General features: G+C 31.2%; 59 protein-coding genes (1 of these 59 only partly in view). 26 read left to right on the forward strand and 33 right to left on the reverse strand.

Annotation, left to right across the window (positions count from 1 at the left end; all coding sequences use genetic code 11):
* The 4 genes from BLW23_RS17255 to BLW23_RS17270 all read right to left on the reverse strand — a co-directional run.
* Positions 1-613: the 5' portion of a helix-turn-helix transcriptional regulator gene (locus BLW23_RS17255; protein WP_093672200.1), read on the reverse strand. 107 nt of this gene lie to the left of the window's left edge; 613 of the gene's 720 nt are visible here — the first part of the coding sequence; the start codon lies at positions 611-613; its stop codon lies beyond the left edge, outside the window.
* A 257-nt stretch (positions 614-870) separates the two neighbouring features.
* Positions 871-1,374 carry a hypothetical protein gene (locus tag BLW23_RS17260; protein WP_093672202.1) on the reverse strand — a complete coding sequence of 168 codons (504 nt, stop codon included), beginning with the start codon at positions 1,372-1,374 and terminating at the stop codon, positions 871-873.
* A 124-nt stretch (positions 1,375-1,498) separates the two neighbouring features.
* Entirely contained in the window at positions 1,499-2,527 is a 1,029-nt protein-coding gene (locus BLW23_RS17265; protein ID WP_093672204.1) for a serine hydrolase domain-containing protein, read from the reverse strand.
* A gap of 355 nt (positions 2,528-2,882) precedes the next feature.
* Positions 2,883-3,167 carry a hypothetical protein gene (locus tag BLW23_RS17270; RefSeq protein WP_093672206.1) on the reverse strand — a complete coding sequence of 95 codons (285 nt, stop codon included), beginning with the start codon at positions 3,165-3,167 and terminating at the stop codon, positions 2,883-2,885.
* Between the two features lie 78 nt (positions 3,168-3,245).
* Between BLW23_RS17270 and BLW23_RS17275 the strand changes: the two genes are divergently transcribed.
* Both BLW23_RS17275 and BLW23_RS17280 read left to right on the forward strand, forming a co-directional pair.
* Positions 3,246-3,512 carry a transposase gene (locus BLW23_RS17275; protein WP_093667736.1) on the forward strand — a complete coding sequence of 89 codons (267 nt, stop codon included), beginning with the start codon at positions 3,246-3,248 and terminating at the stop codon, positions 3,510-3,512.
* Between the two features lie 35 nt (positions 3,513-3,547).
* The gene (locus BLW23_RS17280; RefSeq protein ID WP_255362750.1) at positions 3,548-4,390 is read left to right on the forward strand and encodes an IS3 family transposase; all 843 of its coding nucleotides are present in this window, start codon (positions 3,548-3,550) and stop codon (positions 4,388-4,390) included.
* Here BLW23_RS17280 and BLW23_RS17285 read toward each other — a convergent pair.
* The 4 genes from BLW23_RS17285 to BLW23_RS17300 form a co-directional block, all read right to left on the reverse strand.
* On the reverse strand, positions 4,376-4,915 hold the full coding sequence (locus tag BLW23_RS17285; protein WP_093672208.1) for a hypothetical protein: 540 nt from the start codon (positions 4,913-4,915) through the stop codon (positions 4,376-4,378). The genes BLW23_RS17280 and BLW23_RS17285 overlap by 15 nt on opposite strands.
* 209 nt (positions 4,916-5,124) lie before the next feature.
* The gene (locus BLW23_RS17290; RefSeq protein ID WP_143032218.1) at positions 5,125-5,595 is read right to left on the reverse strand and encodes a hypothetical protein; all 471 of its coding nucleotides are present in this window, start codon (positions 5,593-5,595) and stop codon (positions 5,125-5,127) included.
* 98 nt (positions 5,596-5,693) lie between these two features.
* Entirely contained in the window at positions 5,694-6,893 is a 1,200-nt protein-coding gene (locus tag BLW23_RS17295; RefSeq protein ID WP_093672213.1) for a hypothetical protein, read from the reverse strand.
* Positions 6,894-7,065: 172 nt separating this feature from the next.
* Positions 7,066-7,740 (reverse strand): hypothetical protein, encoded by a 675-nt coding sequence (locus tag BLW23_RS17300; RefSeq protein WP_093672215.1) that lies wholly within the window; start codon positions 7,738-7,740, stop codon positions 7,066-7,068.
* A gap of 529 nt (positions 7,741-8,269) precedes the next feature.
* Between BLW23_RS17300 and BLW23_RS23745 the strand changes: the two genes are divergently transcribed.
* The 3 genes from BLW23_RS23745 to BLW23_RS17310 are packed head-to-tail and all read left to right on the forward strand — an operon-like array spanning position 8,270 to position 10,022.
* Positions 8,270-8,524 carry a tyrosine-type recombinase/integrase gene (locus BLW23_RS23745; protein ID WP_255362708.1) on the forward strand — a complete coding sequence of 85 codons (255 nt, stop codon included), beginning with the start codon at positions 8,270-8,272 and terminating at the stop codon, positions 8,522-8,524.
* A gap of 11 nt (positions 8,525-8,535) precedes the next feature.
* Positions 8,536-8,874 carry a tyrosine-type recombinase/integrase gene (locus BLW23_RS23750; protein WP_255362749.1) on the forward strand — a complete coding sequence of 113 codons (339 nt, stop codon included), beginning with the start codon at positions 8,536-8,538 and terminating at the stop codon, positions 8,872-8,874.
* Positions 8,874-10,022: an IS91 family transposase gene (locus BLW23_RS17310; RefSeq protein WP_093672217.1), complete on the forward strand. Its 1,149-nt coding sequence runs from the start codon at positions 8,874-8,876 to the stop codon at positions 10,020-10,022. The genes BLW23_RS23750 and BLW23_RS17310 overlap by 1 nt, the downstream gene beginning before the upstream one ends.
* Before the next feature lie 270 nt (positions 10,023-10,292).
* Here BLW23_RS17310 and BLW23_RS17315 read toward each other — a convergent pair whose 3' ends face one another.
* Entirely contained in the window at positions 10,293-11,243 is a 951-nt protein-coding gene (locus tag BLW23_RS17315; RefSeq protein WP_093672219.1) for an FRG domain-containing protein, read from the reverse strand.
* Positions 11,244-12,239: 996 nt separating this feature from the next.
* On the opposite strand from BLW23_RS17315, the gene BLW23_RS23755 reads away from it, so the two are divergent.
* The 3 genes from BLW23_RS23755 to BLW23_RS17325 are packed head-to-tail and all read left to right on the forward strand — an operon-like array spanning position 12,240 to position 13,992.
* Complete coding sequence (locus tag BLW23_RS23755) at positions 12,240-12,494, forward strand: tyrosine-type recombinase/integrase (protein ID WP_255362708.1); 255 nt, start codon at positions 12,240-12,242, stop codon at positions 12,492-12,494.
* Between the two features lie 11 nt (positions 12,495-12,505).
* On the forward strand, positions 12,506-12,844 hold the full coding sequence (locus BLW23_RS23760) for a tyrosine-type recombinase/integrase (protein WP_255362749.1): 339 nt from the start codon (positions 12,506-12,508) through the stop codon (positions 12,842-12,844).
* Positions 12,844-13,992, forward strand: coding sequence for an IS91 family transposase (locus tag BLW23_RS17325; protein WP_093667562.1), 1,149 nt, complete (start codon positions 12,844-12,846; stop codon positions 13,990-13,992). Before BLW23_RS23760 ends, BLW23_RS17325 begins: the two co-directional genes overlap by 1 nt.
* Before the next feature lie 282 nt (positions 13,993-14,274).
* Here BLW23_RS17325 and BLW23_RS17330 read toward each other — a convergent pair whose 3' ends face one another.
* From BLW23_RS17330 to BLW23_RS17355, 6 genes are all read right to left on the reverse strand, one after another.
* On the reverse strand, positions 14,275-14,565 hold the full coding sequence (locus BLW23_RS17330; protein ID WP_093672221.1) for a hypothetical protein: 291 nt from the start codon (positions 14,563-14,565) through the stop codon (positions 14,275-14,277).
* Complete coding sequence (locus BLW23_RS17335) at positions 14,558-14,887, reverse strand: DUF5063 domain-containing protein (protein WP_255362825.1); 330 nt, start codon at positions 14,885-14,887, stop codon at positions 14,558-14,560. Before BLW23_RS17335 ends, BLW23_RS17330 begins: the two co-directional genes overlap by 8 nt.
* A gap of 289 nt (positions 14,888-15,176) precedes the next feature.
* Complete coding sequence (locus tag BLW23_RS17340; protein ID WP_093672223.1) at positions 15,177-15,635, reverse strand: hypothetical protein; 459 nt, start codon at positions 15,633-15,635, stop codon at positions 15,177-15,179.
* A gap of 157 nt (positions 15,636-15,792) precedes the next feature.
* The gene (locus BLW23_RS17345; RefSeq protein ID WP_093672225.1) at positions 15,793-16,761 is read right to left on the reverse strand and encodes a hypothetical protein; all 969 of its coding nucleotides are present in this window, start codon (positions 16,759-16,761) and stop codon (positions 15,793-15,795) included.
* Between the two features lie 593 nt (positions 16,762-17,354).
* The gene (lgt, locus tag BLW23_RS17350) at positions 17,355-18,185 is read right to left on the reverse strand and encodes a prolipoprotein diacylglyceryl transferase (RefSeq protein ID WP_093672227.1); all 831 of its coding nucleotides are present in this window, start codon (positions 18,183-18,185) and stop codon (positions 17,355-17,357) included.
* Positions 18,186-18,749: 564 nt separating this feature from the next.
* Entirely contained in the window at positions 18,750-19,859 is a 1,110-nt protein-coding gene (locus BLW23_RS17355; protein ID WP_093672229.1) for a tyrosine-type recombinase/integrase, read from the reverse strand.
* Between the two features lie 271 nt (positions 19,860-20,130).
* Here BLW23_RS17355 and BLW23_RS17360 point away from each other — a divergent pair, with 271 nt between their 5' ends.
* Positions 20,131-21,387 carry a transposase gene (locus tag BLW23_RS17360; protein ID WP_093667514.1) on the forward strand — a complete coding sequence of 419 codons (1,257 nt, stop codon included), beginning with the start codon at positions 20,131-20,133 and terminating at the stop codon, positions 21,385-21,387.
* 292 nt (positions 21,388-21,679) lie between these two features.
* On the opposite strand, the gene thrC is transcribed toward BLW23_RS17360, so the two are convergent.
* The 4 genes from thrC to BLW23_RS17380 all read right to left on the reverse strand — a co-directional run bounded on the left by thrC (position 21,680) and on the right by BLW23_RS17380 (position 28,198).
* Positions 21,680-22,981 carry a threonine synthase gene (gene thrC, locus BLW23_RS17365; RefSeq protein WP_093672231.1) on the reverse strand — a complete coding sequence of 434 codons (1,302 nt, stop codon included), beginning with the start codon at positions 22,979-22,981 and terminating at the stop codon, positions 21,680-21,682.
* A 28-nt stretch (positions 22,982-23,009) separates the two neighbouring features.
* Positions 23,010-23,942 carry a homoserine kinase gene (locus tag BLW23_RS17370; protein WP_093672233.1) on the reverse strand — a complete coding sequence of 311 codons (933 nt, stop codon included), beginning with the start codon at positions 23,940-23,942 and terminating at the stop codon, positions 23,010-23,012.
* 14 nt (positions 23,943-23,956) lie between these two features.
* Positions 23,957-26,398, reverse strand: a complete 2,442-nt coding sequence (gene thrA / locus BLW23_RS17375; protein ID WP_093672235.1) for a bifunctional aspartate kinase/homoserine dehydrogenase I — start codon at positions 26,396-26,398, stop codon at positions 23,957-23,959.
* Positions 26,399-26,635: 237 nt separating this feature from the next.
* Entirely contained in the window at positions 26,636-28,198 is a 1,563-nt protein-coding gene (locus BLW23_RS17380; protein WP_093672237.1) for a hypothetical protein, read from the reverse strand.
* Positions 28,199-28,329: 131 nt separating this feature from the next.
* On the opposite strand from BLW23_RS17380, the gene BLW23_RS17385 reads away from it, so the two are divergent.
* From BLW23_RS17385 to BLW23_RS17445, 13 genes are all read left to right on the forward strand, one after another.
* Positions 28,330-29,505, forward strand: coding sequence for a 2-isopropylmalate synthase (locus BLW23_RS17385; protein ID WP_093672239.1), 1,176 nt, complete (start codon positions 28,330-28,332; stop codon positions 29,503-29,505).
* Positions 29,505-30,887, forward strand: coding sequence for a 3-isopropylmalate dehydratase large subunit (gene leuC, locus BLW23_RS17390; RefSeq protein ID WP_093672241.1), 1,383 nt, complete (start codon positions 29,505-29,507; stop codon positions 30,885-30,887). The genes BLW23_RS17385 and leuC overlap by 1 nt, the downstream gene beginning before the upstream one ends.
* Positions 30,888-31,487, forward strand: a complete 600-nt coding sequence (leuD, locus tag BLW23_RS17395; protein ID WP_093672243.1) for a 3-isopropylmalate dehydratase small subunit — start codon at positions 30,888-30,890, stop codon at positions 31,485-31,487.
* Positions 31,488-31,512: 25 nt separating this feature from the next.
* Complete coding sequence (gene leuB, locus BLW23_RS17400) at positions 31,513-32,628, forward strand: 3-isopropylmalate dehydrogenase (protein WP_093672245.1); 1,116 nt, start codon at positions 31,513-31,515, stop codon at positions 32,626-32,628.
* A gap of 214 nt (positions 32,629-32,842) precedes the next feature.
* Positions 32,843-33,700 (forward strand): M57 family metalloprotease, encoded by an 858-nt coding sequence (locus BLW23_RS17405; protein WP_093672247.1) that lies wholly within the window; start codon positions 32,843-32,845, stop codon positions 33,698-33,700.
* Positions 33,701-34,076: 376 nt separating this feature from the next.
* Complete coding sequence (locus tag BLW23_RS17410; protein ID WP_093672249.1) at positions 34,077-34,934, forward strand: M57 family metalloprotease; 858 nt, start codon at positions 34,077-34,079, stop codon at positions 34,932-34,934.
* Between the two features lie 216 nt (positions 34,935-35,150).
* Complete coding sequence (locus BLW23_RS17415; RefSeq protein ID WP_093672251.1) at positions 35,151-35,894, forward strand: hypothetical protein; 744 nt, start codon at positions 35,151-35,153, stop codon at positions 35,892-35,894.
* 91 nt (positions 35,895-35,985) lie between these two features.
* A complete protein-coding gene (locus BLW23_RS17420) occupies positions 35,986-37,041 on the forward strand; it encodes a sensor histidine kinase (protein WP_093672253.1) in 1,056 nt (351 codons plus the stop codon).
* Between the two features lie 37 nt (positions 37,042-37,078).
* The gene (locus tag BLW23_RS17425; protein WP_176829867.1) at positions 37,079-37,843 is read left to right on the forward strand and encodes a LytR/AlgR family response regulator transcription factor; all 765 of its coding nucleotides are present in this window, start codon (positions 37,079-37,081) and stop codon (positions 37,841-37,843) included.
* Positions 37,844-38,046: 203 nt separating this feature from the next.
* Positions 38,047-38,373, forward strand: a complete 327-nt coding sequence (locus BLW23_RS17430) for a hypothetical protein (RefSeq protein WP_093672257.1) — start codon at positions 38,047-38,049, stop codon at positions 38,371-38,373.
* A 20-nt stretch (positions 38,374-38,393) separates the two neighbouring features.
* Entirely contained in the window at positions 38,394-38,759 is a 366-nt protein-coding gene (locus BLW23_RS17435) for a sialate O-acetylesterase (protein ID WP_093672260.1), read from the forward strand.
* A gap of 392 nt (positions 38,760-39,151) precedes the next feature.
* On the forward strand, positions 39,152-40,561 hold the full coding sequence (locus tag BLW23_RS17440; protein WP_143032219.1) for a beta-galactosidase: 1,410 nt from the start codon (positions 39,152-39,154) through the stop codon (positions 40,559-40,561).
* A gap of 304 nt (positions 40,562-40,865) precedes the next feature.
* Positions 40,866-42,275, forward strand: coding sequence for a beta-galactosidase (locus BLW23_RS17445; RefSeq protein ID WP_093672264.1), 1,410 nt, complete (start codon positions 40,866-40,868; stop codon positions 42,273-42,275).
* A gap of 183 nt (positions 42,276-42,458) precedes the next feature.
* Here the strand turns inward: BLW23_RS17445 and BLW23_RS17450 are convergent, their stop codons facing one another.
* The 11 genes from BLW23_RS17450 to BLW23_RS17500 all read right to left on the reverse strand — a co-directional run bounded on the left by BLW23_RS17450 (position 42,459) and on the right by BLW23_RS17500 (position 52,164).
* Entirely contained in the window at positions 42,459-43,970 is a 1,512-nt protein-coding gene (locus BLW23_RS17450; RefSeq protein ID WP_093672266.1) for a glutamate synthase-related protein, read from the reverse strand.
* Between the two features lie 119 nt (positions 43,971-44,089).
* On the reverse strand, positions 44,090-44,632 hold the full coding sequence (locus tag BLW23_RS17455) for a Crp/Fnr family transcriptional regulator (RefSeq protein ID WP_093672268.1): 543 nt from the start codon (positions 44,630-44,632) through the stop codon (positions 44,090-44,092).
* An 881-nt stretch (positions 44,633-45,513) separates the two neighbouring features.
* Positions 45,514-46,005 carry a GyrI-like domain-containing protein gene (locus tag BLW23_RS17460; protein ID WP_093672270.1) on the reverse strand — a complete coding sequence of 164 codons (492 nt, stop codon included), beginning with the start codon at positions 46,003-46,005 and terminating at the stop codon, positions 45,514-45,516.
* Positions 46,002-46,457, reverse strand: coding sequence for a hypothetical protein (locus tag BLW23_RS17465; protein ID WP_093672272.1), 456 nt, complete (start codon positions 46,455-46,457; stop codon positions 46,002-46,004). Before BLW23_RS17465 ends, BLW23_RS17460 begins: the two co-directional genes overlap by 4 nt.
* A gap of 3 nt (positions 46,458-46,460) precedes the next feature.
* Entirely contained in the window at positions 46,461-47,186 is a 726-nt protein-coding gene (locus tag BLW23_RS17470) for a hypothetical protein (protein WP_093672274.1), read from the reverse strand.
* Positions 47,187-47,279: 93 nt separating this feature from the next.
* Positions 47,280-48,401, reverse strand: coding sequence for a serine hydrolase domain-containing protein (locus tag BLW23_RS17475; RefSeq protein WP_093672276.1), 1,122 nt, complete (start codon positions 48,399-48,401; stop codon positions 47,280-47,282).
* 52 nt (positions 48,402-48,453) lie between these two features.
* Entirely contained in the window at positions 48,454-48,918 is a 465-nt protein-coding gene (locus BLW23_RS17480; protein ID WP_176829868.1) for a DUF3995 domain-containing protein, read from the reverse strand.
* Positions 48,881-49,462 carry an HAD family hydrolase gene (locus tag BLW23_RS17485; RefSeq protein ID WP_093672280.1) on the reverse strand — a complete coding sequence of 194 codons (582 nt, stop codon included), beginning with the start codon at positions 49,460-49,462 and terminating at the stop codon, positions 48,881-48,883. The genes BLW23_RS17480 and BLW23_RS17485 overlap by 38 nt, the downstream gene beginning before the upstream one ends.
* A gap of 18 nt (positions 49,463-49,480) precedes the next feature.
* On the reverse strand, positions 49,481-50,359 hold the full coding sequence (locus BLW23_RS17490; RefSeq protein ID WP_093672282.1) for a pirin family protein: 879 nt from the start codon (positions 50,357-50,359) through the stop codon (positions 49,481-49,483).
* A gap of 170 nt (positions 50,360-50,529) precedes the next feature.
* On the reverse strand, positions 50,530-51,759 hold the full coding sequence (locus BLW23_RS17495; RefSeq protein ID WP_093672284.1) for a S41 family peptidase: 1,230 nt from the start codon (positions 51,757-51,759) through the stop codon (positions 50,530-50,532).
* A gap of 27 nt (positions 51,760-51,786) precedes the next feature.
* Positions 51,787-52,164 carry a hypothetical protein gene (locus BLW23_RS17500; protein ID WP_093672286.1) on the reverse strand — a complete coding sequence of 126 codons (378 nt, stop codon included), beginning with the start codon at positions 52,162-52,164 and terminating at the stop codon, positions 51,787-51,789.
* A gap of 214 nt (positions 52,165-52,378) precedes the next feature.
* Here BLW23_RS17500 and BLW23_RS17505 point away from each other — a divergent pair, with 214 nt between their 5' ends.
* Together BLW23_RS17505 and BLW23_RS17510 are read left to right on the forward strand one after the other, a co-directional pair.
* Positions 52,379-53,821, forward strand: a complete 1,443-nt coding sequence (locus tag BLW23_RS17505; protein ID WP_093672288.1) for a sensor histidine kinase — start codon at positions 52,379-52,381, stop codon at positions 53,819-53,821.
* A gap of 1 nt (position 53,822) precedes the next feature.
* Positions 53,823-54,530, forward strand: coding sequence for a response regulator transcription factor (locus tag BLW23_RS17510; RefSeq protein WP_093672290.1), 708 nt, complete (start codon positions 53,823-53,825; stop codon positions 54,528-54,530).
* A 38-nt stretch (positions 54,531-54,568) separates the two neighbouring features.
* Here BLW23_RS17510 and BLW23_RS23070 read toward each other — a convergent pair whose 3' ends face one another.
* From BLW23_RS23070 to BLW23_RS17520, 3 genes are all read right to left on the reverse strand, one after another.
* Positions 54,569-54,754, reverse strand: a complete 186-nt coding sequence (locus BLW23_RS23070; RefSeq protein WP_143032220.1) for a hypothetical protein — start codon at positions 54,752-54,754, stop codon at positions 54,569-54,571.
* Between the two features lie 314 nt (positions 54,755-55,068).
* A complete protein-coding gene (locus BLW23_RS17515) occupies positions 55,069-55,620 on the reverse strand; it encodes a hypothetical protein (protein WP_093672292.1) in 552 nt (183 codons plus the stop codon).
* Positions 55,621-55,699: 79 nt separating this feature from the next.
* The gene (locus tag BLW23_RS17520; protein ID WP_093672294.1) at positions 55,700-55,927 is read right to left on the reverse strand and encodes a DUF7660 family protein; all 228 of its coding nucleotides are present in this window, start codon (positions 55,925-55,927) and stop codon (positions 55,700-55,702) included.
* Positions 55,928-56,356: 429 nt separating this feature from the next.
* Here BLW23_RS17520 and BLW23_RS17525 point away from each other — a divergent pair, with 429 nt between their 5' ends.
* Entirely contained in the window at positions 56,357-57,043 is a 687-nt protein-coding gene (locus BLW23_RS17525; RefSeq protein WP_093672296.1) for a hypothetical protein, read from the forward strand.
* The gene (locus tag BLW23_RS17530) at positions 57,043-57,585 is read left to right on the forward strand and encodes a hypothetical protein (protein ID WP_093672298.1); all 543 of its coding nucleotides are present in this window, start codon (positions 57,043-57,045) and stop codon (positions 57,583-57,585) included. The genes BLW23_RS17525 and BLW23_RS17530 overlap by 1 nt, the downstream gene beginning before the upstream one ends.
* The last annotated feature ends 86 nt before the right edge of the window (positions 57,586-57,671 follow it).

Consider the following 57,671-nt stretch of genomic DNA (forward strand, 5'->3'; position numbering starts at 1 on the left):
GATAAATAGCTTTTATGGATTTAACTAATTTAGTATGTAAAACGAATTTTTTTAAGGTGATTCCTGTTTCTTGTTTGAATAGATGAGAAAGTCTAAAAGTTGAAAGGTTAACGGTTTTAGAAATTGATTTTAAAGATGTGTTTTCTGTTTTTTGAATTATATCAATTACTTTTTTAATTCTTTTATCTATAGTAAGATTGTTTGTAGTTGGTTTAATCTCTTTTATAGTTGAGTTAATCAGTTCTTCTGTGAGTTTTTCTTGATTTCCTTTATGTAAAGCCCATTTTTTGATAAACATAATTATGTTTTCTGTTTGACTTTTAGATAGTTCTGTAAAAGGGATATCTCTATCTATTAGTTTTAAGCCTTGTTCTGAAAATGGTTCAATATGAATAAAGGCAATACTATTATTTTCGGGGCTGTTAAATTGTCGAATTGTATTGGGTTGAATAACAATACCTGAAGAGGATATTTGTTTTTGTTCAATAAAGCAATCAAAATTGTCTTTAAATGAAATTATGACGGTTATAGCTTGATGTATGTGTGTTTTAGTTTGTATGTTTTCTTCAATATAAACCCCTCCAATGTTAGAAAATCCAATTTTTTTATTCATGCTTTTTCTTTAGAATTATAGACGGTGATTTTTTCATATTGTAAATAACGAAAGCCTGAGAGTAAACTCCATTTTATTTTCAAAACTAGTTAATATTGGTTAATCTTCTATTTTTAAATGTGTTGGTTTTATGAAAATAGTTGCTAAATAAAGGTAAAAAGCTTCCTGTTTTATAAAAAAAATGAGATAAAGTTCTGAAATAAGGTATAAGAGGCAAGTCCCTTATTCATTATGGGCATTGCTATCTATTGAACATTCTAACAAGGCGACCAATATTCTAGTTGGGTTAATTTGCCGTCTTTTATACTAATGCGTATTCCGTCATCAGTTTTTTTGCAAAAGAGAACTATTGTTCCTTTTAACTTTTTTCCAAAATGCTTAGCCAATTTATTTCCAAAAATTTCAATTAGTTCCTTTAAATCGGTCCCACATGTCAAATTTCGATTACCGTATTTTATTATGATAGAATTATCATTTTCTAAATGAATTTGTTCTATGACGTAAAGTTCTTTTTTGTTTCCAGTGAATTTTAGTTTACCATAATCTAAAGTTAGATACTTACTATCTGGAAAATCCGTTAATAAAAAACCACATTCATGATTTGAGTCATATACTTTTGTTGGCTTACCTAATTTTTTTTCAATTTCTGATTTGGTAGAATAAAAATTAAGTCCGTTGTATTTTATTAAATCGAAGTCAATAGATTGCGCAAAACACAATTCTACTGTTAATAAGAATATGATTAAACTCAGTGTTCCCATTTTTTGTGAAAGGTGATAGCTTTTAGGTGTATGGTTTGTATGGTATTTCAAGACTTAATCTTTCAGGTTGTTAAACTGCTTTGTTAAAAACTATATTTCGAATTCGCTGTGTTTTTTGTTGTGGCTAGTTTTTATTTTTAATAATTTCTACAATTCGGTTAATTGTAATTTCCGATAAGTTCCATTCATAACCGTTAAAATCTGTGGTATTGATAAATTGAACCACTACAGCATCTATATCTTTGTGGTACTCTGCGAGACTTTGATAGCCAACGACCAAACCTCCATGATTATATTCGTAAGGATAAATTTCTTGCTCACCTTCGTCAAATACAGAACCATCGTTTAAGGCTCGCAAGAACTTACCCACATCTTCTATTGTAGCCAACATTCCATATTCACGAGCTTTAAAATCTTTCTCATATCCTACATAATATCCACTCATAACATCATCTAAATCGACCTCAGTAATTGAAAAAAAGGTGTTTTTCAACTTTAATGGAATCAATATTTTCTTTTTGATATACTGATTGTGGCTATATCCTAAAACATTATCCATAATTCGACGAAGTAATAAAAAATTCGTATTTGAATATTCATATCCTCCATTAGGTTTAAAACTGGCGGGTAGATCGAGAGCAAAATCTAAGGCGTTTTGGCCATTTTCCTGTTCGTTTTCCCAATAATCTGGATTATCTGTGAAATTTGGAATACCAGATCGATGCTGAATCATCATCCTCAAGGTAATTTCTTCGGCATTTTCAATCCTATCTCCAAGTTCTGGAAGATAATTGGCGAGCGTTTTGTCAAAAGATAAACGATTTTCTTTTACCAATTTAGTAGCTGCTACGGCTGTATACAGCTTGCTAATACTGGCAATTTTGAACAAAGATTTCGGATTGGCTGGTATTTTATTTTCTCTATTTTTCCAACCTCCTGTGTAATATTTTGGTGGTTTTCCTGCTTGATCCACATAAACAATCATACCGTCAAAACCATGTCCAATTGCTTCATTTACTTGTTCTTGAACGGTATTAGGTGTCGGTAATATCCAAGCTTTTACCAAAATCCATGGTACAAAAAACATAGATATTACTGTTCCAACAAGTAAAAGCAGTCTTAAGATCAATTTGGTTTTTTTATTTTTTTTCATCTTTTCTTTTCGGTCTACGGTTATCTTTTTGAATTTAATAATGATAAACTCTTGTATATTTAGAACTCTTTGTCATTCTTCAAATTAGCCATAACGATTTTGTTTATAGTTTGGTGCGTTGTTTTTAATATCTAATGTAATGAATACAAATCGAATATGGAAATTGTGAGGGGGTTGGTTGGTAGTAGAATACTCGTACTGAGTTATGGAAGTTTTAAGTTAGCATTTTATTAAATTAGATACTTAATTATACAGAATCAAAAGAGTGGAATAAGGTTATGATATACGCAGAGACTTTGGTTAATAATTAAGGGAGTTTTATTTGGTTTTTACCTCAGTTCTTTGTTGCCCATAGTTATTTTTCTAATTTCATTTCGTTCAAGCTTATTTTCTCTTTCTTTCTTGGATATTTTCCATGCTCAAATGTTAATTCAAAATCGTATTCAAAATTTTCTTTATCAGTTCGCTCCAATGAAATTAAATCAACATTGTAGAAGTAACCAATTCTATATAATTCGTAATCCTCTCCAAGTTCTTCTGGTTCAATAACGATATATATTGAATCTGTACAATTACACATTTCAAGAGGCAAAGATTCTCCGTCACAAATGCTAAAAGCTGAATATCCGAAAGAATTCAATTTCTCCCTATGTAGCCTTCCCCAAAACCAGGACAGTTTAAAATTCGAATTTACTAACTTTAAACTCAAACTGTCACAATGAAAATCAGCAAGTTTAGCGAGAGTCAGATAATCAAGGCTCTCAAGGAAAATGAACAAGGTAGGTCTGTAGGTGATTTATCAAGAGAATTAGGAATCGATAAAAGTACTTTTTATTACTGGCGAAAAAAGTATGGAGGTATGGAACAACAGCAACTAAAACGTTTAAAAGAGTTAGAGGAAGAGAATAATAGGCTCAAGCAAATGTATGCAGATGTAAGTTTGGATGTCAAAATGCTAAAAGACGTACTATCAAAAAAGTTCTAAAGCCTTCCGACAAAAGAGTTCGTGTAAAGTATCTCATCAAAGCGTATGTGATTTCTATAGTCCATGCCTGCAAAGTTGTAGGCCTTAGTAGATCGATTTGGTATTACCAGAGTAAAAAAGATGATAGCGAGGTTATTGATAAGTTAACCGAACTTTCTGAATCGTACCCTACAAGAGGTTTTGATGAGTATTATCATAAGATCCGTCGTGAAGGCTTAATATGGAATAGGAAACGAGTGTTACGAGTGTATCGTGAGATGAAACTCAGTTTAAGACGTAAGCACAAAAAGCGTTTGGTTAAACGTGTAAAACAACCTTTGGAAAGACCTTCAAAACTCAATGAATGTTGGAGCATGGATTTCATGAGTGATGCACTTATTGACGGTAGAAAGGTGCGTGTGTTCAATGTTATTGACGATTGCAATCGTGAAGCACTGGCTATAAATGCTGGTCTTTCATATCCAGCAAGAGCCGTTATCGAAACACTGGAATGCCTAAAAGAAGAAATAGGAGTACCTAAGTATGTGAGATGTGATAATGGTCCAGAGTTTATTTCCAAGATTTTTGTCAACTGGTGCAAAAAGAATTTTATAGAAATTAAATATACACAACCCGGTAAACCTATGCAGAATGGCTATATAGAACGATTCAATCGCTTCTTTAGAGAGGATATATTAAGTGCTTATTATTTTAATGACACTTATCAACTTCAAAAGATAAGTGATAACTGGAGAGAAGACTATAATTTTAATCATCCGCATAAATCTTTGGGATACAAGTCACCTAAAGAGTTTATGCCCAGATTTGATGAAGAATTTAAATTCTTCATCAAATCTGACCTTAATAATAATTATTTGTCGAATTTAGAGGTGTCCTAAAAAAGGAAAGGCTACAAAGTCAATAAACCAAGTTTTTAATATTTTATCAAAAAATTCAACATCCTCATTCTCTACTAAACTAAAAACCATTCTTTCATTTGGATTTTCAATTAATTCACATTGAGTTAAAGCAACGTATTGGTCAGAATTTTTAAATATCAAATTCACTTCGTCAAGAATTGAATAATTAGGTTTAGGTGATGAAGTTTTGATTATTTTCTCTAAAATCAACACTTTTAGACTGTCTTTTTGAATGTAAACCAAAGCCTTATCTGAATTACCTAAAACTTGTGCACTTACTTTTTCAAATCCGTTATACTTTTCTAAATCCGTTATATTTCGGAAAGTAACATTTTCAGAATCATTTTTAGAGATAGGCTTGGTATCAGAATTAAATTTCTTTTCTGAATTTTCTTTTTCAAGTTCAATTTTTGAATCAGTTTTCGATTCCGATTTTTTCTTTCCTTTTTGACAACTGAATGTCAAAATCAGGACTAAAATTATTATGATATTCTCGGTTTTCATAAATTGTTTACAACGGTTCGGCTAAGGTTAGTACGGGATTAAATTAGCATTTAATTTCGGATTAAGCGATTAGCCAAAACTTTTTATTTTGTTTTATCTTTTTCTGTTCTAAAGCCAAATCAAAAGATTTGGCGGACTTTATTAAAGTACACAAAACTTTCGATTAAGCACCAAAACCCGTATTAATTATAACCAATGTTGTAAAACGTTTATATTAATTCTTTCATCTTTCTATTAAACTTATCAAAGAATCGTAAAATAACTTTACCATCATTAGTCATACCTCCATAACACCATATCAATAAATCAATTTTTTTTCCATTTACTATTTCCGATGAAAAAGGAACACATCCGTGAGACATATATCCTTTTAAAAGAAAATATATTCCATCATTATATAATTCAGTAGCTAATTCCTCTGCGTGCTTATCTAACATTAAAAATTCACTTTCGATAAGTTGTATTTTTTTTGCACTTAGACTAATTGTAGTAATAATATTTACGTTATTAAGTCTTGTTTTATATTTTTTTTCAAGTTCCGAGAAGAACTCTTTATTACCAAGATTTGAAGGAATATAATTAATTAAATAATTAAATTTTTCAGATAAATTGTCTGACTGTTGTGAATAAATATTACAACAGAAAAGCAAAATAGATAATATGATGGTTATTCTTCTCAAAATGTTTTACAACGGTTTGGCTAAGCTGCGTTTTAATGCAGTTTAGGTGGTGTTACTTGTTGTTATACTCTATTAATCGTCATATTTTTAGCATAATATTATTTTTTGTTATTTATGGGTTTAAAATGGTATTTTATTTTATTTGTCTCAATTTTTTCTTCAAATTCTTGTATTCTTAGTGGGTTTTCAGTAATCCAATTAGCACCACTAATCATATTATAAGTTTCCCCATGCTTATTTAGCTTTGTGTAAGTTGGAATACTCCAAATGTCTCTAGATAATGATAGTTTCGTTGAAAATAAATTCAAGTTTTCTCTTTTATCGTCACTTATCAATATTTTAATGAAAGCAAACTTTTTGCTTAATTTATTTTTAATTTTTGGTTTTTCTTTCATCATATTCTTAACCTTTAGACAAGGAGCGCACCAATTTGCCGCATAATATAAAATTGGTATTTTGTTTTGCTCATATATGTGTTTCGAAAGGCGCTTTAAATCATAAAATCTTGAAGAATCATTTAGAATATAATCATTTAATTCAAAAGGATTTTTTGACACAAAACTATCTATGCTCCAAGAATATTCATTAATCTCATCATGTTCTTCTACTCTGAATACTTTACCATTTTCATCTAAATAAATCCAATCACCAACAGGTTTCCCATTTTTATGGTAAGCTACTAAATTCAAACTCTCATTTTCATGATAATATGTCCAATCTCCAATTGGTTTACTTTCATTGTGATATTTAATAACTCTCAATTTTCCATTATCATGGTATTCTTCAGATCTACCATTTAATTTGCCGTTTTTATAGTTTTCAATCCACATTAACACATTGTTTCTATAATAATGTTTCCACTCTCCACTTCTTTTTCCCTTTACATAAGATTCAATTTTTTCAATATTTCCATTTTCAAAATAAAAAACCCATTTTCCTATTCTAGATCCGTTAGCATATTTTCTGTTAACACGTAATTTTTTATTCTTATGAAAATGTTTCCATTCTCCTATCTCTTCTCCATTTTTATATTTTCCTATCTTTTTTAAATTCCCATTTTCATGATAAGATTTATATTCTCCTTCAAATCTTTCCTTGTCATTAAAATTTACAATTTTTCTTAATTGACCATTGTCGTAGTAATATTTCCATTCTCCTATATGTCTATTAGTTCCTATTAATTTTCCTTTCGATGAGATTTTACCATTATCGTGATAATCTTTATAAACTCTACCTTGTGAATAAGTCTTTGTTAATAGACATAAAAAGAAAGTAAATAGCAAAATGTTTTTATTCATAATTCAGGTCTTTTGAGGTATTGTTAAATGACAAGTAACGTTGTTGTATATGGTTTGTTGCGTGGTATAGCACGTAATTTAGCAAATAAATCACAAATAGAAAGTCCGCGAGGACTTTCGTAAGTAGGCTAGAAGTAGCAATAAATTATACACGGTGTTGTGCGTTCGTACTTTATTCAGTTTCAATTTGGCTGTAAATTTTTCCTTTCCAAGATAATTTTTTCTTTTTTTCTAAAGTGTTTTTAAAGTTAAAGTCAAATTCAGCTTTTACTATTCCATTTTTAAACAATGATTTATCAATTAGAATTTTCCCGCTTTTCAAATTAAAAATATGATTTCCTTTGTCAAAAATACTTTTATAATCGTTCCAAGCGTAACAATAGTCGTTTTTCAACTTAATATGCAAATGGCTATAACCAGAAACATTATTTATTGTTTCTCCTTTAATTTCTCCATTTTTCATCTTTTTAAATTCAAAATGGTCATATACAGTGTTTTCATATACATTCGCTACAGATTTAATCGAGTGAAATATATGTGTTGTATCAACAATTTTATAGTATTCAGTTAATGAATCTTTATATATTCTATTTTTCTCGTTATACTTTCTTGTAATAGTCTCCGCAATTTCTTCAGGAACCATTCCAGAATCTAACCTCAATTCTCCATTTTGATTTCTATAAATACCATCTCCATAACTCCATTTTTCGCTAAAAGAGAAATCTCCATTTAGATTTTCAACCCACTCAATTTTTATTCTGTTTTCAGAATTATCTTTTTTCTCATTCGTTTTACAAGAAATTCCGATTAATAATAAAACTGAAATAATTACAAACTTTTTTTTCATTTGAGTATAGTTTGGGTATGACGCACAACGGTCTCGGCTATGAGTAGTTGCGTGGGTTAGCACGAAACTTTGCAAGTACACACCAAGTTGAAAATCCGAGAGGATTTTCAGAAGTAGGCGAGAACTAGCAATTACTTATAGCCATTGTTGAACTAATCCTCGTTACCTCGGAAGCTTTTTTTGAAATGTTTTAAAAATAGTTAAATTTATGATTCAAAATTAAATAAGATGTATAAAAAAAAGTAAAACAATTTTAGAAACCTCTTTAGAGCAGGTTCCTGATTTTTCTATTGTCGTTAAAAAATTAACCAAAAGCTTTTCAATTAACGGTAAATCATCAAGTACATTAAATAATTATCTACGCTGTTTAGCCCACATAACCTTACATTTTAAGGTTAGCCCAGAAACTTTAGATAATGAACAAATCAATGATTATCTTTTTCATTGTCAAAATCTTCACAAAACCCCCTCTGAAAGTTTTTTTAAGCATACCGTTTTTGGACTCCGTGCTATTTATAAGGTACTGGGAATGGAGCAAAAGCGCATAGCGCTTCCTCAAATAAAAAAGCAAAAAGATTTACCTATTGTACTTAACAAACAAGAAGTTCGAGAATTATTAAAAGCACCTAAGTATCTTAAACATCGCCTTATTTTAGGTATGTTGTACGGTTGTGGTTTACGGAGTTATGAGCTATGTGGGTTGCTTCAATCTGATGTTGATTTTAATCGAAAAACTGTATTTATTAGAAAAAAAAAGGTAAGACAGATCGTTATGTTCCTTTAAGTACTCTTTTAATAAGAGGTTTAAGATGTTATTTGAAAACAGAAAACCCTGTAAAATATCTATTTAACAGTCAGGTTACTAAAGACGGAGCTGCTCAGCCAATAACAGTCAGAGCGATTCAATGGATACTCAAAGAGAATCGGGCTAAAGTGAATACAAAAAAGAAATTTACAGCGCATACACTACGTCATTCTTATGCAACACACTTACTAGAAGATGGTGTTAATATTATTAGCTTAAAAGAACTTCTAGGGCATGCTCATATAGAAACCACCATGATCTATTTACATGTCGCCAACTCAGGGAGTTCAAAAAAGTACAGTCCACTAGATACCTTATACACAGAGTAATGCTAGCAAAACATACGTTAGCAGGAGTGTTGAATTTAGAAGAAAATCATTTAAAAGAACTATCTAGAAGTAGTTGGCATGAAAGAACGCTGCATGCGATAAGAAAATGCCGTACCAAAGCGCTAGGAGGACATTTAGATTGGTGTAAATCATGTGATAAACTGCATCTACAATTCAATTCTTGTCGCAATAGACATTGCCCTACTTGTCAAGGTCATAAACAACAGCAATGGATTGAAGGTAGATCTAGAGAGTTATTGCCAGTTCCTTATTTTCATGTCGTTTTTACCTTGCCCGATAATTTAAACTCAGTGGCACTTCAATATCCGAAAGAGCTATATAAAATACTGTTTGATAGTGCTTGGAAAACCTTGGTTGCTTTTGGAAATAATCCCAAGGATCTAGGCGCTAAAATTGGAATGATTGCTGTGTTACATACTTGGGGACAAAATTTAAGCTTACATCCTCATTTACACTGTATTGTTCCTAAAGGAGGAATAACAAAGGCAGGGTATTGGAAAGAAGGGAAAAACAAGGATGATTTCTTATTCAGTATAAAGGCCTTAAGTGTAAAGTTTAGAGGTGTTTTTGTTGCTGAATTAAGAAAAACAATTCCAAACTTACCACAATCACTCTATGACAAATTATTTAAACACAAATGGGTTATCTATGCAAAACCTCCTTTTGGTAACCCAAAAAACGTACTAGAATATCTAGGAAGATACACACATAAGATAGCTATTAGTAATCATCGAATACAGGCTATTGATAAACAAAAAGGCACCGTTACTTTTCGTGTTAAGAACTACAAGAAAGGTGGTCAAGTAAGTAATTTAACTTTAAAAACCAAAGAGTTTATACGTCGTTTTCAACAACATATTTTACCTAAAGGATTTACTAGAATTAGGCATTATGGTATTTTAAGTAGCAGTTGGAAAAAAGAAAAATTACCTCGTTTACAAATGCTATTAGCAGATAAAGAGAAAGACTGTATTGATGTTATTATTACGAAAGAGAAAAGTGTACATCGCTGTTGCCCGATTTGTAAAAAGCCAGGTCTAGTCACATTAATAATTTTTGATAGTAGAAGCCCTCCTAAAAACTATAAAGAACTGGTTATTAGTAAAGTTAAAAAACACATATTATAAAATTATCTTCAAAAAAGAGGACTGGACCACTAATGCTTAGATCTGAGATTTTTACCTAAAAAAGCGATTACAAAAAGAATAATAAGTGCTGAAAATAAAAATCAAGGCTATGAAATCCGAAAACCAAGAGAATAATCGCTGAAAAACCACTAAACAAATTACTAAAATTAAACTGAATTGATCGTTTTCCCCCTTATGGAATACGGATCAGTCAACAGGGCATATAGCGTTAGCCTATCGGCACGCCATATGCTTAGTTATTAGGCAACGTTATTTTTTTAAGGTTAAACTATTCAATATTCCTTTATTTGTCACTTTCTGTCTGAAGTCATTCATATCTGGATAGATATAATTTTTATTAATTCCCATTTCATTTAGCTTTTCCTTAATCGCTGGGATAAGCGACTTATGAATGTTATAACATCCAGAAATTGTATCGTGCATTAATAATTCATCAAATCTTTCTCTCCCTTTTTCTTTTATAAAAAAATCAACAAATTCTTTATATGTTCTTTCGAGAGGATACCAAGGATGATTATTATAGAAAAATAATCCTTGCTGATTAATAATGTTTACGCTATTGACTATTTGGTAAAATTCATCATCTGGAAGAATAATAGACATATCATTTTCGTCTATTTTCTCGTATGAAATTTCATCCGTTTTTAAATTTTTGTCAAATACAAATTTCCAACTCTCAAACATAGTTGCTTTTGTATAAGTGTAATAAAAAGAGAAGTAATTGTCAATTTCATTATCGCTCGCTTGGTAGTTCAAATTGTCAATAGCAAAAAACAAAGCAACATAAGGATTATAGGAATAGTCTAAAAATGGTGTCGGAACTCCATAATGTTGCATATAACTTAAATATGCAAGTGAATTATTTTCATTAATCCCAGCATTTTCGAGAAGTCTTTTTACAACTCCATTGTTCCAATTTTTACAATTTTTAATCAATTCCGTTATAAAGTCTTTGTAGTGCTCACTTATTGAATCGGATGGAACTTGTTTGTGTAGTTCTTGATTTATATATAGTCTTTGAGCAGAATTGTAAAGTCTATATTTAGCTTCACTACAACCTCTGAAAATAAAAGAATCTCCCTCTTCCGTGTATTTTTTTATTTCTTCAAAAATCTTTTCAATGTTGTGGTTTATTTTTACACCACCATTTTGGAAAAACTCTTCTTTCTCTTCTATTTTACTGTATTCTTCTAATTTCAATTCGGTTGGTTTTAATGTTGCCTAACGTATCCTATATGCGCCGTTTTAATGGCGTATATGGGGTGTTGTTTTTAGTATTTTATACAATAGTAAATATACAATTTATAAAATACGTAGTCTGTCAGTCGCTACTTTAAAACCTTTCCAATTTTCATTTTATTTTTTTATTATAAACTTTATCAACCACTGACTGATAAGGTTCTGTTATAAAAAAAGGTCCCTTAAAATTTAACTAATATTGTAGCAATTATTTATAATACAGTAAGTTATCGGAAAAACTTGACATTGTCAAATTTTTCCGATAACTTCGTCAAACTGTTTTACGTTACCAACGTTTTGATAGTGAAACTCTCAACGATGTCAATCGTACAGTTTGAGACGAAACTTCATTAAAGTCTCTTTCCTTAGTATTTTAAAAATTGCCCTTAGAAAGAAATTTTAACAAACCCAAAATGAATATTCGGTATCCAAAAGGCTGAGCATATTAAATACAACGTGTTTGTGTATGATTTCGTTGCGTGTTTCAGTAACTAATTTAGCAAATACAAACCGAATAGAAAATCCGCGAGGATTTTCGTAAGTAAGCCTACACTAGCAATGAATTATACACGGTGTTGAACTAATCCTCGTTACCTCGGAAGCTTTTTTTGAAATGTTTTAAAAATAGTTAAATTTATGATTCAAAATTAAATAAGATGTATAAAAAAAAGTAAAACAATTTTAGAAACCTCTTTAGAGCAGGTTCCTGATTTTTCTATTGTCGTTAAAAAATTAACCAAAAGCTTTTCAATTAACGGTAAATCATCAAGTACATTAAATAATTATCTACGCTGTTTAGCCCACATAACCTTACATTTTAAGGTTAGCCCAGAAACTTTAGATAATGAACAAATCAATGATTATCTTTTTCATTGTCAAAATCTTCACAAAACCCCCTCTGAAAGTTTTTTTAAGCATACCGTTTTTGGACTCCGTGCTATTTATAAGGTACTGGGAATGGAGCAAAAGCGCATAGCGCTTCCTCAAATAAAAAAGCAAAAAGATTTACCTATTGTACTTAACAAACAAGAAGTTCGAGAATTATTAAAAGCACCTAAGTATCTTAAACATCGCCTTATTTTAGGTATGTTGTACGGTTGTGGTTTACGGAGTTATGAGCTATGTGGGTTGCTTCAATCTGATGTTGATTTTAATCGAAAAACTGTATTTATTAGAAAAAAAAAGGTAAGACAGATCGTTATGTTCCTTTAAGTACTCTTTTAATAAGAGGTTTAAGATGTTATTTGAAAACAGAAAACCCTGTAAAATATCTATTTAACAGTCAGGTTACTAAAGACGGAGCTGCTCAGCCAATAACAGTCAGAGCGATTCAATGGATACTCAAAGAGAATCGGGCTAAAGTGAATACAAAAAAGAAATTTACAGCGCATACACTACGTCATTCTTATGCAACACACTTACTAGAAGATGGTGTTAATATTATTAGCTTAAAAGAACTTCTAGGGCATGCTCATATAGAAACCACCATGATCTATTTACATGTCGCCAACTCAGGGAGTTCAAAAAAGTACAGTCCACTAGATACCTTATACACAGAGTAATGCTAGCAAAACATACGTTAGCAGGAGTGTTGAATTTAGAAGAAAATCATTTAAAAGAACTATCTAGAAGTAGTTGGCATGAAAGAACGCTGCATGCGATAAGAAAATGCCGTACCAAAGCGCTAGGAGGACATTTAGATTGGTGTAAATCATGTGATAAACTGCATCTACAATTCAATTCTTGTCGCAATAGACATTGCCCTACTTGTCAAGGTCATAAACAACAGCAATGGATTGAAGGTAGATCTAGAGAGTTATTGCCAGTTCCTTATTTTCATGTCGTTTTTACCTTGCCCGATAATTTAAACTCAGTGGCACTTCAATATCCGAAAGAGCTATATAAAATACTGTTTGATAGTGCTTGGAAAACCTTGGTTGCTTTTGGAAATAATCCCAAGGATCTAGGCGCTAAAATTGGAATGATTGCTGTGTTACATACTTGGGGACAAAATTTAAGCTTACATCCTCATTTACACTGTATTGTTCCTAAAGGAGGAATAACAAAGGCAGGGTATTGGAAAGAAGGGAAAAACAAGGATGATTTCTTATTCAGTATAAAGGCCTTAAGTGTAAAGTTTAGAGGTGTTTTTGTTGCTGAATTAAGAAAAACAATTCCAAACTTACCACAATCACTCTATGACAAATTATTTAAACACAAATGGGTTATCTATGCAAAACCTCCTTTTGGTAACCCAAAAAACGTACTAGAATATCTAGGAAGATACACACATAAGATAGCTATTAGTAATCATCGAATACAGGCTATTGATAAACAAAAAGGCACCGTTACTTTTCGTGTTAAGAACTACAAGAAAGGTGGTCAAGTAAGTAATTTAACTTTAAAAACCAAAGAGTTTATACGTCGTTTTCAACAACATATTTTACCTAAAGGATTTACTAGAATTAGGCATTATGGTATTTTAAGTAGCAGTTGGAAAAAAGAAAAATTACCTCGTTTACAAATGCTATTAGCAGATAAAGAGAAAGACTGTATTGATGTTATTATTACGAAAGAGAAAAGTGTACATCGCTGTTGCCCGATTTGTAAAAAGCCAGGTCTAGTCACATTAATAATTTTTGATAGTAGAGGCCCTCCTAAAAACTATAAAGAACTGGTTATTAGTAAAGTTAAAAAACACATATTATAAAATTATCTTCAAAAAAGAGGACTGGACCACTAATGCTTAGATCTGAGATTTTTACCTAAAAAAGCGATTACAAAAAGAATAATAAGTGCTGAAAATAAAAATCAAGGCTATGAAATCCGAAAACCAAGAGAATAATCGCTGAAAAACCACTAAACAAATTACTAAAATTAAACTGAATTGATCGTTTTCCCCCTTATGGAATACGGATCAGTCAACAGGGCATATAGCGTTAGCCTATCGGCACGCCATATGCTTAGTTATTGTAACACGTTTTTTATTCTTTTATGATACTACAATTAAGTCAATTATAAGTCCAAAAACAAATAATCCAATTAATAGAAAATATCCATTTTTGATTTTCCTTTTCTTTAAAAATACTGACAAGCCAATTAAAGCTCCTATTAAACCCATTAAAATAAAAAGAACGAGTGTCCAATTCGGATACATAAAGTAAAATAGAATATCTGTGTAATGATATTGATATAATAATTCCCCAAAATGCAATACCCAAAATAAAGAGACTATTACTTGAATTATTCCGTTTATAGATGTGCTGTTAAGTAATTTATTCATCCCGTTCTTTCAGTCGCTTTAATAAATCTACCAAATGTTGTTCAGAATGAGTTCTCATTAAAAGTTCAAAATGCCAAAGAGCATCATTTTTGCTTGTATTTTCCATTCTCCACTTCACAGTCAACAAATCCTTTATTATATCACTTAAATCATCTAATTCGTCTCCACAACCAGTTTCAATATTCGGTTCCATTTTGTTTGAATCCAAAACCATACTATACCAATCGAAGTCAGGGAAATTAGATTTAACATTTTCCTTTATTTTATTGTAATCTAAATCTGATTCTTCATCATAATCTTTTTCGTCAAATTCAAATTCCACATTTAGAAATTCAGAGTAGATTTCGACTAACAGTTTTTTTTAGAACATCAATTTTGTCATTCAGTTCCACTTTTGGATTGATTCCAAATTCCGTGATTTTGTCTATTAATTCTCTTAATTTATTCAATGTTTCTTGATTTGGTCAAAATGTGTTATAACGGTTTTGTATATGAAAAGTAGCGGATTTTAATCACTAACTTTTTCGGATTCTAACAGACCTTTAATTTATTCATATTATTTAAATTAAGCGATTAAACCGCTATTTTTTATATACCGTGTTATATAGCGTTTAATCTTCTCCAACGAAAACTGTTACAATTATTTTTTTGAAATCTGTTATTAATACCCCTAAATCAAAAGTATGATTTGTAATAGAATTCCATCCAGCTGATCCTTTCCAAAGATCTGAAGATGTGTTTGATAAACAAACAGTGTCAAGTGCAGAGAACATATCTAAAATTCTTGAAGTATATCTCCTAGCGTTTTCTTTAGTGTCATTTTCACATGAAGTATAAGCTAAATCATATCTAAACCCATTCTCAAGAAGGAATTCCGCTTTTTTATAAGAAATCGCTCCCCAATTTTCTTTATTTTTTATTAGTTCATTTTTATTTGAAATATCAGTCAAAACTTCAAGTATATAATTGAGTCCTTTTTCTTTATTGTCATGTGAAAAAACATCAATTTCAAAGTATAACCAAGCTGTCCCTGGAGCATCTAAATCAACTATTTTGTATTTGTAATTCATTTTTGGGTAATGCTATATAAAACGTATTTGTATATGAAAAGTAGTAGAATAAAATGTTGTACTTTTCAATTTAAATACAAAAATAACAGAAAAGAACGAACTTTAATTTTAGCTCTAAACTGCTATTTTTTATATACGCTGTTATAAGCCGTTACGCTTAGTTCTTATCTTTTATTAATTTTTGAACTAAAGACTTTAATTCATCAATCTCCTTTTGTTGATTCTCTATTTTATAATTCTGTTCATCAAACTTCTTTTCTTGAGTTTTCAATTTTTTCTCTTGTACAATCGTATACAAAGTTAACTCCTCTATTTTTTGTAACAGTTTAGAGTTCATTTCACCTAAAAAGAAACCATTCTTTTCTATTTCCTCAGCACTTGGAATGTCTTTCAAGTGTCCTTTTTCTTTGATATGGCTTTCTACCTCTTTTAAAGTCGGTAAATTATAATTATCATAAAAGACAAAATCCGGCCAATTAGGGTAAATTGCAACCTTTACTTCGTTTGCTGCTATTTTTCCATTTACTCCTAGCTCAAAACCTTTTGTGTCATTTGTTTTTATTCCCACATTCCCTGTTCCTCTAGAAATACTTATTGAATTATTATCATTGCTAACATCATTACTACTTACGTTATTAACTCCAATATTCAATACATTTTTCGAGCCATCATAATTTATAAATGCACCTTGTAATCTACTTTCTGTAAATCTTAAATATCTAGAGGTATTAAGACCATAGATACGCAAATTACCTTCTTGAATTTGGAGCTTATCAATTGGTCCTGTAGTTCCGATTCCTACATTACCTGTTCCTCTAGAAATACTTATTGAATTGTTATCATTGCTAGCATCATTACTACTCACGTTATTAACTCCAATATTTAATACATTTTTCGAGCCATCATAATTTATAAATGCACCTTGTAATCTACTTTCTGTAAATCTTAAATATCTAGAGGTATTTAAACCATAGATACGTAAATTACCTTCCTGAATTTGGAGCTTATCAATTGGTGTTAATGTTCCAATACCAACATTTCCATCATTTGGGAGAGTATTTTGTGCCTTAACTTTCAAACTCAATCCCATCATAGCAATGACAGCAATTTTAATTGTTTTTTTCATAATAATTTAAATTTATAATTGTTTTTAATTTGTTTTCTTTTATGGCTTATAACTTTTCCTATATGCGCCGTTTTAATGGCGTATATGGGGTGTTGTTTTTAGTTTTTTATATAATAGTAAATGTACAATTTATAAAATACGTAGTCTGTCAGTCGCTACTTTAAAATCTCTCCAATTTTCATTTTATTTTTTTATTATAAACTTTATCAACCACTGACTGATAAGGTTCTGTTATAAAAAAAGGTTCCTTAAAACTTAATCAATATTAGTTCAATTGTTTAAAATATAGGTGGTTATCTTGAGTAAAACTTGACAATGTCAAATTTTTCCGATAACTTAGTCAAACTGTTTTACGTTACCAACGTTCTGATAGTGAAACTCTCAACGATGTCAATCGTACAGTTTGAGACGAAACTTCCAAAGAAATTTTAACAAACCCAAAATGAATATTTGGTATCCAAAAGGCTGAGCATATTAAATACAACGTATTTGTATAAGATTAGTTGCTGTTTTTTCACCAAATTTAAGTCAAAGTTAATATTTTTTGGTTTCAGCGAATTCTTTCTAAAATAATCGGAAATTAGCAATTAATTTTATACTGTGTTATACACTGAGCGTTTTTTCATTAATATTAAAATCAGCCCAACAATAACGAAAGGTATACTCAAAATTTGCCCCATGTTGATTACCATCTCACTTTCGAAATCAACTTGATTTTCCTTAAAAAATTCAATGATAAATCTTGCAGAAAATACAAATACTAAAAGTAAACCAAAAATTAGTCCTTTAGATTTGTTATTAGTCATTTTTCTGTAAACAAACATTAAAATTCCGAATGTTAAAAGATAAGCAAACGCTTCATATAGTTGAGTAGGATGTCTCGGTATTAAATCATCTCTTTGAAAAATTACTCCCCAATTTCCATTTGTTGGTTTTCCATAAATTTCAGAGTTCATAAAATTTCCAAGTCTAATGAAAACTGCTACTATTGGTGTTACAATTGCAATTTTATCCAAAATCCATAAGTAGTTCTTTTTGTACCTTTTACAGTACATTCCAATTGCTATTAAAGTTCCAATTCCTCCTCCGTGACTTGCTAATCCTTGAAATCCTATAAATTGGTAAGATTCTCCAATTTTTTTAATTGGCAGAAAAATTTCAAGTGGATTTGAAAAATAGTATGATGGGTCATAAAATAAACAATGCCCTAATCTAGCTCCTAAAACTATTCCAACAAAAACATAAAGAAATAATTTTTCTAAATTTTCAATTGGGATATTTTCTTTAATGTAAATGTTTTTAGCCACGTAATACGCTAAAAAAATTCCAGTTGCAAAAAACAAACCATAATATTTTAAAGGAAAAGTGTCAAAAATCCAATAAATTGTTGGGTCTAGATTCCAATTTATAATTCTGTCGTTCATTAGTTTTCGTGATTTTTTTTAGCCTTGTGTATAACGTATCCTATATGCGCCGTTTTAATGGCGTATATGGGGTGTTGTTTTTAGTATTTTATACAATAGTAAATATACAATTTATAAAATACGTAGTCTGTCAGTCGCTACTTTAAAACCTTTCCAATTTTCATTTTATTTTTTTATTATAAACTTTATCAACCACTGACTGATAAGGTTCTGTTATAAAAAAAGGTCCCTTAAAATTTAACTAATATTGTAGCAATTATTTATAATACAGTAAGTTATCGGAAAAACTTGACATTGTCAAATTTTTCCGATAACTTCGTCAAACTGTTTTACGTTACCAACGTTTTGATAGTGAAACTCTCAACGATGTCAATCGTACAGTTTGAGACGAAACTTCATTAAAGTCTCTTTCCTTAGTATTTTAAAAATTGCCCTTAGAAAGAAATTTTAACAAACCCAAAATGAATATTCGGTATCCAAAAGGCTGAGCATATTAAATACAACTGGTTATATCCAGACAAATATAATCTTTATCAAGTTTATTTCACCTGATAACTGGAACTTTTAGGTCTTGTTATTGGGATTTAGTTTTTTCTTTAATGCGAGATCTAGAGGGTTTGAAATAGATAAAAGATCCGTTTTTTTTACATGCGTGTAAATCATGGTGGTTTCGGGTCTCGAATGCCCTAATAATGTCTGAATATAACGTATGCCAACACCATTTTCTAGCATATGTGTGGCATAACTATGTCTGAGGGTATGGGGTGTAACATTTTTTTTAATGCCTGCTAATTTTGAACTTCTTTTCAGAACTTTTCTTATACTATCGGCACTATACTTTTCACCAGCAATTCCTTCGATAAAATAGAACTCTGGGGAATAAGTAACAATATAGTTTCTTAGTAAAGGGATAATACTATCTGCCAAGCCTACGTATCTGTCCTTTCTTCCTTTGCTCATTTTGATATGAACTTGTTTCCTGTCAATATTAATATTTTCTAATTTCAAAGAGAGTAATTCACTTATTCGTAAACCACAAGAATATAAAAAAGCTATTGCTGTTCTGTGTTTGAGGTTTTTTGTTACAGCTAAAATGTTTAGAATTTCATTTTGTGATAACACTGATGGGAGTTTTCTGGAAACTTTTGGTCTTGTTAATTTAAGGGTATTGATTTTTGAGTGAGGATAGTAAAGAATCAATTGTTTTACAGCACTTATAAATTGTCGTTGTGAGCTAATGGAGTAATTTTTTTTGATAAAGGAATTTTCAATATATAATTCCACGTCTCTATGTGTATAATCTTTAGGATTTTTATTTTTGTAATAGGAGACAAGATCCGCAATAAACATGGTATACACGTTAACGGTACTGTCGCTATACCTCTTGCCTCTTAAATATTTGTAATATCCATTTAAAAAAGCCCTTTCCGTAGTTGAGAAAAATCGTCTTTTAATATTATTTATAATTGGGTAATTTCCTTCAAACTTGTTAAGTATTTTAGAAAGGTTTTCTTTAGTGTAAATCAAATACCAGCATTTTAAAGAGTTACTCCATAAGGCGCCTAATTCATGTTTAACAATTTCCTTTATTTTAGTACTGTATTTAAATTTGATAAGTATCCTTTCTGTTTCCTTGTGCTTCTTTTTCGATAAGGTGATAACATGATTTTCCATAGTATTTAAATCTTCAATAGCTTTTTTCTTGTCTTATAAAGTTAACATTTAGGCACTGTCATAAAATAGCTAAACCCTTGTTTTTACGAGGGTTTTGTTGTATCTTATATTCATAATAAACCCCGAAAATCACCAAAAAAGGTAAAAAACGGGGTTTCCATTTGTGTAATTATGAAAATACGAAGAATTTCTGAAATGCAACACCGCATTTCAATTTTTTCCCCTCAGTGAGAATTATGATGCTCATTACACACGTTTTTTAGAGGGAGATTTGGGCAAAATCTATTCTGCTATTGATTGGGATGACTTGGTTACTACTTTAAATATTACTGAACAAAAAAAAGGGCGTAACTATCTTTTTAGCCCTAAAGGAAGACTTGGCTTGATGTTTTTAAAGCATTATGCCAATTGTTCGGATAGGAAAATGATTGAACAACTCAACTCAAATTTAGACTATCAATTTTTCTGCGATATAGAATTAGGTTTTGAACGTTTAACAAACTATAAAATAATAAGTCAAATACGTTGTGAATTAGCAGAGAAACTAGATATTAATTTAGTAGAAAAAGTTCTTTTTAATTCTTGGAAAAATCATATTGATAGTACCGACCAAATCGTAATGGATGCTACTTGTTACGAAAGTGAAGTTCGTTATCCTACCATCCAGAAATTACTTTGGGAATCTGTTCACTGGTTGTACAATCAATTACGTAAAACTTGCTCCATCTTAGGAACTAAGATGATCAGAAGTAGATATAACAAGTGGAAAAAACGTTACCAAGGATTTAGTAAAATGCGAAGAAAAACCAAGTCTAAACGTACTTCATTAACCCGAGCTTTACTGAAGCTATTAAGTAAGTTTATCGATTTTGAAAAGGAATTATCCAAGGCCTACAATATCGAGTTTAAGCCCTTGTATTATAAGCGAATCGACACAATCCAAAGAATTTACAAACAACAAAAAGATCATTTTGATACAGGAGAAAAAATCAAAGATAGAATTGTAAGTATTCATAAGGATTATATCCGTCCTATTGTTCGCGGAAAAGAAGTAAAGCCTGTTGAGTTTGGAGCAAAAGTTAACAAAGTTCAAATTGATGGAATTAGCTTTATAGAACATATTAATTTTAATGCGTTTCACGAAGGAAACCGTTTTATACAAACAGTTCAAAAAGCGCAAGGGTTAACTCGAAAAAAGGTAAAAGTAGCCGGTGGAGATAAAATTTATGCTACCAATAAAAGCAGAACATATAGTAGCTCAAAAACCATACAGACAGACTTTATCCCCAAGGGTAGAAAACCTAAAAATCATAAAGAGAAAAAGCAACTTAGGGCTATCATTGCTAAAGAAAGAGCAACAAGATTAGAAGGCTCTTTTGGTAAGGATAAAGAACATTATCACCTACGGAAAATAAAAGCCAAAACAAAAAAGAATGAAATTCTATGGATATTCTTTGGTATACACACAGGAAATGCATTAGAAATTGGTCGAAGAAAAATAGCTCAAACAGACCAACAAATAGCCTAAAATAAAATCTTAGTATTTTTTTCATGGGAGAGCTACGTCTTGTAGGTACGTTTTTAGGAGATTCAATCAATAAAACCTCTTTTAAACAGAAATAGAGGATAGAATTTATATAATTTTATCCTCTATTTTCAATGTATTTTAAAAAATAGACTGTTTTCTGAAAGTGCCCATTTAAATTTAAATAATTGGAATTGTGCTAGTCTTAAGAATTAGAAAACCAAAAACCCCCACTTCATAAAGCAGGGGGTATAGTATTTATATTTGATAGTTTTACTAGTGAATAGAGTAAAATTTATACAGGAACTTTTTCAGAATTAAGAAATTCCTTTAGTTCATCATAAGAGCTAATTTGGGTCGCTACTTTTTGTTTATCTAAAATCCCTTTAATTTGTTCGGGAATAGCAACGTTTATTGAAAGTGTACTTTCAACTACATCCAAAAATTTAACGGGATGTGCCGTTTCTAAGAAAATACATAAACTATTAGAATCCTTTTTTTGATATGCTTTCGCTCCCAAATAACCAACAGCTCCATGCGGGTCCGCAACATACTTGCTGTTTTTATGAATTACCTTCATAGCTTCGCGAGTTTCATTATCGTTGAATGAATAAGATGAAAAAGCTTTCTTTAAAGCTTCGATATCATTATCGAATAACTCTTGTATACGAATAAAGTTACTTGGATTTCCTACATCCATTGCGTTTGAAATAGTTGCTTTTGAAGGTTTAGGGTCGTAAATACCTTTTACCAAATAATTAGGAACTGTATCATTTATATTCGTAGATGCCACAAAGTGTTTGATAGGAAGCCCTAGTTTTTGAGCCATAATTCCAGCACAAATATTTCCAAAGTTTCCACTTGGTACAGAAAAAACAACGTCTTTATGTTGTTTGTAAACCTGCTTGTATGCAAAGAAAAAATAGAACATTTGAGGAAGCCAACGTGCAATATTAATAGAATTAGCTGAAGTTAATATTCGTTGAATGTCTTTGTCTAAAAAAGCCGTTTTAACCATTTCTTGACAATCGTCAAACACACCGTCTACTTCAAGAGAGGTAATGTTTTGACCAAGAGTAGTTAATTGTTTTTCTTGGATATCACTAACTTTTCCGCTAGGGTATAAAATAACTACTTCAACACCTTTTACGCCTAAAAAACCATGAGCAACGGCACCACCAGTATCACCCGAAGTAGCTACCAATACGGTAACTTTATTGTCGTTATTTCTGTTAAAGTACCCTAAGCAACGTGCCATAAAACGAGCACCAACATCTTTAAAAGCCATTGTTGGCCCATGAAACAATTCTAATGTAGCGGTTTTATCATCAACAGGAACTACAGGGAAATCAAAAGACAAGGTGTCTTTAATTATTTCCTTTAAAGTTTCCTCTGGAATTTCTGAACCTACAAATTGTTTGATTGCTTCATAGGCAATTTCTTCGTTAGAGTATGAATCTAAATTCTCAATAAATTCTTTTGATAAAGGAGTTATAGTTTCTGGAAAATATAATCCTCTATCTGGAGCCAATCCGTTAACTGCTGCTTCTCTAAAGCTAACGTTGGGCGATTTTTTATGTAAACTATAATAGTTCATTTCGTGTTGTTTATGTGATAAAGTTATTCTATTTTGATGTAATAGTCTTAACTCCTTCAGTATTTATTTTTGAGGTAAAAACATTAAAATCAATGTTTTTGTTCGAGTAGGCATTTTTGATAGCTCGATGTACTTTTTTTGCAATTTCATCTCCTTGACAAATAGCAAAAATAGTAGGCCCCGATCCAGAAATTCCAGCGCCTAAAGCACCCGCTTTAATAGCTTCTGATTTTACAAGATCGAAATGAGGAATTAAATGTTTTCTGGCTGGTTCAACAATTACATCAGTAAGAGAATTACTGATAAGTTGATAGTCATTTGAATGTAATCCGCTAACAAGGCCTCCGACATTCGCCCATTGTGTAACTGCACTTTCTAAAGATACTTGAGAAGGTAAAACTTCTCTAGCGTCTTTAGTTTTTACTTCAATTTGCGGATGAATTGCTACTAAACGTAACTCATCAGGTACAGGAAGTTTAACAATATCTAAAGGCTCATAACTTCTAATGAGTACAAATCCACCAAAAACAGCTGATGCTACATTATCTGCAATAGGAGTTCCGCAAGCAGCTTCTTCACCTAACATGGCAAATTGGGTTAATTCTAAATTCGAAAACGGAGTTCCTAGTAATTGATTTACACCATATGCAGCTCCACCAGCACTAGCGGCACTGCTTCCTAAACCACTTCCCGGAGAAAATCCTTTGTGCATGGTCATTTCAATACCAAAATCAACAGGATGTTTTTCCAGCATAGCAAGCGCCACAACACCAGCGGCGTTTTGGGTTGGATCTAAAGTGAGTCCATTTGCGCCTGTGATTTCAGTAATTTTAACCCCTTTCGCTGTTGTTTTTGTAAAGGTCATTTCATCGCCAACGTTTTCTACAGCAAACCCCATAGAGTCAAATCCACAAGAAACATTGGCAACGGTAGCTGGAGCAAATATTTTAATAAAATTCATTTCCTTCAAGTTTCTTAATTAATAGTTGTTCTGATCACGTCTGCGAAAATTCCTGAAGCAGTTACATCCGCTCCAGCTCCAGCTCCTTTAATTTGTAAAGGTTGCACAGGGTATCTGTCCGTGTAAAAAAGAACGATATTGTCGCTACCTTCTAAATTGTAAAATGGGTGATCGGAAGGAATATGTTGTAATCCTACTTTAGCTTTTCCCTCTGAGAATTCAGCAACATACTTTAAACGACTATTTTCTTTGGAAGCTTTTTCGAATAACTCTTGAAAATGAGCTTCGTTTTTTGTCAAGCTTTTGTAAAAATCGTCATTATTACTTGTTTCTAGAGATTCTTTTGGTAAGAAAGAAACGTTTTCTATATCTGATAATTCTAATTCATGTCCACTCTCACGTGCTAAAATTAAAATTTTTCTGGCTACATCAATACCACTTAAATCAATGGTAGGGTCAGGTTCAGTATATCCTTGCTTCTGAGCTTCCTTTACAACATCATGAAAGCTTGAAGAGGTGTTGAAGTTATTAAAAACAAAATTCAAACTTCCTGATAATACAGCCTGTATTTTAATAACTCTATCTCCTGAAGCAACTAAGTTTTTCAATGTATCAATAACTGGTAATCCAGCACCTACATTCGTTTCGAATAAGAAAGGTGCATTGTATTTTCTTGAAACTCTCTTTAAGTTTTTATAATTCTCCAGGTTCGAAGCACAAGCTATTTTGTTACAGGTAACAACAGCTATATTGTTACGTAAATAATTTTCGTAGATTTTGGAAACGGCTTCATTTGCCGTATTGTCTACAAATACAGAGTTTCTTAAGTTGAGAGTTTTACTACGTTCAAAAAATCCGTTTATCGAAGCTTGTTCTCCATTATCCAAAAGGTCTTTCCAATTGTTTAAATCTAAACCATTGGTGTCAAATACCATTTTTCTTGAATTGGAAAGTCCTACTACTCGAATATTCATTTTCAATTGCTCTCTCAAGTACTGGTTTTGTTGATGTATTTGAGCTAAAAATCGTTCTCCTACATTACCAGCCCCAGTAACAAACAAGTTGAGCTGTTTTATCTTTTCTTCAAAGAATTGTTCATGAAGAGTATTTAACGCTTTTTTTGCATCATTACTATCGATAACTGCAGAAATGTTTTTTTGCGAAGCTCCCTGAGCAATGGCTCTAATATTTACATTATTTTTGCCGAGTGCACTAAACATTTGCCCGCTTAATCCTTGATGATTTTTCATGTTGTCTCCTACTAAGGCAATAATAGCAAGACCTTGCTCAATGGTTACAGGATTTATTTTACGTCGTTCAATTTCAATTTCGAAAACTTTATTTACAGCGGTAGTAGCTTTTTCAGCATCCTCGTCGTAAATACCAACGCAAATAGAATGTTCAGATGAAGCTTGGGTAATTAAAACTATGTTAACACCTTGATTAGACAATGTTTCAAAAAGTCTTTTAGAAGTGCCCGAAACACCAACCATGCCACTGCCTTCAAGGGTAAGTAGTGTTATATTTTCTATGTGAGTAATACCTTTTACAGGTTTTGAATTACCAGATTCCTTTGTTATTAGGGTACCAACATTTTCAGGATCAAAAGTGTTTTTAATCACTATGGGTATTCCTTTTTCTAGTACAGGTTGAATCGTTGGAGGATAAATAACCTTGGCGCCAAAGTGAGATAATTCCATGGCTTCTTGATACGAAATTTGCGGTATCGCCGAAGCTTGTTTTACAACACTCGGATTTGCTGTAAACATTCCACTAACATCTGTCCAAATTTGAAGCTCTTCAGCATTTAATGCTGCGGCGTATATTGCCGCTGTATAATCCGAACCACCTCTACCTAAAGTGGTTGAAAAACCATTTTCAGTTTTAGCTATAAAACCAGGTAACAAAGTAACTTCATGATTATTTTGATCAAAAAAGTCTTGGCAGTTTTTATTGGTTACTTTAAAGTTAACTTGTGCTTTATCAAATACATTCGAAGCTATAATAATTTCCCTACTGTCTTTATAAGTAGTGTTCATATTTTGTTTGGCAATCTCAGAAATAATGTACGACGAAAGTAACTCACCAAAACCACTAATAGTTGCCATTGTTTTAGGGGTAATTTCTTTCAATAGAAAACACCCTTCTAACAAGGTTTTTAGCTCGTTAAATAGATTTTCAATTCTAGCTTCAACGGTTTCCTTTTGATTGCTCTTTATCAAGTCGTTGATTACTTGAAAATGATGATCTTTTACTTCATGAAAAAGATCTAAATAATTAGATTGATTTTCTGCAGCATAATTTGCCGAAGCAATAAGCTTGTTCGTGGTTTTGCCAAATGCAGATACTACTACAGCAACCTTTGTGGTTGATGCCGTATTGCTAACTATTTGAACTACTTTACTTATGTTTTGACTATTTGCTACTGATGAGCCTCCGAATTTTAAAACTTTCATTTTAAAAGGTTATAAAAAATAATTGATTAAAGAATATTTGCGATTATTTATCTTTTTTCAAATCTTTTGAAAAAATAAATAGTAAGAATTATATGTATGAACGAAACCCCCTAAAGGGTAATACCAGTAGTAATGATAATTGTGCCAACAAAAGACACTCCTGTCGAAGTGTTTGAGATATCTAAAATATGTCTTTCTTTGGTTATCATGGTGTCAAAGATATAAAGGCTTTTTTAATTATTTAGTAGATTTTTTGAATTTTTCTTGAATTATTTGCGAAACCGTTTTATTAGCTATTTTACTTTCCAGCCAAGAGAGTATGTCTAAATAAAGGAAAGCTCGTTTTTCGTAAGGATGGTTTTCAAAAACCTTTAAACGATCATATATTTTTTTGAATTCGTTTTTTATCTGATGCGGATACACATCTCCTAAAGCTTTTATAGACGATATAAATTCTTTTTGTACCTCTTGAAGGTTTTCCATTTTTAATAGAAAACGATAGGTGTCTTTAAATTGTACTTCTAAATGGTAGTCTAAACCTGATTCATAATGGGCAATAAGATTTAGAACCCTAGCAAAACATTGTAAATCCTCAGCAACATGCAAATTTTTTGAGTTAATAATTTTACCTAAATAAAAGATACACTGAGAGTTATTTCCCATTCCAAAGTATAAACAAGCTATTTTGTAATAAAGCACAACAATATGATGATTGTCCAAAAGTGTTTGATACTCTTCTATTTTTTGATTGATAATATCAACCAAGTATTCTCCTTCATTAAAACTTCCTTGCAAAAAATGAAGGTGAAGTTTATTCGCATAATAATATTGAAACATTAAAATTTCAGTATTGCTATTCTTTGGGATTATGTTGTTTTCAATTCCTTCTTCGAAAAGCGCAAATTCTTGCTTGAACTTAGAGTGATGGTTAATAAAAAACAAACTTTCAAGCAGGTAATTGATTCCCTTTAAATAAAACACAGGGTGTAGACTTATATTTTTGGTGTCTTCTTTAAATAAGTTAATCCATTTGTTGGCATATTTATAACTTTGTAAAAAATCTTGCGTCAAAAAACTATGCCATAAATTGGCTTTATACAGCCAAAGTTTTTCTCTGAAGCCTAATTGTTTAAAATCATATTTTGGTAAACGTGCATCGAAATAATCATTTACTTTTTGAAGTTCTTCATCATTTCTAACGTAGCCAGTCTTTAATAATATTCCATATAATTGAAGGGACAGGTTAGAGAGTTTACTCGTTATTACATTTTGCTGACTCAAACCTTTGGCTTGAACTGTAAGTTCATCAGCTCTTGTGTTAATACTTCTTGTTATGTACTGGCTTTCAATTAATTTTTCAAACTCAACGATTTCATAGGCCATATTCTTTTCTTCACTATCTAAAGCCATATTTTTTGCTTTATCAAGTAATTTAAGACTTTGTTTGTAAAGACCTTTTAAGTACAAAACTGTAGCAAAATCTAATTGTTCTCTAATTTGTATTCTAATGTTTTTGTGAACAGGATTTAGTCGTAAACTTGTTAATATTTGCTTGTATAAATGGGCTTTTAAGTTTGAAAGCTGTTGTTTACTTACAATCCCACTTTTAATGATGGCTTTTTCATTATAAACCTTTTGTTTTTCTAATAATTTGAATAAAGCAAAAAATTTAGCATCAACATTTCCACCAAGTCTACCGATATAAAGATTAAATTGTCTTTTTTCCGACTTTGATAATGATTTAATTAAAATAAATAGTGAATCAGTTTGTTGGTTGATTGATGTAATTGTTTTCTTCATAACTAATTGTTAATCAGTTTTTTGTGGTTGTTTTTTGTTGATTAAGTTTCGTAAATACCTTTCTTAAAAGGTGTTGTTTAGAAAATCCAAGATATACATTTGATTTTATAATCAGACAAAAGTTTTAGAATATGTCAAGTGATAAAGTCCAAATTTTTGATACCACACTTAGAGATGGAGAACAAGTGCCAGGGTGTAAGTTAGATACTCAACAAAAGTTGATCATTGCAGAGCGATTAGACAATTTAGGAGTTGATGTGATTGAAGCTGGTTTTCCAATATCTAGCCCAGGAGACTTTACATCTGTAAATGAAATAGCAAAAATTGTTAAAAATGCAACTGTTTGCGGTTTAACAAGAGCTGTTAAGAAAGATATAGAAGTTGCAGGAGAAGCTTTGAAGATAGCAAAGAAACCAAGAATTCATACAGGAATAGGGACAAGTGAGTCTCATATTAAACATAAATTTAATATCTCTAAAGAAGAAGTAATTTACCGAGCAAAAGAGGCAGTGGCCTATGCGCGTAATTTTACGAATGATGTTGAGTTTTTTGCTGAAGATGCTGGTAGAACTGATAATGCTTTCTTGGCTAAAGTATGTGAGGAAGTTATAAAGTCAGGAGCTACCGTATTAAATATTCCAGATACTACAGGCTATTGTTTGCCAGATGAATATGGTGCTAAGATCAAGTATTTAAAAGATCATGTAGCAGGTATTGATAATGTAACAATTTCATGCCACTGCCACAATGATTTAGGGTTAGCAACAGCAAACTCTATTGCGGGTGTAGTGAATGGTGCGAGGCAAATAGAATGTACTATTAATGGAATTGGCGAACGTGCTGGAAATACTGCTTTAGAAGAGGTGGTAATGATTTTAAGACAGCATCCAAATTTGAATTTAGATACCAACATTAACTCGAAGTTGTTATACGATACTAGTTTAATGGTTAGAGAAAAAATGGGAATGTTTGTTCAGCCTAATAAAGCTATAGTAGGAGCCAATGCTTTTGCTCATAGTTCTGGAATTCATCAAGACGGAGTGATTAAAAACCGTGAAACGTATGAGATAATTGATCCAGCTGATGTAGGTGTTACTGAAAGTGCTATTGTTTTAACAGCAAGAAGTGGAAGAGCGGCTTTAGCCTACAGAGCTAAGAAAATTGGATACGAATTAACGAAGGTACAATTGGATACTGCTTACAAAACTTTTTTAAACTTTGCAGACAAACAGAAAGAAGTAATTGACGAAGATATTCATAGTATCATGAAACAAGTAAATAAGATTTCAAAAATAGCAATGGCTTAATGGGAAAAACATTATTTGACAAAGTATGGGATGCTCATGTGGTAGAAACAATACCAAACGGTCCCCAAATATTATATATTGACAAGCATTTAATTCACGAGGTAACAAGTCCTCAGGCATTTAATGAGCTAAAAGAAAGAGGTGTTCCTATTGCTCGTCCTGATAAAATTGTTGCTACTGCTGATCACAATACACCAACGGTAGATCAACATTTACCCGTGAAAGATGAACTTTCGAGAAATCAATTAGAGCAGTTAACAAAAAACTGTGAAAACAACAATATTACACTATACGGACTTGGACATAAATACAATGGTATTGTCCATGTAATGGCGCCTGAATTAGGGGTAACCCAGCCTGGAATGACCATGGTTTGTGGTGACAGTCATACATCAACTCATGGAGCTTTCGGAACTATTGCTTTCGGAATCGGAACGAGTCAAGTGGCTCAGGTATTTGCAAGTCAGTGCTTGCTGATGCCAAAACCTAAGAGTTTACGCGTAAATGTAAACGGAAAGTTAAAAAAAGGTGTACTGCCTAAAGATGTAATCTTATACGTTATCGCGCAGTTAGGAACAAATTCGGGAACAGGATATTTTTGTGAATATGCAGGAAATGTTTTCGAAGAAATGTCTATGGAAGGACGTATGACAGTTTGTAACATGAGTATTGAGATGGGAGCAAGAGGAGGCATGATTGCTCCTGATGAAACTACATTCGAATACGTAAAAGGAAGAGAATTTGCACCAAAAGGTGAGGAGTTTGAAGCAAAGGTTGCCTATTGGAAAACTCTTAAAACAGATGAAGATGCTACTTTTGATCAAGAGTATTCTTTTAATGCTGAAGATATTGAGCCAATGCTTACCTACGGAACAAATCCTGGGATGGGACTGAAAATTTCAGATTCTATTCCTGAAGAAGATGATGCTTCCTTTGAAAAAGCATTGAATTATATGAACTTCAAGAAAGGTAAGAGTTTGATTAATACTCCTGTAAATTATGTGTTTATAGGGAGTTGTACGAATTCTAGAATTGAAGATTTTAGAGTTGCTGCTGATTATATTAAAGGAAAACAACGAGCTTCCAATGTTAATGCTTGGTTGGTTCCGGGTTCTCAGCAGGTTGCAAAACAGATTAAAGAAGAAGGACTTCAGGATATTTTCGAAGAAGCAGGGTTCGAATTGCGTCAACCAGGTTGCTCTGCATGTTTGGCAATGAATGATGATAAAATTCCAGAAGGAGAATATTGTGTATCTACTTCAAATAGAAATTTTGAAGGTCGTCAAGGTCAAGGGGCAAGAACAATTTTGGCAAGTCCATTAATGGCAGCTGCGACAGCCGTAGAAGGAAAAATTGTAAATTTTACAAAACATTTAAATTAGATGGAAAAGTTTGTTAAATTAGTGGACACTGGAATTCCATTGTCTATTGAAAATATTGATACAGATCAAATTATTCCTGCTCGTTTTTTAAAAGCTACCGACAAAAAAGGTTTTGGTGATAATGTTTTTAGAGATTGGAGATATCATAAGGATGGAGATTTGAATACAGACTTCGTATTAAATAATCCGATGTACAAAGGAAGTATTTTAATTGCTGGAGATAATTTTGGCTGTGGTTCTAGTAGAGAGCACGCGGCTTGGGCCTTAAGCGGATATGGGTTCAAAGTGGTAGTAAGTAGTTTCTTTGCAGATATTTTTAAGGGGAATGCCTTAAATAATGGGATTTTACCTGTTCAGGTATCGAAAGAGTTTTTGGCAAAATTAATGGATATTACTACAATTGATCCAACAACAAGAATAATTGTAGATTTAGAAGAGCAAACTTTAAAAACACCAGTAGGAAAAGCAAAGTTCGAAATTGATGCTTATAAGAAAGTTTGTTTACTAAATGGATATGATGATATTGATTTTCTTGTAAGTAAAAAGGAAGCTATAGAGGCTTTTGAAAAGAAAAGCTCGGAGGAAGTTGTTTCGAGTTAATTATACACCTGCTAAAAAAAAATAAATGAAAGTAAATATTACGGTAATCCCTGGAGATGGAATAGGCCCTGAAGTGACAGAACAGGCGAAAAAGGCGTTAAATGCTATTGCTGACGTTTTTGATCACACGTTTTTGTTTAAAGAAGCATTAATGGGAGCATGTGCGATTGATCAAACTGGTAATCCTTTACCAGATGAAACTATAAAGCTATGTAAAGAAACAGACGCTGTTTTATTTGGAGCAATTGGTGATCCAAAATACGATAATGATCCAACAGCCAAAGTTCGTCCAGAACAAGGTCTGTTAAAACTACGTAAAGAATTAGGGTTGTTTTGTAATGTAAGACCTGTAAAGGCCTATGATACATTAATTCATAATTCGCCTTTAAAAGAAGATCGTATTAAAGGAACTGATATTAGTATTTATAGAGAATTAACAGGAGGAATTTATTTCGGAATTAAAGAATTAAGCGATGATGGTAATGTGGCGTTTGATGGTTGTTCTTATTCTGTAGAAGAAATTGAAAGAATTGCGCATTTGGCATTTCAATCAGCTCAAGCAAGACTGAAGAAATTAACGTTAGTTGATAAGGCAAATGTATTAGAAACATCAAGATTATGGAGAAAAACGGTAGCGGCTTTAGCAAGTCAATACCCGGACGTGAAATTAGATTACTTATTTGTTGATAATGCAGCAATGCAACTAATATTAAACCCTAAACAATTCGATGTAATTTTAACGGAAAATTTATTCGGAGATATTATATCAGATGAGGCCAGTGTTATTGGTGGTTCAATAGGCTTATTAGCTTCTGCATCGGTTGGTAAGGAAAATGCGTTGTTCGAACCAATTCATGGATCTTTTCCACAAGCAAAAGGAAAAGATATTGCAAATCCATTAGCCTCTATTTTATCAGCAGCGATGTTGTTAGAACATCTTGGATTGCATGAGGAAGCTGGAGCGATTGATAAGGCTGTTCAAAAATCTTTGGAATTGGGAATAACTACTGAAGATATTAACTCAGAAAAACCATTCTCAACGAGTAAAGTAGGTGATTTTATAGCTGATTATATTAACAATCAGGAAGATAGTGATATGAATTTTCAAAATATTCATATGGGACAAAGTACTATCATATAATAGTATTTAAAAATAAATAGAAGACCGTCTTAATTGTTTTAAGGCGGTCTTTTATTTTGGTGTATTTTAAGATGTCGCATAAAGTATTAGGACATGGTTAGTTCATAAAATAGTATAAAGAATTAGTTCGTTGTTTTTGTGTAAAATACTGATTTAAAGTGATTTATGATTTTTTAGTTATATTTGTACAACTAAAACCCAAATACTAATAATTATGAAGAAAGTTATGCTGACCCTTTTATGGGGTCTATCAGCTCTGGTGCTTTGTACCTCATGTTCTGAAAACAATGATCAAATTACTGAACCTAATTCAGTTGAACAGACCGCAGAAACTCCTTGGTCTAAATCAGTTCCAAAAAATGTTATAGAAGCTGCTACGAAACTTGATCTTAATGTAGATCACTTGCGATATGATACATTTTATTTTCCTGATGGTACCTCAGAAGAACGTCTATTTATAGAGGAAGATATTGTTATGACCGAGCAGGAAATTTTGGCTCTCGCCAAATTTACCGATGGACGTCAATACGCTACAAACAATTTGGTTTCTCAAGGTAGAAACATAAGTATAATTGGATATACTGGTTTTCTGTATGGTTTATCGAGTAAAGAGCGCAATGCTTTAAGTATGGCAGTTAACAATTATAATAGCTTAAGCGGAGTATCGATAAGCTTTACATTAACGTTTGGTACAAATTATCAAAACAAAGATATGGTAGTTTATAGAAATCCATTTCAATTTGGATCGGGAGGGAGTGCAGGATTTCCTAACAATGGTTTGCCACATAAGTGGGTTCAAATCTACGGGTTATCGAGTTATAATGTGGATGTAATTGAGCATGTAATTACTCATGAGATAGGACATTCGGTTGGATTTAGACATACTGATTGGTTTAGTCGTGAAAGTTGTGGACAGAACACTAATGAAGGAGATGCTGGAGTAGGAGCAAATCATATTAATGGAACTCCAACAGGTTATGACGCTACATCAATAATGTTGTCGTGTTTTCATTCGGGAGTAAATGGAGAATTTAATAGCAATGATATTACAGCTTTACAAGCAATGTATTGAAAATAATTGTTGTATTATGCATTTAAATAAATACCACCGATTTTATCGGTGGTATTTATATTAAAGAGTAAAATAAATTGCAAAACTTCAATAAAAATAAGAGATTCGTATAAAGAGTATAGTTAAATTTGTGTTCTTAATTTTGTTGTTTTCTTTGGTTTTTAGTTTCTTTTTTTAGGTTAATTTTATTATTGTAGTTTTTTTGTTATAAATGTTAAATAAAATTAAACAAAATGTTGATTTATCATTTGTGTTTGTGTTTTCTGTTTAATTGTGTTTGTTGTTGCTTTAATTTTTGTGATATATTCAATTTTTAGCTTTTAATTATGTAGATTTGGCATAATTAAAACCCATTCTAATAATTAAAGCTAATATTATGAGCAAAGCTAAACTAGCCCTATCCTTGGGCTTATTGGCAGGGATTTTCCTTGCCTCATGTTCTAGTGAGAACGAACAAGTTAATGATTCAAATACTGTTGAACAGGCAGTTGAACATCCTTGGTCAAAAGCTGTACCACAGAGAGTTGTGGATGCCGCGGCAAAACTAGAGCTTAATGTAAATCATTTACGTTATGATACTTTCTATTTTCCTGACGGAACGTCTGAGGAACGTTTATTTGTTGAGGAAGATATTGCAATGACTGAGCAAGAAATTTTGACGTTAGCAGAATCTCAAAATGGACGCCAGTATTCTACAAACAATCTTGTGTCTCAAGGTAGAAACATTTCTATTATCGGTTATACTGGTGGTGGAGGATTTGGCCTTTCTAACAAAGAGCGAAGCGGATTGCAAATGGCTGTAAACAACTATAACAATTTAGGGTTAACCATTAGATTTACGTTGTCTTTTGGAACAAACTATCAATCTAAAGATATGGTAGTGTATCACAATCCTAATAATAGTGGTTCTGGAGGTCAAGCTGGTTTCCCTAGTGGAGGACGTCCTTATAAGTGGATTCAAATCTATGGTTTAGGAGGATATTCTACGAATGTAAATGAACATGTAATTACTCATGAAATTGGTCATGCAATCGGATTTAGACACACAGATTGGTTTAGCCGTCAAAGTTGTGGGCAAAATTCAAATGAAGGATCTGCAGGAATAGGAGCTAACCATATTAACGGTACTCCAACTGGATATGATTCAACTTCAATTATGCTAGCCTGTTTTAATACTGGAGTAAACGGAGAGTTTAATAATAATGACAAAACAGCGCTTCGTAGATTGTATTAATAGTAAAACTTCTTAATTTTATAAACCACCGATAACTATCGGTGGTTTTTTATTACATAACGTTTTATGTTTTTTTTAACACCTTGTAAATGGTACATTGTTTAAAACTTGAAAATTTCCTGAGCTTGTTGGTGTTTTTCCTTAGTTCATCAAAAACGAATTTTAAATTTTCTAGTATGGTAATACTTTTGAACTATTAACGAAAACGAAGTAAACATGAATACGAAGAAAGAACTTATATTTTTGAGAACATTTGCAATGAGTATTACTGTTGCGATAGGTGTGGTAACAACCGTAGCATTCAAAAATAAAGACAATGCCAAATTTGATACTATTGATGTAAAAAGAATAAATGTAATAGAGGATGATGGTACGGTAAAAATGCTTATCACTAATGCCGCTAATTTTCCAACGGAAGGTGATGAAATTAACGGAAAAGAGTTTCATAAAAGAAAGAAAAGAGCCGGAATGCTTTTCTTTAACGAAGATGGTTTAGAATGTGGTGGTTTTATTTACGATGGGAAGAAATCTGAAAAGGGGCATAGTGCAGGAATGTCTTTAACGTTTGACCAGTATGATGGAGATCAAGTAATGCAACTTATTACTACAGATGAAAAGTTTAAAGGAAAAAGATACAAAGCGGGAAGACTTGTTTTTAATGAAAGAGGAGATTATGAATCTCAGGGAGAAACGTCTAAAATTATGGAAGAACTGAATAGTATTAAAGATAAAAAAGTAAAACAACAAAAGTTCGAAGAGTATAGAAAAAAAGGAATGATTGGGGGAGTGCCTAGAGTTATGATAGGACAAACATCTGGAAAACAGAATGGATTATTTCTATTTGATCAAGAAGGAAATATAAGGGCTAAATTTATAGTGGATGCCGAGAATAAAATAAAACTTGAAGCTTATGATCAAAAAGGGAATGTAACTGATACTTGGCCACAAAAAAATAACTAACTTAAAAGTAGTAACTGGTTATGCCTTACTCAATCCGCAATGGAATTTCAAACTATATTTCATTGCGGATTCGATATATTTGTTTTTGAATATGAAAACCAAACCCAATTTTTTTAAAGATAACGTTCCGTTTTTAGTATTCCTTTTTCTGTTTAGCTGGATTATTATTATTAATAATGAATTAAGTTATTCCGAATCTTGGGAGGATTTTAAACTTTTTCCTGATGCTCCATTTTGGTTTTTTATAAAAGCTGTTTTTATTTTTTGGTTTACTCGTTTTATCAAGAAAATAATCGAAAAAAGAATAAAGACAAAAGATTCTTTATTGATAAATTATATAATGTTTTTTAGCGTTGGAGCACTTTTGTACCTAGTAATAAGTAGCATTTTCTCTTTGATAGTATCTTTGATTTTTGGTAACTTTCATAGAAATTATACCACATTATTTAGAGAGTTTTATCTTACAGTAGGTTCTCTAATTGATTTCATTATGTTCGGAGGTTTTTCACTGGCTTACTTGTACAATAAAGAAAGTATTAAGTATCAAAAAAAAGCGTCTGATTATGAGATTGGTAAAGTTAAAAGTGAAATCACACAACTTAAAGCACAGTTAAACCCTCATTTTTTATTTAATAATTTAAATATTTTAGACCAGTTAATTGTGGAAGACTCCGAAAGGGCTTCAGTTTTTCTAAATCATTTTTCTGAATTGTATAGATATAGTTTGCATAGTGCAGATAAAGAGTTAGTAACTTTGGAGGAGGAACTACTGTTCACTGAAGGGTATTTTAAATTAATGGAAGAAAAATATGAAGGATATTATTTTTTATCAATCGATAAAAAGTTGTTAGAGAAAGAACGTTTCGTCCCTCCATTTTGCTTACAAGTTTTAATAGAAAATGCTATTACTCATAATAAAGGGACTTCTAAAAACCCAGTTTATATAGAAGTGTTAGAAGAAGAAGGAATTAAAGTTGTAAATAATAAAATACCATATAAAAATAGTATAATAGGGAATAAAATTGCTTTAGTTAATTTGTCAAAACAATATAAACTACTCGGAAAAAAAGGGATCAAAATAAATAATTTAGAAAAAAAGTTTGAAGTTCTTCTTCCTTATTTAAAAAAAAGGAGCAACATAAATTAACCAAAGTTAAGTTTGTAAAATGATTAAAACCATCATAGTGGAAGATGAGCTTCCTGCCAAAAGGAAGTTGAGAAAATACATTAATGATTATAGTGAAAAAATAGAAATTGTTAATGAATTTGAATCTGTTGATGAGGTCATCGAATGTTTTGAGTCAATTCAAGAAATAGACCTCATTTTTTCAGATATAGAGCTAAGAGATGGTAATGTTTTTGAAGCATATAAGCGATTAGAAATAAAGATTCCGATTATTTTTATTACCGCATATAATAATTTTTGGATGAATGCTTTTGAAACTAGTGGGATTGAATATTTATTAAAACCATATCCTTTTGATCGTTTTAAAAAAGCGGTGGATAAATATGTACGCCTTAAAAAGGCTATGATAAAAGAGGAAGATAAGAGTGTTTTAGAAAAATTGGAAAAATACTTTGATAAAAAAACGAATACAGTAAAAACAGCTTATCAAGATAAAATTGCAATTAAAACGACACAGTATACCTATTTTTTAAGAATTGAAGAAATTGTTTATTTCCAGGCAGACCACGGTATTGTGCTAGCATTCGATGAAAAAAATAAACGACATGTACTTTCTCAATCCTCACTTAAACAGGTGGAAGAAATGCTAAATCCAAACATTTTCTTCAAAATAAATAGAAGTGAAATTTTAAATAAGGATTATATTGATAGATTAAGTAGGTATAATAAAAATATACTCGCTATTAATGTGGTTAATTCTGACATTGTTTTGAAAACGAGTCAAAATAAAACCGCTGAGTTTAATAATTGGTTAGGGATTTAATACTCGGAATCCTATAGCGATGCTGTTGGTTTATATTATTTTTATTGAATAAATAAGAGGATGTTACATTAGAGGAACAACTTGTTACATATCAGAATACTTCAGTTGTATAACTTGCCTAATATTGTATAAGTGTTTATGGCACTTAAAACATATAGGTTGGGCTTTGTTACACTTCAAATTGGAAATAAATATATTTATTAATGATAACTATCTATATTATTTCTAGTTTCTTACTAGTACTTATTATTTCATTTTTTTCTTCAAAAAAAGAAGGGAAGCATCTATTTATTCTTTCGGGACAATCAAATATGCAGCTTTTAAAGCCAAAGGAATCATTTATTCCTGAGATTAAAAAGAAGTTTGGTGCTAAAAATATAATAACTGTAAAATATGCTAAAGGAGGGCAACCCATTAGGAGATGGTATAAAGATTGGAAGCCTGCAAAAGGGAATGATCCAAAAGCGGAACCGTACTTGTACGACTCCTTAATGATACGTGTTAAAAAGGCTATAAAAAAAAGAAAATAACATCAGTAACTTTTGTTTGGATGCAAGGAGAAAGAGATGCAAGAAAAAATAATGGAGAGGTTTATGAACAAAGCCTCTTAGGTCTATATAAACAGTTAAGTGAAGATTTAAATAGAGCAGATATCAATTTTGTTATTGGTAGAATAAGCGATTTTGGTCTCAAGAAAAAGAAATGGACTCATTGGAAAATGATTAGAGAAGTTCAAATGAAAGTGGCAGAGTCTAATCCACGATTTGATTGGGTTAATACAGATGATCTGAACACAGGACGGAATAGAAAAGGGCAGGAAATTAAAGACAATATTCATATGTCGGCGAATGGTTATGTAGTTATGGGAGGGCGTTTTGCTGACAAGGCAATTAAGTTAATTGAAAGTAACAAATAATTTGATAAAACAAGGTGAGGTTTGTAAGGAGAGGAATTATTTGGTACTAAATACTTAGTGTAAATTTCCTGATAACAAAAACAGTATTAATGGATTTCTACTAAGAATATTATATTTCTTATGGAATTAGTAAATGCCAGATTTCTATTTAAATAAAGCTACCTACTGGATATTAAATACAACGAATACTACGGGTTAAATAACTGCGATATTCATAATTCCTAAAATCAAGTCGCTATTTTAATAGCACTATGATAAAGTCTTTAAAAGTATATGAGTGAATTGTTTAATTGAAACTATTAAGTCAAAAATAATTCAATAGTAAGAGGGAAATAAATACCCTATCCTCTTAATTAAATCAAATAATATTTAAATAAGAATTTAATTTAATTATGAAAAGAATTACTAATCTTATTTTGGCTATTTCGTTTCTATTTTTATCGTGTTCGGATAATTATATGACTAAAATTAGTCAGATAGAAATAAGAGAACAGAAATCAGCTAGAGTTGAAAATCAGAGTTGCCATGCCATTAAAAATTATGGTGAGTTGAAGAAAAAGCAAGGTACTTGGTTTAGTCTTGATGGAAATCAGAAATCTAAAATTGAAAATTCAATTAGAATTTGGGATGCTCATGGAAACTCGAGAGGCACACATAATGTCGTTACGGTATTTTTTAATGAATCCAAAAATATTACAGTTATACATACTATAAATAATTTACTTTATAGCAAAGAGAATTTGGGAGGTGGCACAATTTGCTCTCCAGGATTAAAACCCGTGCCTGCTGGCATTGCTCTTAGAGGAGTTAGCCGTCCAACTCGAGGATATGTTACCTCTAAACAGACATTTTATAACACTCCAGTTGAAAAATTAGATATTTCAATTCATCAAATTCGTTGGTCAGATTTGGAACCGACAAAAGGGAATTATGACTTTTCAATTATTGATAATGCTCTTGACTATATAAAAGAAGTCAATTCTAGTTATCAATATATTATTAGAATGAATTGTGGGGTATGGAGCCCAGAATGGTTAAAGGAAGAAGTAGGGTATGTTTTATGGGATTATAAGAAAGAAACAGATGATTTTAAGCTTCCAAAGTTCTGGAATACTAATTTTTTACAGAATTACGAGCGCTTAATGATGGTATTGGCGGAAAGATATGATAATCATCCAATGGTTGCAGCTGTGCAGGCAAATGCTTTAATGACTTTTCATGGAGAAGTGATGTGGAATCGGTTAGGGAGACCAGAATTTACTGAGGTCAACAGAGAAAATCTTTATGGTGGAGGGTATACAGTTGATAAAGATATTTCTGCTTATGAAGAAATGATGCGTATTCATGATAGAGCTTGGAAAAGAACTAGAACACTTATAGCTTTGAATCCTTATAAAACTGATGGAAATGATAGTCCAACTGACGAAACTTTAACAAGTCAGCTTTTTTCTTCTGCAAGGAATATTTTGGGAGTAAAAGGAATTGTTGGGCAACATACTCTATTTGACAATGTAGATAAAGAGATATATCAAAAATGGTTACTACCTCATGCTCGAATGGGGTACCCTATTTATTTTCAAACCCAAGTTTTTGCCGAGGGTATTGAATACGATTTGGAAGATTTATATAGAGGTACGAAAGTTGCTGGAGAAAATTTTGGAGTTTTTGTTGAGTTACCTAATAAATGGGACTGTACGGATATTATAAAAGGTCCGGGAGGAAATGATTGTAGCGAACATCACAGAGCTAATAACATGCAAGAAGGGCGTAGGCTTTTGAAAAGTAACGCACGAAAGTTTTAATAAATCCCCTCTAAGTTTATCCGAAGTAACGCAGTGATTCTGGGGTTAGGATTACTGTGTTACTCGTTTTTACTTAATTTATATACATTGATGCGTACTGATATTGAGTTTTCTTTAAGGAAATAGTAAATTTTAGATATGTTAAGTGCTAGGATACGTTTAGTTAAATTAAAAGTATTCAAAAGTACTTTGGTGAATTATTTAATTGTAAAAGAACAGTTAGAATTAATTCAAACATAAGAAGGAAAATAGAATATCTTACCTTCTTAATTAAATCAAACAATATTTAAATAATAATTTAATTATGAAAAAAATCACTAACCTTAGCTTAGCTGTAGTTTTTACGTTTTTATCGTGTTCAGATAATTATGTAACGCAAATGAGCCAAACCGAAGTATTGCAAGAGAGAGCAGCAAGAGTTGAAAGTCAAAATTGTTTTACCATTAAAAGTCATGGTGAATTGAAAAATGGAAGTACTTGGTTTAATGTAGCTGGAAATCATATAGATGATATCATATGTTCGGTTACAATATGGGATACAAACGATGAAAATCAGGGTGTTTATGAAATTAGGAACGTGTTTTATAACGAAAGCAGAGATGTTACAGTTGTACATACAATCAATAATGAATTGCACGAACAAGAAAATATTAAAAATGGAAGGCTTTGTTCAACTGGACTTAAGCCAGTGCCTTCTGGTATTGCTTTAAGAGGTGTTAGTCAATCAAGAGGCTATATTGATTCTAAAAGAACTTTTTACAATACACCAGTGAATAAACTAGATATTTCAATTCATCAAATTCGTTGGTCAGACCTAGAACCAACTAGAGGGAATTATGACTTTTCAATTATAGACGATGCATTGGAGCACATAAAACAGGTTAATCCTAACTATAAATATATTATTCGAATGAATTGTGGGGTATGGAGTCCTGAATGGTTGAAAGAAGAAGTAGGATACGTCTTTTGGGATTATAGACAAGACACTGATAATTTTAAACTTCCTAGATTTTGGGAATCTTCTTTTCTAAATAACTATAATCGCTTAATGAGAACCTTAGCTGAGCGATACGATGATAATCCTATGGTAGCCGGAGTTCAGGCTAATGGAATTATGACCTTTCATGGCGAAGTAATGTGGAATCGATTAGGTAGACCTGAAGTGTCTGTGAAAAATAAAGAAAATATGTATGCTGCTGGTTTTACACCCGATAAAGATATAGAAGCTTATAGAAGGATGTTGAGAATTCATAACAATACCTGGAAAAAAACGAGAACAATTGTAGCTTTAAATCCTTATAAAATTGATGGGAATGATAGTCCAACAGATGAGGAGAGAACTAGCGAGCTTTTTTTTGCAGCAAGAGGAATACTAGGAATAAAAGGGATTCTTGGACAACATAGTTTGAATCATAATAATATAGGTACTAAAGAGATTTATCAAAAATGGTTATTACCACATGCAAAGATGGGGTACCCTATTTATTATCAAACTAACGTGTTTAGTCGATATAAAGATTTTGAATTGGATGACTTGTATGAAACCACAAAAGTAGCTGGAAGAAATTATGGGGTTTTTGTGGAGATACCGAATAAATGGGATTGTGTTGATATTAAGACTGGACCAGGAGGAAATGATTGTAACGAACATCATAGAGCTAATAATATGCAAGAAGGTAGAAGACTTTTGAAAACAAATGCTGATAACTTTTAATATCTCCCTTTAAGTTTGTTCAGAGTAACACGGCGACTTCTTTTTTTGAACTGCCGTGTTGCTTATTTTTCTTGAGGAATATATTGTAATAACCAGTTAGGTTGCTGATTTAAGATTGGTAATAATCAAAACTCTGAGCTTTTCCATGGGAAACTCAGAGTTTAAATGATTAACAAATATTTTTTAATAGTTAATGGTTCCTGCAAATCGGATATTAGCTAGCTCAGCTATATCTTTTTTCCAAGTAGTAATGTCTTTAGAGTTAAATTTATTTAAATTATCGTGCCCGCAGGCCCTAGCCATGACTTTCATTAGTTCGGCAGAGGCGGTAAAGAAATTAAATAATTGATTTGCCGATTTATCAATATTTAATAGTTTCCTTAATTCAGGTTTTTGAGTAGCAATACCTGCTGGACAGTTGTTCGTATTACACATTCTTGCTGCAACGCAGCCTATTGATTGCAATGCGGAATTTGATAAAGCAATTCCGTCTGCGCCTAAGGCCATTGCCTTTATAAAATCATCAGGAACACGAATACCTCCAGTAATAATTAAAGTAACATCTTTACGATTCATTTTATCAAGATAATGTCTTGCTCTAGCAAGAGCGGGGATTGTAGGGACAGAAATATTGTTTCTAAAAATTAATGGAGCAGCTCCTGTTCCTCCTCCTCGGCCATCGAGTATAATATAATCCGCACTTGCATCTAAAGCGAATTGAATATCTTCTTCGATATGGTTAGCTGATAGTTTAAAACCAATCGGAATTCCTCCAGTAATTTCTCTTACTTTATCAGCGAAGTCTTTATAATCTTGAGGAGTATTTAAATCGTCAAATGTAGGTGGTGAAACGGCTGGTGTTCCTTCTTTTAAGTTTCGTACTTGAGCTATTTTTCCAATAACTTTATTCCCTGACAAATGACCTCCAGTTCCTGTTTTGGCACCTTGACCTCCTTTAAAATGAAAAGCTTGTACTTTTTTTAGTTTATTCCAGTCAAAACCAAACTTAGCTGAAGCCAATTCATAAAAATATTTTGAGTTAGCTTCTTGCTCTTCATTTAGCATTCCACCTTCTCCAGAACAGATCCCCGTACCTGCTAGCTCAGCACCTTTTGCTAATGATATTTTCGCTTCTTCAGAAAGTGCTCCATAGCTCATGTCGGAAACGAATAAAGGAATATCTAATTTTAGCGGTTTTTTAGCATTGGGGCCAATAATTAATTCTGTTTTAACTTCAATATCTTCCATCAAAGGCTTGGTTGCCATTTGGGCTGCGAGTATTTGAATATCTTTCCATTGTGGTAATTCTGGAATTGGAACTCCCATAGCTCCCATTTCACCATGATGACCGACTTTTGATAATCCATCTTTCGCTAAGGCTTTAATATAAGCAAGTGTAGGCTCTTCCTTTGTTGCTCTAGATGTAGGCGAAGTGTTTACCGCCGTTTCTACTTCTTTTAACGTAGCATGGGTTCCGTCACAATAAGGTGGATTTTTACTGTGTTTACACATACATAAATAGGCATCTCCTGTTTCCTCTGCTATGAATTTTTTTGGAGTAATATCAGTAGTTCTATGCGAACCATCGCAATAGGGCTGATTCTTACTTAATCCGCATGCGCACCAGTATTGTTCTTCTCCTTTTTTTAATGTTACCTTAATCGGTTTTCGATCTGCTATTTTTGGTTTGCTCATAATAACTTATTAGTTTCTGTATTCCTTTCAAAATTCAAAAACTCCAGAGTATTATGCATTCATCTATATGAAGAAAAAAGTGTGAATTATATGATTAGTTGTTAGTTAAAGTGATTGGGTTAATCTTTTGAACGTATTATTTTTCCTTTTAAAGTACTCAAGGTTTGAGGTGCGATTCCCAAAAAAGAGGCAATCATATGTTGAGGTACTCTATGGATTAGTTCGGGATAGGTTTTTAAAAAATATTTGTATCTATCAATGGCAGGAGTGCCCATAAGCATCAAAACCCGTCGTTGAAGTCTACCAATCCTTCGATATAAAAGTTGAGTATTATGGATAATTTGTTCTTTTGAGAGCTTAGTTTCGAAAAAGCAATCTTTATCAAAAATAATAACTTCCGTCTCTTCCATACAATCTATGTATAACTCAACTGATTGATTATATTCCATTGCTTCAAGATCGCCAATAATCCAATTTTCAGAAGCAAACATGTAAATATGTTCTTTTCCATTGCTATCTATGATGTAGCTTTTCAATAAACCTTTAGTAACGTAATAAGCAAAAGGTTTAGTGCTTCCAGCTTTTTGTATTGTAGTTCCTTTCTTAAAAAGTTTTGTTTTGGCATTATCGGTGGCTGCTAATATATTGTCAAGTGTTTCCATTTCTGTAAAAGTAATAAAACAATTTTTTTAAAAAAAAGACTAACGATATGTGTTTGAATGTGATACATAAAAAAAGGAGCTTATGAAAAGCTCCTCTTAATTTAACCTTAAATATAAAAGCCCCCCAGCTTTATTACTTAAATTACTTATATGACACATAATTTTTTGATAGGTCACATAAAAATTAAAAAAAAATTTAAAAAACAGTAAAAAAATAAGAAAGCTCCCGAAGGAGCCAACTTCTCCCCTTAAAAAAAGGGAAATAAAAAAGGTTATCGTTAGTGTAATATACTTTTTGGGGAAAGTTTGTAATGGGATGATTACGGGGAGCGATAACCTTTTCGTAATTTAATATAAGGGGAACATTAATTACACTGCAAAGATATAACGTAACTTTGAGTGAAAATATCGTGAAGTATGTATGAAGTGATTATTTTTTACTTTACTATTTATATTCAATCCTACTACATTTCGTTGGTTTATAATGTGGTAGCGTGATTGGTAGTGTCTCTTAATGAAGGCTAGTTCAATGATAGAAATTGTTTAGATAATCGAAGAAATTCGTTTCTGTTATCACCGTCATGCGCATAATGTCCCATATTAGGGACTACCCAGAGTTGTGAGTTTTTTAATGTTTTGTGCAGATGCGCTACCGATACGATTGAAATTTGTTCAGCCTTGTCTCCCAGAATGATTAGAGTTTTAGTTTCGGTTTGAAATATTCGATATCTTCTTCTTTTAGGGAATCATGTATAGCTCTTACCGAAGCTTCCCAAGCATTCACAACTTCTTGGTGGTTTTCTTTAGTTGTTGTTTTATTTTATACATGGTTAAATATATAGTAGGTTATAGTATTTAAAGTGAAATGAGTTTAAAATATATTATTTCGCTTTTATTGGAATCCAAATTTCTTCTTCAGAATTAGGATCGTTGTTTTTATAATTTTCTCCTAATACTTCGAAATGAGGTCTGTCATCAACAACATAAGGAGAGTTTGGAATCCATTCTGAAAAAATATATTGAAATATAGAGGGATTTGAACTGGAACCTTTATAATCAAACACAGCGTATGTTCCTTCTTGAATAATATAAGTCTCCATATTATTGGGTATTAAATCGAAATTAAGCACCTCTACAATCGCCCATTTTTCGAATTCGTTTGAAGGATTGAATTGTTTATAATAATTAGGAGGATACACCTGCATAGAGATTTTGTCTTCAGAAATACGATTTTGAATCTTATTGATTTTTGGAACAAACTGACTCCAAAGTTGATGTGTTTTATTATTAACTAAACTCATCTCAATTCGTTGACCGATGAATTTTTTCTCAGTTAATTGTTCAATTCTAGGTTGAGGTTTTGCTTGATTCATGGAGTATTCGATTTATCTATCTCTGGTCTCTCGGTAGGCTGTAAGTTAAAAAAAGCGAAACCACTTTCAATTACTTCTACCTCAAAGTCTCTTTTTAAGTGAATTCTATTATCTAATTCATGAAATAAGTAAATGAAAAAAAGAATAAAAACCCCAAAACCAATCCAGAAACTAGTATATAGTTTTTTTGGAATGTTAATTGTATAAAATCTATTTATTATCTTACAAACGATCAATGAAATAGAGAAATAAACAATTAAATTAAAAATCATTTCTGATATAAAATATTGCGTAGATAAGGATGTATGAAATCCTGGTCCTTTATAAATCAAAGGGAAACCAACGAAAAAATCATCTGGGCCATCAACAACTAATACATATTTCCACTGTGAAATTAGTACAAATGAAATTATAGTTAGAGGAAGTACACTTTGAATTATTAGTCTTTTCATATGTTATCGATCAATTCTATGATAAGTTTTACCATTTTTTATATAGCTAGTGTTTTTCTTCTTTTTTTCAATAAAGGAAAGTATTTTTTCAATGGTAATCGAACTAATTTCTTTCTTTTTATATGGTTTGAGTTTGTCATCAACTAGAATATTCTCTTTTATTTTCCATATGCCTTTCGAAATTTCTTTTGTCATATTTGCGTAATAATTATGGAATATTTTCAGTTCGATTACATTTTTAGGTAATATGAAAGAACTTGTAGAGTTATCGTTGTTATGATCAATTTGTATTTCACCAATAATAGGTCTTTTTAGAGTAATTGAAACATCCTTTTTGTTTGAAGTGAATTCAGGAAAGGGTATTGATTTAGCATCAGATATTATTGAAATTTTTTTGACCTTTCTACGATAAGGTTTTTTATAAGATATTTCAATGTTTTTACTTGAAGTAGTATCTTTTACTCCATAAATATAAAATTCCTTTAAAAGATCTTTGCTTGGGTAAAGTGATAAATTTCCGTTTTTATTAATTTCATATGTACCGTAAACTTTTAAATCAACGGCTCCAAAGGAGGCATAATAGAAAAATGTTTTGTTTTTGATAAGATAAACTCCAGAAGCCATTTCGAATCCTGACAGATTATAATGTCCTTCTATAGAGGCGTACGGGGTTTGTGAATGTATTTTTGTTACGACTAATACAACGGTTAATAATAAATAACGAAACATAATTTTTAAATAAGGTTAGATAATAGCAATATTCAGACGCGATTTTGATAAGTCAAGAGGGAGGTACTGCAATATAAAGTATATTTTTAAAAACTATAGCTGCTTTTCGAGTTCTTTCAATAAATCAATTTCCCAGAATTTTGGAATAGACATATTTGCGGCAATAATAATGGTTAATTCCTTTTCTGGACATCTTGTAAGTCTTGTATTATAACCAGGTTGTTGCCCAGAGTGAGATTGTACTTCTCCGAACTTTTTTGAAGTAAATAATGTCCAACCTAATCCGTAATGAGAACCCCAAGCATCGGCAAGTTTGCCATCATTTAACTTTGCTGGAGTTGTGGCTTTTTTTAAACTTTTTTTGCTAATAATATTGTTTTCGTATAGAGATTTGTCCCATTTCAGTAAGTCGTCCAGAGTACTAATAACAGAGCCGTCTCCATAAAAACCACCGAGCCAATAAACAAAGCTGTTTTCAGGAGTTTCATAGGCAATTCGATTGTTATTCGTTTTAGTATCATATACATATCCCATTGCTAATTCTGGTGTTTTAACCGCTCTATAATCTGTAGCATGTTCCGCAGAAGTGTTGCTCATATTTGCAGGGTCGAAAATTTTTTCTTTCATGAAGTTCTTATAGCTCTTACCGCTAACTTTTTCAATTAAGGAAGCTAGTGTACAATATCCTATATCGCAGTATTCCCATTTTTCTCCAGGTTTCCATTGCAACGCATATTTTTTCGAAGCAAACATTTCAAACATTTCCTTATTCCCATTTACTTTTGTTGTATCTAGATCTTTCCACATGGAATTAACAAAATTTGGTAAGCCTGAAGTATGAGACATCAAATGTTGTATGGTTATGTTTTTGTATGGGAAATTAGGTAAGTAATCTGAAACATAATTATGAATGGATAGCTTTTTCTCTTGTTCAAGAATTAGGATACCCGAGGAGGTAAACTGTTTAGACAACGAAGCCAATTGAAACTTGGTGTTTTTATTAAAAATCCTTTTAGATTCATTATTGGCGTATCCAAAACTTTTTCTATAAATAACCTTGTTTTTATGTGCAATTAGAACTTCACCATTAAATCTGTTATTGTTACGAAACGTTTGCAGATAATGAGTGATTTTTTTGGTATTGATTTTAATTTCTTGAGCGCTAAGGTTAGCGCAGAGGAGAGTTAATAGCAGTAATTGAGTAATTTTTGTCATGGTAGTAGTTTGCCATAAAAATAGAGAAATATGAGATCGTAAAATTGTGTTTTTATGCCTTTTTTACTTTTATTAGAATAATGAATCCGATAAAACTTATTGTTAAACAAAGGGGAGAGTACAAGTAGCCGTCAAAATAAGCAAAGTTTGTGTTTTGAATTTGTCTAAAGAAACCAACATAGTACAAATCGCCAATAGACCTTAACAGGAATAAAAAAGGAATTAACCACAAGAGGATAGTTTTTAGGTATGTTAAAGTTTTAGATTTTAGTGGTTTTTGATAGAATAGATAAACTTTAGAAAACAGGAGAAGAACAAACGCTACGATAATACTATCTGTAAAAGTTGGACTTAAAACTTTGATTCCTTCAGATGTTTCAGGTAAGGTATTGTTGAATCCCCAGGTTCCTCCAAATGCCCAATAAAAATGGATAGCCGATAGGAATAAAAATACGATAGATAAAATTTTAGACAGAGAATTACTTTTGTATTTTCTTCTTCCAATCTCTTTTTTCAATCTTTCTGACATTTTTTTCATCTTTCAATGTTTTTAAATACTTTGCTAAAAAGAGTAATTCATCGTCATCGTTCTGTCCTAGATATTCTTTCGGATAAATGGCATTTCCATAGTTTTCAATACATTTATGGGGAGTGTCATCAACAATGAGTGTTCTCTCGAGTTTAAAGCCTAATTTTTTTACTTTTTTTAGAGGTTTGATGTAGTTGTATTGTTCTTGATATCTATTGTCATAAATCCCGTAAGAATCGATATCTAAAATCCGTTTAGGTTTGCATCGACTTCTCCCCCAAACAAACTGTAAATTAATCTCTTTTGGAATTATACAATTGACAATTTCACGAACGTAATCATCCGAAGCGGAGGACCAAATGGCTAAATGATAATCATTTCTTATTTCATCAATGAATTCATGTAGATATGGTCTTTGGTAAACATAATAATTGAATACAGAGAAATCCTCTTCTTTATCTAGTTTATTAGAAGTAGCATGAATTAAGGTTTCGTCAATATCGAGAATGAGTAATAGTTTTTCTTCTTTCAATTTGTAAGTGTTGTTGCCTTATACGTTTACAGTGGGATACGGAATATAACTATTATCGTTTATAACTTTAGGAAACTGCTTGTTGTTCCAAGCTAACTTTGCTTTCTCTATTTTAGCTTTATCATGTGATACAAAATTCCAATCAATATATCTCGGTTCTTCAAAAGGCTGACCACCAAAAATGAAAAGTTTGGAGTTCGCTTTTATTTTAAATTGACAAAAATCATCTTCTTTTGAAACTAGTAAATGCCCTTTTTTAACAATCTCATCACAAGCTGTAATTTCTCCCGAATGTACTAAAATACCTATTTCGCCTTTTAAATTACCTGTTAAGTTTACAGTGGTGTCTTTTTGAGCTACTATTTCTAACATAAATAAATCAGACCATAAGGTTAAATTTGACTGTTTTCCGAATGCAGAACCTACAATTAGTTTCATAGCTAAGCCATTCTCGTCCCAGGAAGGAACTTCATGGGCTTTTAAATGATGGAATTCTGGTTGGTTATCTTCCATATCTTTTGGTAAGGCTAACCAAATTTGATAACCTTCCATTTGGTAGGTTTTTTCTTTTAATTCTTCTGGAGTTCTTTCAGTATGTGTAACACCTTTTCCAGCAATCATCAGATTCACCTCGCCAGGAACAATTTTTTGAGAGGTACCAATACTATCAGCATGCATTACAGCACCACTTAATAAATAAGTTAAAGTAGCTAAGCCAATATGCGGATGTTGGTCTACACTCATAATTTTGTCCCTCCCAAGTGTTGTTGGTCCCATATGATCAATAAAAATAAACGGACCAATCATTCGCTTTCTGCGAAAAGGAAGTAGCCTACCTACAAGAAAATCTCCAATATCTCTACTTCTTTCTTCAATAATTAATTTTGTGTTTGACATAAGGTTAGTGGTTTGTTATCTCTTTTCCTTTTATAAAAATAAAGAAATATTAATTTAATTGGTTCTCTATAAAATAAATCAACTATATGATAATGAAAGTTTAAAACCAAAAACAGCGCGAATCACTAATTCGCACTGTCAAAAAAAATGTTTAGTTAGTATATTCGTTTTTACTTTTTTATAACTTTTAACACATCATCTATTGTATATTCATCTTCCATTTCTATATCTGGAACAACTCCTTTTGCTTCGATAGACTTTCCGTCTTTAGTTCGGATTTCACAATTAGGAACATAGGCAAAATAATTACCAAAAAGTATTTTGAGTACTGGGTTTCCTGCACCGGCAGTAGTTTGACCTATAACTTTCCCTCGTTTTAATTCTTGTAAGGTAAATGCAAAATATTCAGCAGCAGAACCCGTGTTTTTTGAAGTCATGATATAGACAGGAGTATCATAAAATTTAGGTCCGTTAGTATAATTAAAAGGAACTTCTGAAGTTCTCCATTCTGTTTCACCTTTGCACTTTTTTTGTAGCAAAGTTTGATGCTTTTTACTCTTAAATAAATGAGTAAATATAAACCCACTAATAGCTCCGTTTCCACCGGGATTATTAGTAATGTCAAAGATTAAAGCATCACAGTCTTTTAAAAAAATTAGTGCAGCCACCAGCTTTGAATATGCAATTTCATCTGCAATACATCGATCCCACTTAATGTAACCGATGTTTCCTTTTAAGAATCTTACTTCAGAAAAACCTCCATTATGGTTAACTTTTTCTAAAGGTGTTTTTTCTAACTCTGTTTTTAAACTAAGTTTTTGTACTCCAACATGAAAATGAATGTCATTGGCTTCTGAAACTAATTTTTTCTTTATTTTTTTTACTATTACTTTTGGTGGAAGGTTTCCAAAATCAGTATTCAGGAGGATTTTCTGTAAATCATTTCCTTTTTCTTTATCAAAATAAACAGCAGCAATAGATTGGTTGACGTAATCTATCAACTCTTTTTGTTGCTCTTGTGTTAATGGAGTTTGTGTAAATTCTTTATACGCTTTTTTTATTTTTTTCAAAATTGAAAGCCACCTCTTATCAGTATGTAATATCTCTAAATCTTTATTTGTTACAATGCTATTTAGGTAAATATGTTTTGATTTGATAGCTTTTTCTAAATAATTAAAGGATAAATTAATGTTGTTGTTTTTTGCAGCGCAAATAGAAGCATCGTAATAATTTTGACCACTTCCGGTTTCTTTTTTAAACTCCTTTATATAAGATTCTAAACAAGCTTTGTATTCTTTATTTTTTAATTGATTTTCGGCGTTTTCAAACTGCACTCCATTTGTCTGAGAGAACAAAAATAGGGGTGAGAAAAAAAGGATAATTAGAATTATTTTTTTCATGAGTTGTTATTTGTGAATTAAATGGTATTAGATGCTTTTGATTTGAATGTCAATGGTGATTTTCTTTTTATCGGTGCTATGGGAAATATCCAATGTTGTATTCTTGTTATGAGATTTTTCCTTTAAATCATCGCTGATTTTGGCAATATTAACTTTTATTGCATCGTTTTCTAGGTGTATGTAATTTGCAATAGCAATTCCTAGTGATTTGAATTTAGTTGAACTTTTTAATTCTTCGTAGGAGTGAAATAACTGCGATATGGTTTTATTATTTTCGGTAAGAACTATTTCAATAGCTTTTTGTTGGTAGTTACCAAATGAAATTTCAATGTTACTATTTTGAGCGACTCCAAAATGAAAAGAACTTATAAAGCATATAAATAAAATTAATTTTTGAATATTCATGTTTTGTTGATTTGATGAGACAAAATTATTGTTTATGTTTATGGTAGTTAGGTAATTGAGTATTAAAAAAGCTTAAGAGAAAATTAAAAGAATTGTTGGTGAATGGAATGATTAAGCTCAAACCTTAAAAAACCTTAAAAACTCTTAAATAAAACTAAGAAGTAGTAAATACCTTATGTAAATACGTTTCTTTGAAAATAAAAACAACTTATAAATGGAAGGAAGAAATTTCAAATATGTAATTCTTTTAATAGGATTATCTTCCTTAGGAATCATTTTTTCTCAAATAAATTGGTTAGATAATAGTTTTACACTTACACGAAAAAATTTTAATGAGTCTGTTGTAAAATCTCTTACCGAGGTTAAAGAGGTTATTAAAACACATAATAGAAAGAATAGCATTATTATTGATGAAAATTTTAACACAGACTATGATTATGTAAGTGAAGATTTAAAATATAGATTTAAACTATACTCAATTAAAAGGTTCAATTTTACACCAAAATTTGATCAAGATTTCTATAATTCCTTAAACGAGTTTCAGGAGGCATTTTTGAAACGAAGAAATACTGTTGGTAATTTTAAAGAAACCGTTTCTATAATTTATGGTCAGGAAAATATTAAAGGTCTTAACTATTACGAGGAAATAGATTTTGAGGGTTTAATAGAAAAAGTTTTTACTTCTAATGCAATAAAACTGACCTATAGTTTTGGAATTAAAAATACTAAATCCGATAAATGGAAATGTGTTTTAGGGAAAGAATTAACGAATATGACCTTATTAGAAAAAAGTGAATACACGTTAGAGGTTTTTGATGATACGAGTCTTTATGTGATTTTTTATGATAAAGAATCATATTTATATAAATCATTATTTTTTAACGTGGTATTATCTACGGTAATGGTTTTAATCATCTTATTTAGTTTATGGTTCTCTTTGCGGATAATTTTAAAGCAAAAGAAGTTGTCTCAAATTAAAACCGACTTTATCAATAATATGACTCATGAGTTTAAAACACCTATAGCATCTATTGGCACAGCGGCAGTTACCATTGAGGAACCTGAGATAATTAAAAATGAATCAATTGTACGACAGTTTACGAAAGTAATTAAGGAAGAGAATGAACGTATGAATAAGCAGGTAGAAATGATTTTAAAGTTGGCGCAAAATGATCATTTTATAGCCGAACTAGAAGTTGAAATTGTAGATATATTGGAGCTTGTGGAAAAAGTTGTTTCTCAGAGTAAAATTCGAATTGATAAAAACAAAGGAACTATTAAATGTTTAGTAAAAACAAAGAACGCCATTGTTAATGCCGACGAAATGTATTTACATCAAGCCATTAGTAATTTGGTAGATAATGCGATTAAATATTCACCTAATAACGTCGATATTGAAATTCTAATAGAAAGTAAAAAAGAATACATAGTTATTCGTGTTTCAGATAAAGGAATGGGTATTCTAAAAGAGGATGTAAAGAGGGTCTTTGAAAAGTTTTATAGAGTTTCAACTGATGATCTTCATAATGTAAAAGGATTTGGATTAGGATTAAGTTATGTGAAACAAATAGCAGAAGCTCATAATGGATATGTGTCTCTTAAAAGTAGTAGGAAAGGGAGTATCTTTTCGTTGTTTTTGCCACAGGAAATTAAATAGTATGGATACACAACCGAGAAAAAAAATATTATTAGTTGAAGATGACCCCAACTTTGGAATGGTTTTAAAGGCTTTTTTAGAAATTAAAAAGTTTGATGTAACACTATGTAAAGATGGAGGAAAGGCTTTGATAATTGTAAAAAATCAACTCTTCGATTTTTTTATACTTGATGTAATGCTGCCTAACAAGGATGGTTTTTCGATTGCAAAAGAATTAAAAGACAAAGGAATTAAAACTCCCTTTATTTTTTTAACAGCCCGAATAATGAAAGAAGATAAAGTAAAAGGTTTTGAATTGGGAGCTTTAGATTATTTGGAAAAACCTTTTGATCCTGATATTTTATACTTGAAAATTCAAGCGCTTCTCGGGAAACAATCTGAGGTTGTCTTGGATGATGAAAGTACTATCTATGAAATTGGAAATTTTAAATTAGATGTGGTAAAGAGAGTTCTTGTTTTGAATGATATCGAAACAAAATTAACATACAAAGAGAGTGAACTGCTGAAAATGTTAATAGCCTTTAAAGATAACATACTATTGCGTTCGCAAGCACTTTCTGAAATATGGGGAGACGATAATTACTTTACAACCAAAAGCATGGACGTTTATATAACCAAACTAAGGAAATATTTAAAAAGCGATAAAGAGAATAAAATTGAAATTCAAAACATCCACGGTAAGGGGTTTAGGTTGATTTTAAATGAATAAAATAGTATCACTACAATATGACTTATTATGCAGGAGTATTATATTTTATGACCTAAATTATTGTAGGCAATAATACTATTAATTTCATTTCTTAAACCTTGATAAGGTACATTATTGGCATTGGCTACTTTCATAATTTGTTCTCTTACTTTGGATTGTCGTTTATAGCAAATAATCCCTATGATGAAAAGGATAAAGACTAAAGTTCCGAGAATAATGAGCATACCAGTTTTTATCGTGTTATAGTCAGAAATAGAGTAACTTTTTCCAGCAAATAGAAAATTACTAAGAACAATAACACCAATTAGGATGCATAAAGTTATAATAAACCATTTGTAAGGAATAAGGTATTAGAAGTAGTCATCAAATATTTCTTGAAGTGATTCATCTCTATTTTCTAATTGATTCACTAATGTTAGACTGTTATTGTTCTCTGTGTTCATAATTTTAAAAAAAGAAAGGCTCAGGTTCGAATTTAATTTTGGAAGATGTTCATTAATTACCGACATATTACATCCTTTATAGAATCAATAACGTTTTAAGTAAACAAAGTAATTACTTTTAATAAAGCCAAAACAAAAAGTATGATGGCTAGCCCAATACGAAAAGCAGGTTTTGAAAAGAAAGTATATTCTTTGTAGATATCGTTGTACTGAAGTACATGGAAATCTTGATTGTTTTGTTCAATAACAGCAATTATTTTGTTGATAGTGCTATCAAATATTTCTCCTTCTTCTCCCAATTTCGAACCTCCAATCATAATAGTTTTTTCGTTGCTTAGCTTTAAGTAAAAGCCTTTTTGAGAACCTCCTCGATCATCAATATAGTATCCAATGATATCGTTATGAGCAATGATTTGATCATTAATTTTAATGGATTCGCTATTCCTTAAATCTATTTTAGTGGTTTTTTTTGACAATCTAAACCCTAAATAAAAACATAATCCTAAGGCTGGAATAAAGAGAAGGAAAAGATTCATGTTTTCGGTATATATAGATGAAACGGCACTTATACCAATAATCAAAGGGAAACCAATAGCTATAGTAGTAATTAGTGTTTTTAGGGAGAGTGTTTTTAATTCAATGTTCATTTAACTAAATTTTTAGCTAAAAGTACATGGAATGATTGTGAGGGTTTGTATTGAATTGGTATTCGTAGTATTGAGGTTGTTATTCGTATATAGAAGCTCCTTTTAAAATATCAGCGAATATTTTCCAAGATGGAATTTCAGAGTTTATATTCTGGTTTGTATTGTCATAAAAAGCTTGTATCTCTTCTGTATAACGAGATATTGCCTCTAAATAATCATTTAGGCTATTATTCTCCCATTTGTCGGGATTCTTTCTTAAATCTGTATTGAGATTTTTAACTACTTCAATAAAATCTTTTCTGGTCATTTGGTATATAACAATTTGAATGAATTGGTTACGATTTAATATAATGTTGGATTGATCTCATTAATGAAAGCATTAAATTTAGTTCTAACCTTTTATTATTGTATTGGAAAAACTCCAATATACTAATGATTTTTTTGTAATTTTCAAGAACCTAACTAAACTACAACTTACTATGGCTAATCATACCCTATTCTTAGGAATGTATTCTTTTGGAATAAAAAAAAGCGTGCAAGAAATACTGAATTAATTTCTACGAATGATTTTCTGAGTTCTATTTACAAGGAAGTAGAACAGAAATTCGGAAAAGGATTTGTACAAGATGTTATTAAGATTCTTGATACAGAAAATTCATTCAAAAACAATAAAAATACCCATGGAGGTATACTTGAAGAATATGATTTTAATCATGAAAGTCGAACTCTTGATTTAATGATTAATGGTGGATTGACAGGAGTTAAACAGTATGTGATAGATGAAGAAAAGAAGAAAAATGTTGTTTCCAATAAAGATATAGTAGGTTCAATGGTTTTTGCTAGAATATGGATGCCCACAAATTCAAATCATGTGTATCTGTTTCTTCAAAAGAATGGTTCATTAACTATTAAACCTTTATTTGACGACTTGTTTAAGAAAATATTGGCTAATTATTCTCTTGGTATATCTGGAAGGAAGCTCCAAGCAACAACAACGAAAAAGAGACAAGAAGAGTTTTTGAGTAAATCTCAAATTTTAAACGTAACACTGATAAGAAAAAAAAGCATACATGATACAGCAGCCATTTCAGCGGATAGGGCATCGATTAAGTTCGGTAGTATAAAGAATAGTAATGGAAAAATTGATGATCAAGATATTCAGGTTCTTCTAAAGAGTCATGGCGTCTCAGCAAAAATGGGACAGGATGATATAAAAGTAACATATGTCAGGAATCATGATGGATATAAGGAAAAAAAGACTGTTGAAATTGATACTTCAGATGAAACTATAAATATTGTTCCAAATATTAGAGTCCCGTTTGAATGTATTAATGCGGATAACTCACCAAATTTTAAAAAAATGCAGGAGCTGGTTAATAATGAGATTGAACAAATAAAGAAAGAAGCAAAAAAGTCTAAATAGTGCTAGATTTTAGAAGTTATAGAGAGATATACCTGAAAGCAATAAAAAGCATAAAAAGTGATAGTGATAATGAAATTATTTCAGACCCTTTTAATGTTATTTTATATTATGCTTTATTTTATTTTTTACCTGTACTGTTTGTAGTTCTTGTTGTATTTAATGATGTGAAACTTTCCTCATTTGATAAGGTTTTAGCGGCCGGAGTTGCAATTTTTACAGGACTGTTTTTTTCGTTGTTATTGAATATTAGTTCAAGGATAAGGATTGAAAAGAGTAATATTAATATTGATGAAGATTCTTTTAGAAGGTATAAAAATAGCATGAAACAAATAGCAAATATTACCCTTTACATAATTTCTTTAGGAATATATGTAGTAATGCTGGTATTACTTAATTATTTGATAAGAGATTTTAACGAATATATTGAAACTATTATTACTTCGTTAGCTTTTTTCATTCTAACTAGATATTTATTGTCGATTTTATTCATGATACAAAGGTTTAAGTATATTATAAGGGATGAAATTGAAAATATTCTATAGTTCAATAAAATTATATTTTGAATAAGGGATATAAACTAAAAAAAGCAAGACCTATCTATTTAGAATCTTGCTCTTCTGCTAATAAT

It is taken from the genome of Tenacibaculum sp. MAR_2009_124 (assembly GCF_900105455.1).
Lineage (GTDB): Bacteria > Bacteroidota > Bacteroidia > Flavobacteriales > Flavobacteriaceae > Polaribacter.

Coding starts and splice junctions, on each gene's coding strand:
- BLW23_RS17440 (WP_143032219.1), top strand. CDS start 39,152: ATGAAAAGAATTACTAATCTTATTTTGGCTATTTCGTTTCTATTTTTA.
- thrA (WP_093672235.1), bottom strand. CDS start 26,398: ATGAAAGTTTTAAAATTCGGAGGCTCATCAGTAGCAAATAGTCAAAAC.
- BLW23_RS23745 (WP_255362708.1), top strand. CDS start 8,270: ATGGAGCAAAAGCGCATAGCGCTTCCTCAAATAAAAAAGCAAAAAGAT.
- BLW23_RS17445 (WP_093672264.1), top strand. CDS start 40,866: ATGAAAAAAATCACTAACCTTAGCTTAGCTGTAGTTTTTACGTTTTTA.
- BLW23_RS17520 (WP_093672294.1), bottom strand. CDS start 55,927: ATGACCAGAAAAGATTTTATTGAAGTAGTTAAAAATCTCAATACAGAT.
- BLW23_RS17300 (WP_093672215.1), bottom strand. CDS start 7,740: ATGAAAAAAAAGTTTGTAATTATTTCAGTTTTATTATTAATCGGAATT.
- BLW23_RS17495 (WP_093672284.1), bottom strand. CDS start 51,759: ATGAAAAAAATAATTCTAATTATCCTTTTTTTCTCACCCCTATTTTTG.
- BLW23_RS17490 (WP_093672282.1), bottom strand. CDS start 50,359: ATGTCAAACACAAAATTAATTATTGAAGAAAGAAGTAGAGATATTGGA.
- BLW23_RS17410 (WP_093672249.1), top strand. CDS start 34,077: ATGAGCAAAGCTAAACTAGCCCTATCCTTGGGCTTATTGGCAGGGATT.
- BLW23_RS17470 (WP_093672274.1), bottom strand. CDS start 47,186: ATGTTTCGTTATTTATTATTAACCGTTGTATTAGTCGTAACAAAAATA.
- BLW23_RS17355 (WP_093672229.1), bottom strand. CDS start 19,859: ATGGAAAATCATGTTATCACCTTATCGAAAAAGAAGCACAAGGAAACA.
- BLW23_RS17465 (WP_093672272.1), bottom strand. CDS start 46,457: ATGAAAAGACTAATAATTCAAAGTGTACTTCCTCTAACTATAATTTCA.
- BLW23_RS17525 (WP_093672296.1), top strand. CDS start 56,357: ATGATTAATGGTGGATTGACAGGAGTTAAACAGTATGTGATAGATGAA.
- BLW23_RS17515 (WP_093672292.1), bottom strand. CDS start 55,620: ATGAACATTGAATTAAAAACACTCTCCCTAAAAACACTAATTACTACT.
- BLW23_RS17275 (WP_093667736.1), top strand. CDS start 3,246: ATGAAAATCAGCAAGTTTAGCGAGAGTCAGATAATCAAGGCTCTCAAG.
- BLW23_RS17455 (WP_093672268.1), bottom strand. CDS start 44,632: ATGGAAACACTTGACAATATATTAGCAGCCACCGATAATGCCAAAACA.
- BLW23_RS17505 (WP_093672288.1), top strand. CDS start 52,379: ATGGAAGGAAGAAATTTCAAATATGTAATTCTTTTAATAGGATTATCT.
- thrC (WP_093672231.1), bottom strand. CDS start 22,981: ATGAACTATTATAGTTTACATAAAAAATCGCCCAACGTTAGCTTTAGA.
- BLW23_RS17415 (WP_093672251.1), top strand. CDS start 35,151: ATGAATACGAAGAAAGAACTTATATTTTTGAGAACATTTGCAATGAGT.
- BLW23_RS17420 (WP_093672253.1), top strand. CDS start 35,986: ATGAAAACCAAACCCAATTTTTTTAAAGATAACGTTCCGTTTTTAGTA.
- BLW23_RS17430 (WP_093672257.1), top strand. CDS start 38,047: ATGATAACTATCTATATTATTTCTAGTTTCTTACTAGTACTTATTATT.
- BLW23_RS17260 (WP_093672202.1), bottom strand. CDS start 1,374: ATGGGAACACTGAGTTTAATCATATTCTTATTAACAGTAGAATTGTGT.
- BLW23_RS17345 (WP_093672225.1), bottom strand. CDS start 16,761: ATGAAAAAAACAATTAAAATTGCTGTCATTGCTATGATGGGATTGAGT.
- lgt (WP_093672227.1), bottom strand. CDS start 18,185: ATGAACGACAGAATTATAAATTGGAATCTAGACCCAACAATTTATTGG.
- leuC (WP_093672241.1), top strand. CDS start 29,505: ATGGGAAAAACATTATTTGACAAAGTATGGGATGCTCATGTGGTAGAA.
- BLW23_RS17405 (WP_093672247.1), top strand. CDS start 32,843: ATGAAGAAAGTTATGCTGACCCTTTTATGGGGTCTATCAGCTCTGGTG.
- BLW23_RS17475 (WP_093672276.1), bottom strand. CDS start 48,401: ATGACAAAAATTACTCAATTACTGCTATTAACTCTCCTCTGCGCTAAC.
- BLW23_RS17310 (WP_093672217.1), top strand. CDS start 8,874: ATGCTAGCAAAACATACGTTAGCAGGAGTGTTGAATTTAGAAGAAAAT.
- BLW23_RS17295 (WP_093672213.1), bottom strand. CDS start 6,893: ATGAATAAAAACATTTTGCTATTTACTTTCTTTTTATGTCTATTAACA.
- leuB (WP_093672245.1), top strand. CDS start 31,513: ATGAAAGTAAATATTACGGTAATCCCTGGAGATGGAATAGGCCCTGAA.
- BLW23_RS17285 (WP_093672208.1), bottom strand. CDS start 4,915: ATGAAAACCGAGAATATCATAATAATTTTAGTCCTGATTTTGACATTC.
- BLW23_RS17460 (WP_093672270.1), bottom strand. CDS start 46,005: ATGAATCAAGCAAAACCTCAACCTAGAATTGAACAATTAACTGAGAAA.
- BLW23_RS17500 (WP_093672286.1), bottom strand. CDS start 52,164: ATGAATATTCAAAAATTAATTTTATTTATATGCTTTATAAGTTCTTTT.
- BLW23_RS17325 (WP_093667562.1), top strand. CDS start 12,844: ATGCTAGCAAAACATACGTTAGCAGGAGTGTTGAATTTAGAAGAAAAT.
- BLW23_RS23070 (WP_143032220.1), bottom strand. CDS start 54,754: ATGCTCATTATTCTCGGAACTTTAGTCTTTATCCTTTTCATCATAGGG.
- BLW23_RS17330 (WP_093672221.1), bottom strand. CDS start 14,565: ATGAATAAATTACTTAACAGCACATCTATAAACGGAATAATTCAAGTA.
- BLW23_RS17380 (WP_093672237.1), bottom strand. CDS start 28,198: ATGAAGAAAACAATTACATCAATCAACCAACAAACTGATTCACTATTT.
- BLW23_RS17370 (WP_093672233.1), bottom strand. CDS start 23,942: ATGAATTTTATTAAAATATTTGCTCCAGCTACCGTTGCCAATGTTTCT.
- leuD (WP_093672243.1), top strand. CDS start 30,888: ATGGAAAAGTTTGTTAAATTAGTGGACACTGGAATTCCATTGTCTATT.
- BLW23_RS23755 (WP_255362708.1), top strand. CDS start 12,240: ATGGAGCAAAAGCGCATAGCGCTTCCTCAAATAAAAAAGCAAAAAGAT.
- BLW23_RS17510 (WP_093672290.1), top strand. CDS start 53,823: ATGGATACACAACCGAGAAAAAAAATATTATTAGTTGAAGATGACCCC.
- BLW23_RS17340 (WP_093672223.1), bottom strand. CDS start 15,635: ATGAATTACAAATACAAAATAGTTGATTTAGATGCTCCAGGGACAGCT.
- BLW23_RS17265 (WP_093672204.1), bottom strand. CDS start 2,527: ATGAAAAAAAATAAAAAAACCAAATTGATCTTAAGACTGCTTTTACTT.
- BLW23_RS17435 (WP_093672260.1), top strand. CDS start 38,394: ATGCAAGGAGAAAGAGATGCAAGAAAAAATAATGGAGAGGTTTATGAA.
- BLW23_RS17385 (WP_093672239.1), top strand. CDS start 28,330: ATGTCAAGTGATAAAGTCCAAATTTTTGATACCACACTTAGAGATGGA.
- BLW23_RS17450 (WP_093672266.1), bottom strand. CDS start 43,970: ATGAGCAAACCAAAAATAGCAGATCGAAAACCGATTAAGGTAACATTA.